Here is a 57671-nt window from a genome sequence, read left to right on the forward strand (position 1 = left end):
TGCGTATATTACGCTTTCCCGCTGCAGAGTCAAGCATTTATTTTCACTTAACTTTGCCTGACAGGCCGGTTTGTTTGCCGTTGTGCCGTGTCAGTGGTGGCGCATTATAGGGCCTAATCTCAGGCTGGCAAGCGTTTAATACAAAAAAATTATCGTTCGCCTGGTTTTCAAGCAAAGCGCGCATTTTTACAACTTTTTGCTGGATAGATGAGCAAGTTCATGGGTAAAAGCATCAACTTGAGCCCAGTCGGTATAGACCACCTCTTTATGTGTATCTGTCTCTCCCCCTGTCATTTTCATGATCAGTAGAATCATTAGCCGGTCATACCAACGGTATTTGGGATAACGTAAAGCGCCAGCAAAAACAGCACTGAGCGAAGGTGCCCACGGGGAGTTTGATAAGAACTTGCGAGTATAGCTGTTAGTTTGTGGGGTTCTTTTCTCTGGCTTTCTGGCAACAAGGTTCACTGCAAAGAAAGCACTGGTGAGTTGATTCAGCGTGGAAGCGTGGCGTTTGACAAAATTATCGAGCGACGAATGAAAGTGCCCATAACGAATAGAAGCACCGATAATAACCTTATCAATATTCGCCCAATCAATATCAGGGGTGCGATGCAGGTTCATCACTTCGCACTCTTCCCCATCGGCACGAAGACGCGTTGCAACATAATGTGCAATCTCACGTGTATGTCCATCCCGGCTGGAAAATAAAATCAGCGTTCTCATGTTGTCCTTCTTATTCTTTCCAGAAAGTAGGGGTAAACAAAACTAATAGTGTAAAGACCTCAAGCCGCCCGAATAGCATATCGACAATCAGAATCCATTTAGCAACAGGGTTCATACTGGCAAAGTTATCCGCTACTACTCCCAATCCCGGCCCCAGGTTATTCAATGTTGCCACTACCGAGGCAAACGCAGAAAAATCATCAACACCTGTCGCGATAATAGCCAACATACTGATGATAAACACCAGCGCATAAGCTGAGAAAAAGCCCCACACGGCTTCCAGAATACGCTCTGGCAACGCACGGTTGCCCAGTTTAATGCTGTAAACTGCATTGGGATGTACCAAGCGTTTAAGCTCACGATTACCCTGTTTGAATAACAACAAAATACGGATAACTTTTAGCCCGCCACCAGTAGAACCTGCGCAACCACCAATAAATGCCGAACATAAAAGCAAAACCGGCAGGAAAAGTGGCCAGCGCGCAATACTGTCTGTAGTAAACCCCGCGGTCGTAGCCATAGAAACAACCTGGAAAAATGACTGATTAAGGGTTTGCCAGAAAGAGCCATAGGTGCGATGCAGAATTAACACCAGCGTACAAATCAATACCAGTGTAAATTGCACCCCAATAAACATTCGAAACTCAGGATCCCGCCAATAAACCTTAAGGCTACGCCCACTTAGCAGCGAAAAATGCAGGCTGTAGTTACACCCGGAAATCAATAGAAATAGCGCAATAATGGAGTTAATGGCCGGACTATCGAAGTAACCGATACTGGCATCATGAGTGGAGAAACCACCAATGGCGATAGTAGCAAAACTGTGGCTGATAGCATCAAACATGGGCATACCGGCAAACCACAGTGCCGCAGCGCAGGCAACCGTCAGTAATACATAGATAAACCAGAGAGTTTTAGCTGTTTCTGCAATACGCGGGCGCATTTTGTTATCTTTGAGTGGCCCAGGCATTTCTGCTCGGTAGAGCTGTAATCCCCCAACGCCTAAAATTGGCAAAATGGCTACAGCAAGCACAATGATTCCCATACCGCCAAACCACTGCAGCATTTGCCGGTAAAATAAAATTGCATGGGGAAGCGTATCCAGGCCAACCAATGTTGTTGCACCTGTTGTTGTTAACCCTGAGAAGGATTCAAAAAATGCATCAGTGACCGTCAGGTTCGGGCGTTCAGAAAAAATAAAAGGTAATGCACCAACACTCCCCAGTACAGTCCAGAACAGCACAACTATCAGAAAACCTTCCCGTGGTTTTAGCTCTCGCTTTTGGCGACGATTGGGCCACCACAGTAGTGTACCTATCGCCAGTGCGACGAAAAAGGTTTGTGTAAAGGCTCTCCCCGCACCATCGCGATATATCAGGGCCACCAGCCCGGGAATAAACATCGTTCCCGAAAATAAAATAACCAGTAAGCCAACAATTCTGACTATAGGGCGAAAATGCATCACGCGCGGATCCTTCGAAAATAATAGAGACTACACAACAGGAAATAATTGCATCGAACCCCGGCTCATATCTGCCAGGCGCGAACTAAACACATCAAAGCGACTCGGCGGCAACGCGATAGTTAACTGAACCACATCCTGGTAGTCACTGGAAACAATGTGCCCTTGCGTTTGGGCAATAAGACTTTCGACAGAAGCCAGCAGCCCATATTCACAACGCAAAGTATAGGTCTTCAATGCCATTTTTCGCTGAGTTGTTAATTGGGCTAATGCCTCGCCAACACCGCCACCATAAGCTTTCACTAACCCGCCAGTACCTAGCAATACGCCACCATAGTAACGCACCACAACAGCGGTAATTTCACCAACACCACTTCCCTGTAACTGTGCAAGGATTGGTTTACCCGCTGTTCCTGCAGGCTCGCCGTCATCGGAAAAACCAAGTTGTTGTGAGTCATCAGGCGCACCAGCTACCCAAGCCCAACAATGATGCCGGGCACTGGGATGAATGGAACGTATCTGCTCAACAAATGCTTTTGCCGCCGCTACGCCATCAGTGTGTGCCAGAAAAGTAATGAACCGACTTTTTTTAATTTCAGCACTCACTTCAACAGAAGCAGCGGGTATGAGCCAAGTCTCCATTAACTGAGTTTCAGGTCCCGCGTCATGTTTTCAACGCTATTTGCATGAATTACCACGTTATCTTCGATACGAATACCGCCAAACGCTTTCAGTGATTCAATTTTCTGCCAGTCGAAGTGCTTGCTATAAGGCCCTTCACGCCAGGTTGAAAGCAAAGATTCAATAAAATAGATACCGGGTTCAATAGTGAGCACCATACCGGGTTCAAGCACCCGGGTACAACGCAGATAAGGGTACTTATCGGGAGCCGGCAGGCTTGTGCCAGAATCATCCTGCATAAATCCTGCTACATCGTGCACTTGCAACCCAAGGGGATGGCCAATACCATGTGGCATGAACGGCCCGGTAATATCCGCATCAACCATAGCTTCTTCACTGATACCAGTAATTATCTGGTGCTTACGCAACATTTGCGCAATACGCTGATGGAACTGCAAATGGTATTCGGTATAACGCGTTCCCGCCTGCATAGTAGCAATCAGTGCTTGTTGATGCTCATTCACATCTTTTATCAATGCTGCATAATCGTTATCACTCTGAGCCGACCAGGTACGCGTTAAGTCAGCAGCATAACCGTTGTATTCTGCCCCTGCATCCAACAGGAAGCTGAGATTTTTAGCTGGTGCCCGGTGATCCAGTTTCGTGTAATGCAATACCGCCGCATGCTCATTCAGTGCCACGATATTGCCATAAGGGACATCCGTGTCACGGTGACCCGTCGCAGTTAAATAGGCCTGATTAATATCAAACTCACTCATTCCGGATAAGAATGCGTCATGAGCGGCATGGTGGCCAACCACGGCCATTTTTTGCGCTTCACGCATGCACGCCAGTTCATACTCGGTTTTGTAAGCCCGGTAGAAATGCAGGTAATCAATTACACCCTGAGGGTTTATATTGCGGGATTCAATATTGAGTTGCAGAGCGCGTTCCGGAACCGGGCCAATATAAGCAATATTTTTGCGCTGCGCAGGTAGCATACTGCCAATCTCTTTGGCGTTAGCCAGTGCACTCAGATCAATCTCATCAGTCCAAAAAGATTGCGGCAATGGTTCAACGTTATGCCAGTAATCAACAGGCAACCAGAACCACAGTTTAGGCTTATTAACCCCATCCACCAGCAACCAACAATTAGGAACCTGTGTGACAGGTACCCATGCTTTAAACTGCGGGTTAACTTTAAATGGATAAGGGTGGTCATCGAGAAAAACATTAAATAATTCACCGGAATGAATCAGTAGTGCATCCAAATTGAAACGCGCCAGCACATTGCGAGTACGTTCCTGCAATGCCTCAATATGTTCTTTATACAGTGCGACTAACGAGTCCATAACCTTACCCTTTATACGTTAACCCTGAAGCGAGTATTTTATCACACCCACTTATCCAGAGCGTGTTTTCACGTATCCGTGATCCTTCCAGCAAAAAATTAAAGATTAATTTGCATTTTTTTAACATAAATTCCACACTCCGCTCATCTGGTACGACCAGATCCTTTTGCTGGATTCAGGAGACTGACATGCTCTACCAAGGTGAAACCCTTTATCTCGACTGGCTGGAAAATGGCATTGCCGAACTGGTATTTAGCGCACCCGGTTCAGTCAATAAGCTGGACACCGCAACGGTTGCCAGCCTCGGAAGTGCACTGGATATACTTGAAAAACAAGAAGACCTAAAAGGCCTGTTACTGCGTTCGGATAAAAATGCCTTTATTGTCGGCGCGGACATCATGGAGTTTCTTTCCCTGTTTTTAGTCCCAGCCGAACAGCTCAGCCAGTGGTTACACTTCGCTAATAGCGTCTTTAACCGCCTTGAAGACCTGCCTGTTCCCACAATATCTGCTGTTAATGGCTATGCGCTGGGGGGTGGTTGTGAATGTGTTCTGGCAACTGATTTCCGCATTGCCACACCGGAAACCCGTATTGGCTTACCAGAAACAAAGCTGGGAATAATGCCTGGGTTTGGCGGTTCCGTTCGTTTGCCTCGCTTACTGGGCGCAGACAGTGCTCTGGAAATTATTGCCGCTGGCAAAGATGTGGATGCGCAACAGGCACTTAAAATTGGCCTGGTTGATGGCGTGGTAAATCAGGAGAACCTGAAAGCCGCAGCGGTGCAGGTATTGCAACAGGCGGTAGCCGGAAACCTGGACTGGCGCAGCAAACGCGCTGTAAAACTGGCACCGCTGAAACTCAGCAAAATTGAAGCTGCCATGAGCTTTTCGATTGCGAAAGGTATGGTCGCCCAAACCGCTGGGAAACATTACCCGGCTCCAATTACCGCCGTGAAAACGATAGAAGCCGCCGCTGCAATGGGCAGGGATGACGCCCTGAAACTGGAAAATCAAAGTTTTGTTCCCCTGGCTCACTCCCCTCAGGCCCGTGCTCTGGTTGGCATTTTCCTTAATGATCAACACGTAAAAAGCCTGGCAAAAAAATACAGCCGCGACGTTGCATTACCACAGCAGGCTGCTGTGCTGGGTGCGGGAATTATGGGTGGCGGTATCGCCTGGCAGTCGGCCTGGAAAGGTGTCCCAGTGCTGATGAAAGACATCAATGAGAAAGCACTGGCGCTGGGCATCAGTGAAGCCAGCAAGTTGTTGAATAAACAGCTTGAGCGCGGAAAAATTGATGGCATCAAGCTGGCAAGCGTGATGGCAACAATTCAACCCACACTGCATTATGCTGGTTTTGAGAAAGCGGATGTCGTGGTTGAAGCTGTTGTTGAAAACCCGAAAGTTAAAAAAGCCGTACTGGTAGAAACAGAAAACCATATCCGCCCAGACTGCGTTCTGGCCTCAAATACTTCTACTATCCCAATCAGTGAACTGGCAAGCGTGTTACAGCGCCCGGAAAATTTCTGTGGCATGCACTTCTTTAACCCAGTGCATCGTATGCCGCTGGTTGAAGTCATTCGCGGTAAACAAACCAGTGAAAGCACACTTGCCAAAGTAGTTGCATGGGCCAGCAAAATGGGGAAAACACCGATAGTGGTGAATGATTGCCCCGGCTTCTTCGTAAACCGGGTTCTGTTCCCGTATTTTGCCGGCTTCAGCCAACTACTCAAAGATGGTGCCGATTTCCGCCAGATTGACCGGGTAATGGAAAAACAATTTGGCTGGCCGATGGGCCCGGCTTACCTGCTGGATGTGGTCGGAATCGATACTGCCCACCATGCCCAGGCCGTAATGGCCGCCGGCTACCCACAGCGCATGCAAAAAGATTATCGCGATGCCATTGATGTGCTGTTTGACGCCGGGCGTTATGGGCAAAAAAATGGCCAGGGCTTCTGGCGCTACGAAACCGACAGCAAAGGCAAACCGCGTAAAATCGCTGATGACAGTGTTGCTGACCTGCTCAGTGAGGTTTGCCAGCCCGCGGCTCAGTTCAGTGATGAAACCATTATTGCGCGCATGATGATCCCCATGGTTAACGAAGTCATTCGCTGCCTGGAAGAAAACATTATTGCCTCGCCCGAGGAAGCCGATATTGCCCTGGTATATGGTCTTGGCTTCCCTCCATTCCATGGCGGTGCGCTGCGTTGGATCGACACGCTGGGGAGTGCCAAATATCTCGATATGGCAGAACACTACCAGGAACTTGGGCCACTGTATGCCGTTACTGATGGCTTACGCGAAAAAGCCCGAACTAACGCAAGCTATTACCCATCTGTGGAGCCTGCACGCCCATCCAGTAACCTGAAATGCGCCTGAGGAGTGAGTTATGGAAAAGGTTGTCATCGTTGATGCCATCAGAACCCCAATGGGCCGTTCGAAAGGTGGGGCATTCCGTTTTACCCGTGCTGAAGATTTATCTGCTCACTTGATGCGCAGCCTGATGGCGCGCAATCCGGCACTCAATGCCGCCGATATCGACGATATTTATTGGGGCTGTGTTCAGCAAACACTGGAGCAAGGGTTTAACGTTGCTCGTAATGCCGCTCTACTCGCCGAGATCCCACACAGTGTACCGGCGGTGACCGTTAACCGTCTGTGCGGTTCTTCTATGCAGGCCCTGCACGATGCGGCTCGCATGATAATGACTGGTGATGCCCATATTTGCCTGGTCGGCGGTGTGGAACATATGGGCCATGTCCCGATGAATCATGGTGTGGATTTTCACCCCGGTCTTAGCCGGAATGTTGCCAAAGCGGCGGGGATGATGGGGCTGACAGCAGAAATGCTGGCCCGCATGCACGGTATTTCTCGTGAGATGCAAGATGCGTTTGCCGAACGCTCACACAAGCGCGCTTTTGCCGCAACACAGTCTGGTGCGTTCAAAAGCGAAATTGTGCCAACAGGCGGTCATGATGCTCAAGGCGTTCCTGTCATGCTGAGCACAGATGAAGTTATTCGCCCAGAGACCAGCCTTGAAAGCCTGGCAGCCCTGAAACCGGCATTTGACCCAGTTACTGGCACCGTAACTGCTGGCAGTTCATCTGCGTTATCCGATGGGGCTGCAGCCTTACTGGTTATGAGCGAAAGCCGAGCCAAAGCGCTTGGGTTACCCATTCGAGCCAGAATTCGTTCCATGTCAGTGGTAGGTTGTGACCCATCCATTATGGGTTATGGCCCGGTGCCTGCGTCAAAACTGGCGCTCAAAAAAGCCGGTCTTACACCTGCAGATATCGATGTGTTTGAAATGAATGAGGCTTTTGCTGCTCAGGTATTACCTTGCATTAAAGACCTGGGGCTTATCGAAATGCTGGACGAGAAAATCAATCTTAACGGCGGAGCCATCGCATTAGGTCACCCATTAGGGTGTTCTGGAGCACGTATCAGCACAACATTACTGAATATTATGGCAAGGAAGGATGCGCAATTTGGCCTGGCAACAATGTGTATTGGCCTGGGCCAAGGCATTGCGACTGTTTTTGAGCGAACTGAATAACCGATTTAGTTGCCGTGTTCCCGCCTGTCAGGGGCGGGTTTTTTCACGCATTTAGCGGAAAAACACCCTGTAGCTACATGGTGTTCTCCCGCTCGGGCATTCGCTATCAGATGAATGAAAAAGCGTCACCAAACATGCGGTCTTCACGTGCGCTACGCTCATTGCAGAACAGCTCACGGGCAATCTTCGCCATTTCAAAACGGCCGGCAATGTAAATATCATGCCCGGCAAGCGTGCCATAATCCTGCATCACTGCGGCCAGTACCGTCCCGGTACGCCCTTGCCAACCTTCTTCCGGCTGTTCGACAACAGCTTCAACCCGCAAATTAGGGTGCTGGAGAGCCAGTGCTTCAAGCTCACTGAGATCATACAGATGTTTATCTTCCCGCCCACCCCAGTAAATAGCGATATCCTTCTGAGGATTATTTTCCAGCGCAGTAAGCAGGATTGAGCGAACATAAGAGAACCCCGTGCCCCCGGCAATCAGAACCAGTGGGCGATCACTATCTTCGCGCAACCAGGCTTCGCCATGGGGTAAATCGACAACAATCTCACGGTCTTTAAGGATCCTGTCCATTACGGCCATGGCGTACAGGTTCAGTTCAGACGCACCAATATGCAGTTCTATGTACCCATGTTCAGACGGTGTGGAAGCCAGAGAAAACGGGCGTTTATCCCGCTCATCCATTACCACCATCAAATACTGCCCGGCACGAAAAGAAAAATCAGCTTCCGGTAGTAAACGTACGCGATACACCGTATCCGTAATGGCTTCTACCGAGGTCACTTTACAGCTTAAAATTGTCATGCGTTCCCTCTTCGGGTCATTAAAGCGATGTTGCAACGGCTGCGGCTCAGGCAGTTTTACCGTCATCCACTATACCAAGCTGCGACCAGATAGCATCAACACGAGCCACCACTTCAGGATCTTTGGTTATGGGATGCCCCCACTCACGCTGTGTCTCACCTGGCCATTTATTTGTGGCATCCAGCCCCATTTTCGACCCCAGCCCAGAAACAGGCGAGGCGAAATCCAGATAATCAATCGGTGTGTTTTCAATCATCACCGTATCCCGGGCGGGATCCATACGCGTGGTAATCGCCCAGATAACATCATTCCAGTCACGTGCATTGATGTCGTCATCACATACAATAACAAACTTTGTATACATAAACTGACGTAGAAATGACCATACGCCCATCATCACGCGTTTGGCATGCCCTGGATACTGTTTTTTCATCGTGACTACCGCCATACGGTAAGAACAGCCTTCTGGCGGTAAATAGAAATCAACAATTTCCGGGAATTGTTTTTGCAAAATGGGTACGAAAACTTCGTTCAGTGCCACCCCCATCACCGCGGGTTCATCTGGCGGGCGGCCGGTATATGTTGAATGATAAATAGCATCTTCGCGGCGCGTAATATGTGTGACGGTCATAACTGGGAAGCTATCAACTTCATTGTAGTACCCTGTATGGTCACCATAAGGCCCTTCTACTGCCGTTTCGCCAGGTTCAATGTAACCTTCCAGCACAATTTCGGCACTGGCCGGTACTTCGAGGTCATTCGACAGGCACTTCACTACTTCAGTTTTATTCCCTCGAAGCAACCCGGCAAAAGCATATTCTGAGAGCGTATCCGGCACCGGCGTAACTGCGCCGAGTAAAGTCGCGGGATCTGCACCCAACGCGACCGAAACAGGAAAGCGTTCGCCCGGATTGGCCTGGCAGAATTCCTGAAAATCCAGTGCTCCGCCACGATGGGACAACCAGCGCATAATGATTTTATTTTTTCCCAAAACCTGCTGGCGATAAATCCCCAGGTTTTGGCGCTCTTTATGCGGCCCACGTGTCACCGTCAGCCCCCAGGTTATCAGAGGCGCGGCATCTTCTGGCCAACAATGCATAACCGGGATCTGCCCCAGATCAACGTCATCGCCCTGCTGAACGATTTCCTGACAAGGTGCAGAACGAACCCGTTTCGCAGGCATATTAAGAACTTGTTTAAAGTGCGGGATTTTATCGAATAAATCACGAAAGCCTTTAGGAACTTCGGGCTCTTTAAGGAAAGCCAGCAACGTACCCACTTCACGCAACGCTGAAACATCGTCACGCCCCATGCCCATAGCAACCCGCTTTGCCGTACCAAATAAATTACACAGCACGGGCATGTTGTAGCCTTTCGGGTTTTCGAACAATAAGGCCGGACCGCCAGCACGCAATGTTCTGTCAGCTATTTCTGTTATTTCCAGATGGGGATCAACAGGGAGTGTAATACGTTTGAGTTCACCTTGCGCTTCGAGCAGGGTAAGAAATTCGCGTAGATCGTGATATTTCATGCTGTTCTTTTTCGCACCAAATTTAGCGCATCATTATACGGACTTCAGTCCGGTGATGCTGTAATTTTGTTAAATTAGCGTGAATTTACCATACAACCAGCGCACTACTTCACCTTTAACTTCCCTGGATGCACAATAAAATATACTGGTAAAAAGCCATGTTATGCGAGCGGCTATCCCTCTCCTGCACTATTTGCTATGCTTGCCAGTCGGGCGACAATATTAGAGAAATTATGGAATCCTGGTATCTGCTTTATTGTAAACGTGGGCAAGTACAGCGGGCGCAAGAGCATCTGGAGCGCCAGTCTGTCAATTGTGTCACACCAATGATCTCACTAGAAAAAATAGTGCGTGGTAAGCGTACTGAGGTACAGGAACCTTTATTTCCAAACTATTTATTTGTCGAGTTTGACCCGGAAAAGATCCACACAACAACGGTAAACTCTACCCGGGGTGTAAGCCATTTTGTTCGTTTTGGTTCGCAACCCGCCATCGTGCCCACCGATGTTATCAACCAATTACTGTGCTATCAGCCCGATTCAGATATTACTGACCCCGAGACGCCTTATCCTGGCGACCAGGTTGTAATTACAGATGGAACATTCGAAGGGCTGGATGCCATTTTCACCGAACCCGATGGTGAGACTCGCTCCATTCTTTTGCTCAACCTGCTTAACAAGCAAGTGTTGAGAAGCGTTAAAAATACCGAGTTTCGCAAAATCTAAGGCCCTGTCTCAGGGGGCTATCAAAAACGAATGTTAAAAACCCGGCGTACATTATTGTCTGTCATGGCCTCAAGCTCATTCTGATCTTCATTACGCCACCGGGCGACCTGTTGAAAAATATGGGGTAACAGGCAAGGTTCATTACGCCGGGAACGCGGTTTGGGTAGCAAATCTCTGGGCAGCAAATAAGGCGCATCGGTTTCCAGTAATAGCTGGCTTGCCGGAATTACCGGTAATAATTCCCGTAGTGCCAATCCCCTACGCTCGTCACATACCCATCCGGTTATCCCCAGGTACAACCCATGCGCCAGGCAAATTTCCGCTTCTTCGCGGGTTCCAGTAAAACAGTGCAGGACAACCGCAGGAAGCTTATTCAGCCAGGGTTTGAGTAAAGCCATAAAGCGGTCATGCGCTTCCCGGCAGTGAAGAAAGACGGGTAATTCACATTCAGCCGCGATAGCCAGTTGTGCAGTAAAAGCTTGCTCCTGTTCAAGTGGGGAAGAAAAGTTACGGTTAAAGTCCAGCCCACATTCTCCAACCGCCACCACCTTATCTTGCCCAGTAAGGCGATAAATGCGCTCAGCCACCGTTTCACTCCAGGTACTGGCATCATGGGGGTGTACACCCGCTGTTGCCCAACAATTCTTATACTCAGTAGCACACGCCAGTGCCTGTTCACTTTCCCGCACGCTGGTTCCGGTCACTAACAAACCATGGACACCCGCGTCTTGCGCACGAGAAACAACATCAGCACGGTCTTTATCAAACTGTGAGCTGGTTAAATTAACACCGATATCAAACATAGGAGTGACCTGAAAAAACCGCCCGGTAAGGGCGGTAATTTAAATGAAATTAGCTGGCGCTGTCTGCGTTGTCTGGATCTTCGTCATCGGACGTATCCCGAGGGCGGCGTTTCCCTACATAGAACCGGGAACAGAAAACACCTATCTCAAACAACAAATACATAGGCACAGCCAGCAATGTCTGAGAGAAGATATCTGGTGGTGTGAGCAGCATTCCCACCACAAACGCCCCTACCAGTATATAAGGACGCTTTTTCTTCAGGTCTGCAGGGGTTGTCACGCCCATCCAACACAACAGAACAATCGCAACGGGTACTTCAAATGCCACACCAAATGCCATGAAGAGCGACATAACAAAATCGAGGTAATTCGTGATGTCAGTTGATATCACGACCCCAGCAGGTGCGGTTCGTGTCAGGAAGCCAAATGCGAGAGGGAAGACGACAAAATACGCAAAGGCCATGCCGATATAGAACAAAAAAGTGCTGGAAACCAGCAATGGCACGACCAGGCGACGCTCATGCCGGTAAAGCGCTGGCGCAATAAACGCCCACACCTGGTACAGGATAACAGGTGCCGACAATATCACCGACACCATAATCGTCAGCTTGATGGGGGTGAAAAACGGCGAAGCGACATCTGTCGCAATCATGCTGGCACCGTGGGGCATCTGTTTGATTAATGGCGCCGAAATAAGTTGATAGATGTCATTGGCAAAATAGACCAGCGCAAGAAAGATGATCAGCACAGAAATCATACAGTTCATCAAGCGTTTGCGAAGCTCGATCAGATGACTAATCAGCGGTTGGGTATCATCGACGGCCATAGTTACCCTTTCTTGTTCGATACGGAAGACACAGGGTTTTCATCACCGGTTTCAGCTGCCACTGTTTCATGCTCGCGCACATCAGACGAGAGTGCGGGAGCTTCAGAGGGCTGTGCTGTTACCGTTTCTGGGGCCGTGCCGGGTTCAGATGACGAAGAAACCGTTTCATCCTGCTCTGCCTGTTGTTTTGCAGGGTTGCGGATAGTGTTTTCCTCATCGCTGAGTTTTTCTGGATCATGCTGGCTATAGGAGCGTTTCATTGACTCAGCAGCTTCACGCAGCTCATCCATAGAAGACTTCAGTTCAGGCGTCAGGTTATCCATACTCGCCTTTTCAACTTTTTTGAGGCTGTCCTGAAACTCCTGAAGTTTTAACTCCTGCGCCAACTCGTTTTGCACAGTTGAGGCGAGCGAACGCAACGCCCGAACCCAACCCGCCACTGTTTTCACAGCAACAGGCAGACGTTCGGGCCCAAGCACAACCAGACCAATTATAAAAATCAGTAATAACTCGCCAAAACCAATATCGAACACTGTTTACACCTGCTCTTTATCGCTCTTTTTCTGTTCGTCTTTCGTTGTCTCGTCAGTTTTTTCTGACAAGTTCTTGGTGGTGAAATCGGCATCAGGTGCAGATTTCGTTTTATCATCTTTGCCTTCATCGTCATCATTCATCGCTTTTTTAAAGCCTTTGATTGATGCGCCAAGATCAGAACCCAAAGAACTGAGTTTCTTGGTACCAAACAGCAGAACAACAATGACAACGATTATCAATAATTGCCAGATACTAATACCACCCATAATGATCCTCAGAGACGAAAAGTGAAGTCCGGCCTCGCGCATTGCGGGGCTTACGCTTTCATAATGAAAAAATCAGGTAGTCCGCCACCAGCCCACAAGCCACGCAGCGATGCCACCTACCATTAGCCATGCGGGCATCATACCCCAGTCAGGCCGATTAATTAGCAACAGCGTACCACTGACAATCAGTGTTGCACCAATACCAAACAAATATCGTGATTGCCCCTGACGTACTCGAGTATCGTGCAACTCACGGGAAATCTTATCCATGCTGTGCTGTAAATGACGCCCCTGGCGCAAACTTTCATAAAAAAGCTCAGGGATTTCCGGCATTTTTTCTACCCAAAACGGCGCTTTCTCTTTGAATGACCGAACCAGAGCGGGAATCCCCACCTGGTCTTTTATCCAAGATTCAAGGAACGGTTTTGCCGTTTTCCACAAATCCAGTTGCGGGTATAACTGCCGTCCAACACCTTCTACATATAACAGGGTTTTCTGTAACAGCACCAGTTGCGGTTGTACTTCCATATTAAACCGCCGGGCAGTATTAAACAGATTGAGTAATACATGGCCGAATGAAATTTCTGCCAACGGCTTTTCAAAAATCGGTTCGCAAACAGTACGGATGGCAAACTCAAACTCTTCCACATTGGTGTCTGGCGGAACCCAACCTGAATCGACATGCAATTCAGCAACCTTACGGTAATCGCGGTTAAAAAATGCGATGAAGTTTTCAGCCAGGTAGCGTTTGTCATCTTTATTCAGCGACCCCACTATCCCACAATCAATACCAATGTACTGTGGGTTTTCCGGATGCTCGTAACTTACAAAAATATTGCCCGGATGCATATCCGCGTGAAAGAAACTGTCACGAAAAACCTGGGTAAAAAACACCTGAACCCCACGCTCTGCCAGTAACTTCATGTTGGTGCCATTTTTTTCCAGGGTTGCAACATCTGAGACCGGTATCCCATAAATACGTTCCATGACCAGCATATTCTCGCTGCAGTAGTCTGAATAAACTTCTGGGACGTACAACATAGGGCTGTTTTCAAAATTCCTTCGTAACTGGATGCCATTAGCGGCTTCCCGCAGTAAATTCAGTTCATCCATTAACGTTTTTTCGTATTCACGCACCACTTCTGTAGGGCGTAACCTGCGCCCATCCGGCATCAAGCGTGGTACCCAGCGTGCCAGGCGGTAAATAAGCCGAATATCGGCTTTAATCACAGGCTGAATATCCGGGCGGATAACCTTAATCACCACCTCTTTACCGTTGTCTTTCAGGCGTGCGGTATGCACCTGCGCAATGGATGCAGACGCCAGTGGTTCGACAGCGAAATCATCAAACCAGGTTTCGACAGGAATATCGCCCATCGCCTTTTCGATTTGTTGCTGTGCAAGGCGACCATCAAAAGGGGCAACACGGTCTTGTAACAAAGCCAGTTGATCAGCAATCGCGGGGGGAAACAGATCCCTGCGGGTGGATAACATCTGGCCAAACTTTATCCAGACCGGGCCCAGTTCCTGTAACGCCAACCGCAGACGCTCACCTAGCGGCAAATCTTTATGCCGGTTTGGCAACCAGAACAACAAACGCCGCCATAAACGCAGTGGCAGCGTAATGCGCATTTTGGGGATAAGTTCATCAAGGCCGTAAGTCAGAAAAGTACGAATGATGAAGTACAGGCGGCGAATCTCACCTGGCGTCATTTGGCCTCCAGTTTCTCAAGCCGCTGACTCAGGTTTTCAACAGCAGTATTTAGTGCTTGTGCTTCTTCAGTAAACCACGCAACTTCAAGCGCACCTGGAGCCAGGCGCCACTCTTCTGTTATGGTCTGGGATACATTCTGGCGCTGGCGCACCAGCCGTTGCTTCAAAAATTGCGCACCGTTACGCACAGCCCTGCCCAGGCCTTCCGCGACAATATCTCCGGTCCAGGGTGCCAGCAGCTCTGCCGGGTCAATTTCAGCCAGGTCAAGCAGGCTCACCATGTTCTGCACAACCTGAATATCACCCTGAACCTCAAGATCACCCTGACGAATAAGCTGGGTAAGTTGGCTACGGTCACGCAGGGAAGGTAAGACCGATAACCGAGTAATCACCGTACACTCGACCTCGCCATCCCACTGAGCGACGACATCCACTTGTTGCTCACTGAAAACCATAACAAGAGGGGCGTTCAGTTCCTGAAGGGTGATACGCAATACTTTCCCGTATAACCGCTGGCGGGCTGCCCTGAGCGCTTTATCCTGCCAGAGCAGTTTATTCAGTGCGGTCTCAATCCCTGCTGTCATCAATGGCATAAATGGCATCCTGCGCCTCCTGTCAGGCCTTTCTTCAGAATTTATAGCCGCGATGCAGTGCGACAATTCCGCCGGTCAAATTGAAATAAGTGACGTTTTCAAACCCTGCGTCTTCCATCATGCCTTTTAGGGTTTCCTGGTCAGGATGCATGCGAATCGACTCGGCCAGATAGCGGTAACTTTCCGAATCGTGAGCAACCAATTCGCCAATCCGCGGCAGAACGTGGAAGGAGTATGCGTCATAGGCTTTACTGAGCGGCTTCAGAACAGGTTTAGAAAACTCCAGCACCAGTAACCGCCCGCCGGGTTTAAGAACCCGAAACATCGAGCGCAACGCCTTGTCTTTATCTGTCACATTACGCAACCCAAAAGAGATGGTGATGCAATCAAATGTATTGTCCGGAAACGGCAGTGCTTCAGCGTTAGCCTGAACATATTCAACATTACCGACAATGCCGAGGTTACGCAGTTTCTCACGCCCCATTTTCAACATGGAGTCATTGATGTCTGCCAGCACCACTTTGCCGCTTTCGCCAACCAGCCGCGAGAATTTGGCGGCCAGATCGCCGGTACCACCCGCTAAATCAAGCACACACTGCCCGCGCCTTACACCACTGCAATCAATAGTGAAGCGTTTCCATATGCGATGAATACCAAAGGACATCAGGTCGTTCATCAGGTCGTACTTCGACGCCACCGAATGAAAAACCTGTGCAACCATATCCGCTTTTTGTTCTGTCGCTACGGTACGATAACCGAAATGCGTAGTATCTTTTGAATCAGATTCATCAGCCATCTTAGTGCCTGCCCATCCTAAAAAAGAGTGTGAAGTGTAACAGATTGCGCAATATTGCTCTAAGTCCCAAACCTGGTGGAAAATACCACCAGGCCATTGTTATTGCGCCTGTCAGGGCGGTAGTGGCGTATCCTGCCGTGATGCCACACTGGCATCAGTATCTTCCTGGCGTGCCTGTTCTGTTAATTCAGGATTTATCTCACGCTTGACTTCTACCCCTAACTCACGAAAGGAATCTGCCTGAACCAGCAAATTCCCGCGCCCGTGAGCTAATTTTTTCATTGCCTGGTGATAATTATCCTGGGCCTTGTTAAGGCTTTGCCCTATTGCCATCATATCATCAACAAAGAGGCGCATTTTGTCATACAACCGGCTTGCACGCTCAGCGATTTGTTGCGCATTACGGCTTTGATGTTCATAACGCCACAGATTGGCAATAGTACGCAGTGCCACCAGCAGCGTTGTCGGGCTGACCAACATAATATTATTGCGTAAGGCTTCACTGATCAGTTCAGGCTGGCGGTCTATCGCCAGCAAAAAAGCGGGCTCCACCGGAATAAACATCAGCACATAATCCAGCGAGCGTAAACCAGGAAGTTGTTGGTAATCTTTACGGCCTAACAACCGAATATGGTTACGTATTGCGGCAATATGTTCACTGAGCGCAGCGTCCTGGGTGACATCGTCTTCGGCATTAAAATAACGTTCATAAGCCACCAGCGTCATTTTCGCATCTATTACCACATCTTTATTTTGTGGCAAGCGGACAATCACGTCGGGCTGCATACGGCTGTGGTTATCTAATGTGACACTGACCTGGGTTTCATATTCAGCGCCTTCCCGTAAGCCAGAGGCTTCAAGAACGCGGGCAAGGACCACTTCCCCCCAGTTCCCCTGGGTTTTATTATCACCTTTCAGTGCCCGGGTAAGGTTGACCGCTTCTTGCGTCATCTTTTCATTGAGCTGCTGTAACTGGCGAATCTCATGAGTCAGAGTATGGCGTTCACGGGCTTCAGCCCCAAAATTATCCTGGACCTGGCGGCGAAAGCCGTCCAGTTGTTCCCGCAAAGGTGCCAGCAGGCCTGATAAACTCTGACGGTTCTGCTCGTCCATACGTTGGTGGCTTTGGGAAAAAATGCGGTTCGCCAGGTTTTCAAACTGTTCACTCAAGCGTTGTTCACTATTGATCATCTGCCGGTGCTTATCTTCCGTATGTAGCCGGTTTTCTTCCAGCCGGGTAGCCATCTCCCGCAGGTCGGCCTCCTGAATACGGTTTATATCCAGTTGATTGCGCAATTCCTGATTGAGTTGTTCATATTCTTCTTGCCAATGCTGGCTTTGTACCAGTTGCTGGCGAGTTGCCATGAGTTCGCCATATACATCACGATGCGCAGCCTGTTCATCTGCCATATGCCGTGCGGCTCTCAAACTGGCAAGCAACCAGCCTGTTAAGCCGCCAACAGCTAATCCGCCTGCAAGGAAAAACCAGGTAAATGCCACACTCCCTCCCACCTGAACTCTGTGCCTGTTAAAATTCTGCTGTATAAATGTCCAGATTAAAAGGTTTTATGGCACCTAATCGCTATCTCATGGCGATTTAGCTATTTTTTCGCGCCGGGAGGGTTGATAAAGAAGGGATACAAGAGGCTATTGAGGCAAACCAGCGGAGGTCTCCCCGCTGGCATGTGGGCAAGAATCAGAGCAAGCGGCGGGCAGCCTCCACCACGATTTTCACCGCATAGCTTTCCGTCTGTTTCATGGTTTCTGCGTTAGGGATTTCTTGCTGGGTACGGTTAACGATTACACCAGCAACCATCCCGGCGCGTAAACCCTGGCTGGCACACATAGTCAGCAGCGTCGCGGACTCCATTTCGTAATTCATGACGCCCATTTGTTGCCACTCTTCCATAGAGCCTTTAAAACGGCTGACAACACGCCCGGAAAACGTGTCATAGCGTTCCTGGCCTGGGTAAAAAGTATCGGAGGATGCAGTCACCCCAATATGCGTCATCGCGCCAACAGCTTTGGCTGCTTCAACTAACGCAGTGGTGCAGGCAAAATCTGCCACTGCAGGGTATTCCATCGGCGCAAAATGCAGGCTTGCGCCATCAAGGCGTACAGAGGCTGTGGTCACTAAAACGTCGCCAACATTGATATGCGGCTGAATTGCCCCTGTGGTGCCCACACGCAGGAATGTGCGAATACCCAATTGAGCCAACTCTTCAACAGCAATGGAAGTAGAAGGGCCACCAATACCGGTAGAACAGACAACAACGGATTTTCCGGCTAACTCAGCCCGCCATGAAGTAAATTCACGATGTGCAGCCAGTTTTACCGGGTTATCCATTAACGCGGCTATTTTTTCCACCCGCTCAGGATCGCCCGGAACAATCGCCAGTGTTGCGCCCTGTAAATCCGCTTTGGTAAGCCCAAGATGAAACACATCAGACCTGGACATAAATCACTCCTCTTTGAGTCAATGTTCGGGTGAAGTAAAGCCGTACTCTACTGAACTCCCTGGCTTTAAAAAGTGACTAAAATCACCTTAAAACCCAAATGTTACATTACGTTGCTTTAATAACGTGACACTTATCACCAATAATAATCAGGGTAATGAGGAAATTTGCTTTAATTACACTTTTTGCCCCCTGCCAGCCGAACCTTGTACAGCTATAGTTAAGTTTATGCGCTATTCACACGGAGATTGCTATGACAGAAAAAAAGACAACCCCGCCCGCCAATAACCCATTCGCACCCGCGGTATCACCAGTAACCTCAACCGTTATTCATACCAGCGATAAAGGCTTACATACGGGCGAAACAACCATAGCGACCCAAGGTGAGCATATGCCTGCCTGGTATGCACGACCGCAGGATATAACCACCTCTTTACCTATTGTCATCGTGGTACAAGAGATCTTCGGCGTGCATGAACATATTAAAGACATCTGCAGGCGACTGGCACATCAGGGGTATCTGGCAATCGCACCAGAACTCTATTTTCGCCAGGGCTGTCCGAATGAATACCAAGAGATCGGGGCGTTACTTCGCGATCTGGTCAGTAAAGTACCGGATGCTCAGGTGTTGGCGGACTTGGATCATGTGGCGAACTGGGCTGGTAAAAACCATGGTGATCTGCACCGTTTGTTTGTTACTGGTTTTTGCTGGGGCGGCCGTATTAGCTGGTTGTATGCTGCACATAACCCCCAATTAAAAGCGGCTGTGGCCTGGTATGGCCGCCTGGTTGGCGCACACACGCTGACATCACCCCAACACCCAGTTGATGTTGCTGCAAATCTTAGCGCGCCTGTTTTGGGCTTGTATGGTGGAAAAGATGACGGTATCCCGTTAGAGAGCGTGGAAACCATGCGCCAGGCATTGCGTGCAGCAAATGCGAAAGCAGAGATCGTGGTTTACCCTGAAGCCGGGCACGCCTTTAACGCCGACTACCGGCCCAATTACCACCAGGAATCCGCACAAGATGGCTGGGAAAGAATGCTTGCCTGGTTCTCTGCATATGATAAAGGCGCAAAATAGGCCGGATTAACGCACGGTAAAAACAAGGAAAGGCCAGGCGCCTTTCCTTTTTCATTGCTTACCACTTGTTTGCCATTTGATTCGCTGGCCACACATAAGTGAGTTGATTAAAAGGCCTGACGCAGGTTACGGGCGGCCTCAACCATATTTGCCAGTGCAGCCCGGGTTTCTGGCCAACCCCGCGTTTTCAACCCGCAATCCGGGTTTACCCACAACCGTTCAGCCGGAATATAACGGGCGGCTTTCTTCAGCAGGTTTTCAATCCAGGCAACATCAGGCACATTGGGTGAGTGAATATCATAAACACCCGGCCCAATTTCATTCGGGTATTCAAACTGTTCAAAGGATTCCAGCAGTTCCATATCAGAGCGTGATGTTTCGATAGTAATAACATCAGCATCCAGTGCAGCAATAGAATCCATGATGTCATTAAATTCGCAGTAACACATATGGGTATGAATCTGTGTTTCGTCTTTCGCAACCGCAGCGTTCAGGCGGAATGCTTCCACGGCCCAGGACAGATAAGCCTGCCAGTCACTCTGGCGCAACGGTAAACCTTCACGCAGTGCAGGCTCATCTATCTGGATAATACCAATACCGGCCGCTTCCAGGTCTGCCACTTCATCGCGCAGTGCCAGTGCAACTTGTTTCGCAATGGTTTCACGGCTGACATCTTCCCGAGGGAAGGACCAGCACAAAATCGTGACCGGGCCAGTCAGCATGCCTTTCATCGGTTTATCTGTTAATGACTGAGCATATTTGGCCCACTCCACTGTAATGGGTGCCGGGCGGCTGACATCGCCAATCACAACAGGCGGTTTCACACAGCGCGAACCATAACTTTGTACCCAACCATTTTGGGTGAAAGCAAAACCATCAAGATGTTCGCCAAAATACTCGACCATATCATTACGTTCTGCTTCACCATGTACCAGTACATCCAGCCCCAGACGTTCCTGTTCCTGCACTGCCTGGCGAATATGTTCAGCAATACTGGTGCGGTAATGACCCGCATCCAAACGGCCCTGTTTGAAATCAAGCCGCAGCCCCCGAATTTCCTTTGTCTGCGGGAATGAACCAATTGTGGTGGTCGGCCAGGCAGGTAAATTGAAATGCGCACGCTGCAATTGAGCACGCTTAGTGTATGCGCTGGTTCTCTGGCTATCCTGTTCACCAATGGCGGCAAGGCGCTCAGCAACTGCGCGATTATGCACACGGCGCGAATCAGAGCGGGCCTGAATGGGGGCGCTCCATTCAACCAGATTCCGGGTATCACCACTATTCAGTGCATGGGAAAGTAACGCCAGTTCCTCACATTTTTGCACCGCAAATGCGAACCAGCTTTTCACTTCATTATCAAGACGGGTTTCAACACGCAAATCAATAGGGCTGTGCAGCAAAGAGCAGGAAGAGGCAACCCATAGCGGGCGCTGGCCCACAATCTCTCTGAGTTGCTGGTATTTTTTTGTCAAATCAGCACGCCAGACATTACGCCCATTGATAACACCCGCAGACAATAGCCAGTCTGCCGGTAGTTTGCTATGCAATTCGGCTACATCATCATGGCCGTGAACCAAATCGACATGCAAGCCTTGAACAGGTAACGCCGCAATGGTATTCAGGTTAGGTGCCACACCTTCAAAATAGGTAGTCAGCAGTAATTTCACATGGCCACTTAGTGCCTGGTAAGCAGGTTTAAACGCTGCCAGCCAGGCTGGAGGTAATTCCAGTACCAGAGCGGGTTCATCTATTTGTACCCACTCAATGCCACGTTTTGCCAGTTCCGCCAAAACCTGCTGATAAACTGGCAGAATATCGTTGAGTAAAGACAAACGGTCAAAAGCCTCACCTTTCACTTTCCCCAACCATAGATAAGTCACCGGCCCCAGTAACACAGGTTTTACTCTGTGGTTGAGCGCCAGGGCTTCATCAACCTCATCCAGCAGTTGTGTCCAGGCCAGGTGAAATGACTGCCCCTGAGTAAATTCCGGCACCATATAGTGGTAGTTAGTATTAAACCACTTGGTCATTTCTGCTGCAGCGGCGGGTTCCCCTGTAGGTGCCCGGCCACGGCCAGTACGGAATAAGGTGTCGATATCAATAGTACCATCGGCGTTTTGGTGGCGTGCAGGAACGTTTCCCAGCAACAGGCTGGTGCCAAGAACATGGTCATACCAGGCGAAATCGCCAACAGGAAGTATGTTGATACCGGCATCACTTTGTTGTTGCCAGTGACGGGCTCGTAATTCACGGCCCGTTTCAAACAAATCTTCACGGCTCAGGGTGCCAGCCCAATAACTTTCCTGGGCTTTTTTCAGTTCGCGTCGCAGGCCAATACGCGGAAAACCGAGGGTATGGTTGAGGACAGTCATTTTTCTTCTCCATTTAGCCATCCAGATGTTTACACATCTATATTCCGCAGGTACTGTATATTCCTCAAGCGCAAAATCCTCAAGGCGAAGTGAAGGACTTTCATGATCGAGATAAAACACCTGAGAACTCTGCAGGCACTCCGCAGTAGTGGCTCCCTGGCTGCGGCGGCTGCAGTGTTACACCAGACGCAATCAGCCCTTTCTCACCAGTTCAGTGACCTGGAGCAACGGCTTGGGTTCAGGCTGTTTATCCGAAAGAGCCAGCCTCTGCGTTTTACTCCCCAGGGTGAAATCCTGTTACAACTGGCCGCCCAGGTTTTGCCACAAATTCAGCAAGCTTTACAGGATTGCAATGAACCCCAACAGACTGCGTTACGCATTGCGATTGAATGCCATAGCTGTATCCAGTGGTTGACCCCTGCTCTGGAACATTTCCACAAGCTGTGGCCACAGGTGGACATGGATTTTAAATCCGGCGTCACTTTCGACCCACAACCCGCCTTGCAACAAAGTGAGCTGGATATTGTACTGACATCCGATATTTTGCCGCGCAGCGGGCTGCATTATTCGCCGATGTTTGATTTTGAAGTGCGCCTGGTGCTGGCGACAGATCACCCGCTGGCAGGGAAAGCCCGAATCAGCCCGGAAGACCTGGCTCGTGAAACACTGTTAATTTACCCGGTGCAACGCCAACGCCTTGATGTCTGGCGTCATTTTCTACAACCGGCTGGAGTCAGCCCTTCGCTAAAGAGTGTGGATAATACTTTGCTACTGATTCAAATGGTGGCTGCCCGAATGGGGATTGCGGCCTTGCCACACTGGGTAGTGGAGAGTTTTGAGCGACAAGGTCTGGTCGTGACCCGGACGTTAGGCGAAGGTTTATGGAGCCGGTTGTACGCTGCCGTTCGGGATGGGGAGCAGCGCCAACCGGTTATCGAAGCATTTATTCGTTCGGCGCGCCAACACGCTTGCGACCATCTGCCATTTGTACGGAGTGCGGAGCGACCCAGCGCCGATGTACCCACAGGGAAGCCAGAATCACTGCTGCGCCAATAAGAAAACTGCTCCAGTGAGGCTGCTGCTGCCAGATAGCCAGGTTAACCAGCAGCCCTGCCGGGATATGCACATTGTTCATGATGCCAAGTGTTCCCGCATCTACCTGCGTTGCCCCATAGTTCCACATAAAATATCCCAGCCCGGATGCCGCCACTCCAAGCCATACCAAAATCCCCCACTGTAACGAGGTTTCCGGTAATTTGTTCGGGTTACCCAATGTAAACCAGGCGATAACGGCGACAATCAGTGCCCCCATGTAAAACCATGAAATAGCACTGTGTTGCGGCATGGGATGGACTTCCATTAAGCGTTTGTAACCCACCATACCAATGGCAAAGCTGATGTTAGCAAGTTGTACGAGTAACAGACCCAACCAGAAGTGATCACTCAGTTTGTCGTAACGAATAATCGCCGCACCTATTACCGCCAGCAGAGCGCTTAACGCATAGCCCCAGCGTAACCGGCGGCGGCTCAGCACATCGTAGATCAATGTGACATACAGTGGAGTGAAAATGGTAAACAGTAGAAATTCCGACACTGTCAGGTAGAGGTAGGCCCGGAAGCTGAACAGGTACATCACGCCTAACTGCATGGCACCAACCAGCATATAAGACAATAACGTGCGCCATTTTTGCCCACAGGTACGCAGAAAAGGCAAAAAGACCAGTGCGGCCAGGCCAATACGCATCAAAACGGAAAAGTAGCTGTCAACATGACCAGCAAGGTATTCGCCTATCAGGCTGAAAGAAAAAGCCCACAAGATAGTGGTGATTATCAGTAAGATCACGGCATATTGGCTCATAATGGAACGAACCAACATTTTAGCGAGACAGGCAGCTGCGCGCCCAACTATTTAATTTACGAGTGGTTAAAATAAAACCACTCGTTATTTATCTTCTGCCTTCAGGAAAGAAATAGTTTCCGCAGATAATGCGGTACGGCATCAGTTACGTTGGTTCCAATCACTTCCAGTTCGGGTAACAAGTCTTTCAGGCGCTGATGAGCATTCCCCATAATGCAGCCTTTCCCGGCCATAGAGAGCATCTCTTGGTCATTCATACCATCACCAAAAGCAATACAGTCTTTTAGCTGGTAGCCCATCGCCTTAGCAACCGCTTCCAGTGCATGGCCTTTAGAGACCCCGCCCGCCATCACTTCAAGGCAAGTCACTGTTGAGAAGCTGACATTCACTCGGTCACCCCAACGGGCATTAATAGCCTGCTCCAGTGGCAACAGTTTTTCGTGAGAGTCACAGGTAAAGAACACTTTGCTGACACCATCAGTTTCCAGCATACCGGGCTGGAATACCTGGTAGTTAAATACGGCCTCACGGAAATAGACCATATCTTCTGGCCGCGGTTGGCTGATAAACCATTCATCACCACGATAAACATTGGTGGTAATGTCTTTGTTGCCCACGACCATGCCGTACAAGTCGCCAGCAATGTCCCGGTCCAAATCATGGGAGAACACCAGGTTCCCCTGGTTATCGTGCACCCTGGCACCATTGGACGTAATCATATACGACTGGATACCCAGGTTATCCCTAATCTGGCCGACATCAATATGGTGACGCCCGGTGGCGAAAATAAAGTGAATACCCTGGTTTACCAGCAGCGTTAATGTCTCTTTGGCAAATGGGGTAAGCCTGTGTTCAGGCGATAACAATGTGCCGTCTAAATCCGACGCAACAACATGGTACATAGGCGATTCTACCTCTGGTGAAAATAACGTTAAGGCCTCATGCCTTTAAGTCTGCATGCCGTGTAAAAAAGTCCACAATGGCATGCAATGCAGCAGCGCGCATATCGTCCTTTTCAAACAGGATCTCATGATACGCACCTTCGATGATGTAAGGTTTCCCCCCCTCACACGGGTAGCCCGCCGCGGCTCTAATTTCACAGAACTTATCGTGCATCCGGTTATCGACAACATGATCTTGTTCTGCCTGCAGGAGTAATACCGGCGTAGTCATGGCAGTGGCCTCTGCCAAAACTTGTTCACCTGCAAGGATTCCTTCCCGAACCCAATGGTAAGTTGGGCCACCCACACGCAACCGCGGATCATCAGCATATAAACGCAAATTACGGCGGTAACGCTCAGGACTGTGGGTTAATGTGTTCATCACAAAGGGTAGCGGTTGCCAGCGCCCGGTTCCCATCGCATACCCTTCGCTGATTTTTGGGTAGCCTTCTGCCCAGTCAAGAATATGCCTTACCATCCAGTCTGGCAGGCGAATAACGATGCCAAACATCGGGGCGCATAGCACTGCGGCATCACAGGCCTGTGGGTTTTTGCTTAAAAACAACGCTGTAATTGCGCCTCCCATGGAATGAGCCAGAACAAAACGCTTTTTCCACGGGCCCGGTGCAACTTCCTGTTGCCAGAATGATGTTAAATCATCGACATAATCACTGAAATTCACCACATGACCACGATGGGGATCGTCCAGCATTCGGCCTGATCGCCCTTGCCCACGATGATCAATAATTAATACGTCAAACCCACAATGAAACAGGTCCCAGGCAACCTCGGCGTATTTCACATAGCTTTCAATCCGTCCTGGACAGATAACCACCACCTGATGGTGCTTTTTATTGCGGAAGCGGACATACCGTATAGGCACACCTTCAACACCTGCGAGCTCGCACTCTTCACGCTGTTGCCAGAAATCATTCAGTGGACCCACCGCAAAAGCAGCAAAAGCTTTTTCCCTTTCGGTCCACTCATTTTTGTGCTTTTTCATAGGAGGTATCAGCACCTTTCAGTAGTGGAATAGCACTTTTTTTGTGAGTCATAGCGCAACACCAGACAATGGCGTATTGTGACATAAAAGTGTGCAGATCAGGAATCCAGGATGAGTCTCGAGTGGTGGTTTACCTATTTAATTACAACGATCATTTTAAGTTTATCGCCAGGGTCTGGCGCAATTAATACCATGAGTACCGCTATGAGCCACGGTTACCGAGGTGCCGCGGCATCTATAGCTGGCCTGCAAACCGGGCTGGCGATTCACATCGTCCTGGTCGGCGTGGGTTTAGGGACGTTGTTCTCTCACTCACTACTGGCGTTCGAGATTCTCAAATGGGCTGGCGTCGCTTACCTTGTGTGGCTGGGTATTCAGCAATGGCGGGCTGCAGGTGCGCTTGATCTGAAAACTCTGGCGCAACAACAACCCCGGCGCAAATTGTTCCAGCGTGCGGTATTTGTCAATCTGACCAACCCCAAAAGCATTGTTTTCCTGGCCGCACTTTTCCCGCAATTTATTATGCCCCACCAGCCACAAGTTATGCAGTATGTGGTGTTAGGCGTAACTACCGTTGTCGTAGATATTGTGGTGATGATTGGTTATGCCACGCTGGCACAACGTATTGCAGGCTGGATTAAAGGGCCACGCCAGATGAAGGCGCTGAACAGAGTATTTGGTTCACTCTTTATGCTGGTGGGCGCACTGCTCGCCAGTGCGCGCCAGGCATAATTTCATGCTAAACAGCGGGTGCCGGTTAACGGGAAATAATCAGATGGATTCCGAACCCGGTAAACAAGGCACCGGCCATCCCGTCAATCCATTTCGCCAGCCGCTGGTAGCCTTGCCGCATTTTCGGTAACGCAAACAGGCTGGCGACCACGGCAAACCAGGCAAAGGTTTCTAACGCAATCAGGCAAAACAGCCCGATGCGTTCTGGTGCGCCAACGCTGTCGCCAAGAAAGAGTGAGAAGACACTACCGAAATAGATAATGGCTTTGGGGTTAGCCAGGTTGGTTAACAGGCCTTTCAGAAAGCTACGCCCTGCCTGAGCCAGCTCAACTTGTTGTGCCGGGCCATGCTCCACTGGTTTTTTAAATACTCCCCGCAGCATCTGGAAACCCATCCAGCATAAATACAAACCACCACCCACCATAATAATGGTGTGCAGCCAGGCCATTTTTTCCAGAATAAGGTGCAGGCCAAGCAGTGCCACACCTGACCAGACCATGACGCCACAGGTGATACCCAGTACGCCCATAATGGCTTCACGGCGAGAGCGGCTGATAGCCGTTTGAGATACAAAAAAGAAATCCGGGCCAGGGCTTATCAGCGCTAAGAAATGCACCAGTGCCACTGTCAGAAAAAGCATTAACATAACTTGCTCGCAGGAGAATAATCGCAGGAGGTATTATCCTGGCACGTTTCTCCGCTGCCCGCTACCAGGTTTCCCGTTCGTCCAGATGTTCACGAATCAGGGTCATAAAGGGTTGCCCAAACCGTTCCAGTTTACGCATCCCCACGCCATTCACACTCAGCATTTCCCCCGGTGAAACCGGTAACTGCTCCGCCATTTCTATCAGAGTTGCATCGTTAAAGACGACATACGGTGGGATATTTTCCTCATCGGCGATGGCTTTACGTAGTTTGCGTAATTTGGCGAACAATTTGCGGTCATAATTACCACCAAGCGTTTTCTGGTGAGCGCGCGGTTTCAGCACAGAAATACGAGGTACAGCCAGCATCAATGGCACCTCACCCCGCAATACGGGCCGGGCAGCTTCGGTAAGTTGTAGTGCAGAATGGTTGGCAATGTTTTGGGTGATAAACCCCATGTGGATGAGCTGGCGAATCACGCTAACCCAGTGTTCATGGCTGTGCTCACGCCCAATGCCATACACTGGCAGTTTATCGTGTTGCATATCACGGATACGCTGGTTGTTAGCGCCTCGCAACACTTCCACCACGTACCCCATTCCAAAACGCTGGTTCACACGATAAATACAGGATAACGCTTTTTGTGCATCCACCAGGCCATCATAACGCCGCGGTGGATCCAGGCAAATGTCACAGTTGCCGCATGCTTCCTGGCGGCCTTCACCGAAATAATTCAACAACACCAGGCGGCGGCAGGTTTGTGCCTCGGCAAATGCCCCCATGGCATTAAGTTTGTGGCGCTCAATATCCTGTAGCTGCCCAGCCGGTTTTTCATCCAGGCAGCGGCGCAGCCAGGCCATATCTGCCGGGTCGTAAAACAGCATCGCTTCAGCGGGCAAGCCATCGCGCCCGGCACGCCCGGTTTCCTGGTAATACGACTCGATATTGCGCGGAATATCGAAATGGACAACAAACCGCACGTTGGGTTTATTAATCCCCATACCGAAGGCAACTGTTGCCACCACAATTTGCACATCATCGCGCTGGAACTTCTCCTGGACTTCAGCACGCACACTATTTTCCAGCCCGGCATGATAGGCTTGCGCACTAATCCCCCGGCTTTGCAAACGAGCGGCGGTGTCTTCCACTTTTGCCCGGCTGTTGCAGTAAATAATGCCAGACTTGCCCCGTTGTTCCTGAACATAACGGAGTAACTGGTCAAGCGGCTTAAACTTTTCCATTAGCATGTAACGGATATTCGGCCGGTCAAAGCTGCTCACCTGGATAAGCGGGTTATCCAGCCCCAGTAGACGCACAATATCAAGCCGGGTGGTATCGTCTGCCGTTGCCGTTAAAGCCATAAATGGCACACCAGGAAGGCGCTGGCGCAATTGCCCCAGAGCCGCATATTCCGGGCGGAAATCGTGCCCCCATTGAGAAATGCAGTGGGCTTCATCAACTGCCAGCATGACAGGGTTCCAACGAGCCAGCTGGTCGAGGAAGTTATCCATCATCAGGCGTTCTGGAGCGATATACAGCAGGCGTATTTGCCCACTTCTGCAGCCATCAATAACCTGCTGTTGTTCTTCGCGGCTTAATGAGGAGTTCAGGCAAGCGGCAGCAACCCCGTTGGCGCACAGTTGATCCACCTGGTCTTTCATCAACGAGATAAGCGGAGAAACAACCAGCGTCAACCCGCCGAGCACCAGCGCAGGAATTTGATAGCAGAGGGATTTTCCCCCGCCGGTAGGCATAACCACAAGGCAATCCCTACCCTGGAGTGCCTTATCAATAATGTTTTTCTGGCCCGGACGAAACTGTTGGTAGCCAAAGGTTTCCTGTAACACTTGCTGTGCCAGTGACTCCCGATTCATCATTTCCGCCTGCGCCACACTCACTCCATCCGCTTAAAATAAAACAGGCGCTATTTTCAGCGCCTGAGTGAGAAACTGCAATGCTTTAAAACAGATCATTGAGCATAACGCCCAAACCAACGCGAGTCTGATTGAAGTTGTAGTCTATCAGGGACTCACCATAACCGCTCCACACCTGAGCGTAAGCCCGGACATGGCGGGTAATTGGGTAGCTCACGCCGAATTCAGCGCCGCCGTAACCGGTATTCCAGTTATACTGACCTTTTACGCTTAAGACCGCGTCGCCCCAGCTGTAGGCCACACGCGCCTGGTAATAGCCCATATATTTGGCGATATCAGGGTTATCATCAAGATTTCCCACCACATACCAGGGTTTCACTTCAACCATCCAGTCGCCATTCTGTGCCATCAGACGAGAATAAACGCGGTTCCAACTGCGAGAAGTTGGGTCTGAACGCCCGTTGGAATCATGGTTAAACCCCATTTCGACATCACGCAATGTCCAGCCAGCGAATTGATAGTCGGTGGCAAACCCCAGAAATAACTGAGGCTCGTAATTGGTTTCACGAAACGGTGAAGACTGGGACTGATTGGAAAGCTGCCACCAGGATTTCTGTGTATAAGAAGCACCCAGTACGGAGTTATCACCCAAAATTCCACGCCACAAAGGGAAAGCGAGGCTCAGCTGAAATTTCACTTCGTCTTTGCGGGCATGGTCGGCCCAGTCATAGCTTTTTATCGCTTCTTTATTAATATCGCTGCTCTGTGTGTAGAGAACATAGTTGGTGTCGTAAGGATACAAGGTAAAAGGATTGTCATGTTCCTGTAACATATTGGCAATAATGCTGCCACGAACAGCCGGTGCATCGTGCACCTCTTTTACTGTTGCTTCCTGTGCCAAGGCCGTGGCCGGTAGCACGCACATCATCATTAAAGCGGTAAAACTCTTGCGCATCAGCCTCATTCTCCTGAAGCAATTATTATTGGTGTGACTCATTCTACATATTTCATGGTCTGATACGCACTCTTCTGCTCTTAAACTGGTTTAAAACACAAATGCTACATAAGATAAACATCTTATTAACCATTGGTGAGTATTACTATGTCTGGAGTCATTCTTACCGCTGAGGAAGCATTGAAGTTGGTGGGTGATATTTTTGTCTACCACATGCCATTTAACCGGGCTCTGGGGCTGGAGCTGGTAAAGTACGTCCCTGATTATGCCGAGCTGTGCTTTGAACACCAGCCAATGATGGTAGGAAACTGGGCACAAAATATTTTACATGGTGGCGTGATAGCAGCTGCGTTGGACGTTGCCGCCGGTCTGGTGTGCGTCGGCAGCACACTCACACGCCATGAAACCATCAGCGAGGAAGAGTTACGCCAGCGTCTGGGCAAAATGGGCACCATTGATTTACGTGTGGATTACCTGCGTCCGGGACGTGGTACTCATTTTACCGCCAGCAGTTCACTACTGCGGGCAGGTAACAAAGTGGCTGTCGCCCGTGTTGAGTTACATAACGAACAAAAAACCTATATTGCCAGTGCAACAGCGACTTACATGGTCGGGTAGCGGCTTTTTCTGGTAAACTACCTGTACACTTTTCCAACGCATATACGCATTCACATGGACAGCAGGCAAGTACGTTTAGGGGTTATCCTCGCCCTGATCGCCTATTTTATTTGGGGGGTAGCCCCCGCCTATTTCAAACTTATTCAGTTTGTCCCCGCCGATGAAATTCTGACTCACCGCATTATCTGGTCTTTTTTCTTTATGGTGGCGCTTATTTCCCTAAGCCGCCAGTGGCGCCAGGTGCGAAAAATTATTGCCACACCCAAGAAGATTTTTGGGCTTGCCGTTTCTGCTGTATTAGTGGGCGGCAACTGGCTGTTATTTATTTGGTCAGTCAATAATAATCATATGCTGGAAGCCAGCCTGGGCTATTTTATTAATCCGCTGGTGAATATTTTGCTGGGTATGATCTTTCTCGGTGAGCGTTTTCGATTAATGCAGTGGGTGGCTGTGTTACTGGCTGCCTGCGGTGTACTGGTTCAACTCTGGACTTTTGGGTCGTTGCCCGTCATTGCACTGGCACTGGCGTTCAGTTTCGCGCTGTATGGCCTGGTGCGTAAGAAAATTGCTGTAGATGCCCAAACCGGCATGCTGATAGAAACCTTGTGGCTGTTACCGGTTGCCACTATCTGGTTATTTGGTATCACCGATACACCCACCAGCCATCTTGCCAGCAACCCATGGTCACTGAATTTGTTGCTGATGGCCGCCGGTATTGTTACCACGGTGCCGTTATTATGCTTCACCGGGGCGGCAACCCGCCTGAGGTTATCCACCCTCGGCTTTTTTCAATATATTGGCCCAACACTCATGTTTTTATTAGCCGTAACCTTCTATGGAGAAGTACCCGGTAAAGACAAAATGGTCACTTTCGGATTTATCTGGATAGCCCTGTTTATCTTTGTGCTGGATGCATTATATACCCAGAGAAAAGTCAGATAATCCCGATAAAACAATAAACTGGCGTAGTATTTTTATTTATGTATTACGCCAGCCATACACCAGCAATTCAATTCCCTCACCTACCTTTTTTAGTACAATTGCCGTCTTACTATAAGGTAATACTGTTTCTATAATCTGCTCATATCTAGCAAATCTATTAATCAGGTAATTATCCGTAGTTACCTTTGAGAAAACTAATAACTATGTCTGTACTGATCCATCTACTAAAACCTTCGCGCAGCACAACATTGCCGCGAATGCCTTTTTTGGTTATCAGTATCTTAGTGTTTTTTATTAATTTAATACCATTAATGTTCAATGAAGTAAGCCGTATTATCATTATTTTTACCGCGATAATTTTGATATGGACTTACTGTAATGCAGGAGCCATGCGCTGCCGTGATATGGGCATCAAAGGCAGCTACTTCGTAGCTATATGGCTAAGCACAATCATTATTGGGCAAATTTTGATTGTTCTTCTGGGAAGTGATTGCGACTCGCCAGGTCCGCGATTCATTGTTGCCATACACTGTATGACAGTTCTTCCTCTGGTAATAATACCTGGAAAGCAAAAAAATATAGAACCAAAAATTTAACCACTATTTAGTAAGGGATAAAGGTAACACAATGACTAACACAACATTGCCTGAAGAAAATTACGACTACCAGCAGGATCCGAAAGTAAAAGAAAAGTGGAAAAAACGCTTTGCCTTTGTTGATAAGCTTGGTGGAAAGTATAATGGTTTCCTGCAAACCAAAGAAAGCCGTGAGGAATTGAAAAAACTTCCGATCTGGCCACGAATTACAATGCAAATGAGTTTTTTGGCTTTTTTGTTCGGCCCAATTTATCTGCTGATTTTAGGGTTATGGAAAAAAGCCATAGTGTGTTTTCTCATCAGCTGTGTTGTTGCCATTATTGGCCTGATGATTCATTTCCGGTTCCTTTCTTTCTTTTTCAACATGTATGTCGCATGCCAGACTATCCTCTGGTATTACGAATTCAAGGTAAAAAACAAGCACACCTGGAGTTTGTAACCATAAAAAAACGCTGTTTTCACAGCGTTTTTTTGCCTCTGAGCATTAACTGCTATAACCAGTTTTTCCGCTTAAAGTACAGGTAAGGAGCCAGTCCTGCCAGCATCATAAAGACGATGGCGCCAGGGTAACCAAAACTCCAGTGTAATTCCGGCATAAACTCAAAGTTCATCCCATAACTGGAAGCAACCAGAGTGGGTGGCAGGAATACGACAGATACCACGGAGAAGATTTTAATTATCCGGTTCTGCTCAATATTGATGAACCCCATTGCAGCCTGCATCAGGAAGTTAACTTTCTGGAACAGGGATTCATTGTGCGGCAACAGGGATTCGATATCGCGCAATACCTCACGCGCCTGTTCAAGCTGCTCACCCGGTAATCGAGCTTTACGCACCAGGAAATTCAGTGCCCGCTGGGTATCCATCAAACATAAGCGAACTTTCCAGCCGGTATCTTCCAGTTCAGCCAGGGTGGAGAGCGCTTCGTCGTACTCATCACCTTGTTGCCCTTCCATAATCACACGGCTGAGCTTTTCCAGGTCGCTGTAAATGTTTTCGATTTCATCGGCCAATTGTTCAATTTTGGTTTCGAACAAATCGAGCAACAATTCAAACGCATTACCGTCAGCCACTAACTGTGTACGGGCACGCATGCGGTAGAGGCGAAATGCAGGTAACTCACGTTCACGTAGCGTAAACAGGCGGCCATTACGAATGGTAAAAGCCACGGTTGAGTTGCCCGCGTGATCGTCCGCGTCTTCGTAGAAGAAAAATGAGTGGATATGCAGGCCATCTTCGTCTTCAAAAAAACGGGCGGATGCCTCAATATCTTCAAGCTCTGGTCGTGTCGCCAGGCTCTGGTCAAGTTCCGTTTGTACGCGTTGCCGCTCGTCTTCGTCCGGCTCAACCAGGTCAACCCATATGGCGTTGCTCAGGTTTTCAGCCTCTTCCATTTCGAGACGGGACAACCGATTATTTTCCAGTTGAAATGCGCTCAACATGACCGGGACTCCCAATGCAAAAAATATCGGACAGTTCGGTGGGCACACAGAAACGGGGGTTTCAAACCAAGAAACAGACTGGCTCAACGCGACGGGAAAAGATGTCGCTGACAACCGCTAAGGCTATCAGCAATGAGGATAGCCTTAGGAGTTGCACCCTGAAAACAGGTGAAAGAGCCAGCATCTACTGGGTGTGTCCAAGGCGAATGTCCTCTTAGCGTAATCGTGGGCGCATGTTACGCCAGCGAAAAAGCAGCGTCAACAAACAACAGAACACTCGCAATTAATTAATATCTGTTATTTGTTAAGGTTAGCAGACAGGCCAGAAAATTTATTTTCTCACACGGAGTTACACTGTTTCCAGCCTGGCGTAAGCGGCCACCAGCCACTTAATCCCTTGCCCCTGGAATGCGACTTGCAACCGGCTGTGCTCACCACTGCCTTCCAGATTCACAATAGTGCCTTCGCCAAATTTAGGGTGGCGCACCCGCTGGCCCAGTTTATAACCGCTATCGTTTTGCTCAATGGGCGTGCCCAACCGCTGGTGGTTAACCGGGCGGGAAACAGTTGCACGTAAACGCACTTCCTCCACACAGTTTTCCGGTAGTTCACCGACAAAGCGGGAAGGACGGTGATACACCTCTTTCCCGTACAGGCGGCGCGATTCTGCGTAGGTCAGTGTGAGCTTTTGCATGGCCCGCGTAACGCCAACGTAAGCCAGGCGGCGTTCTTCTTCCAAACGGCCGCCTTCATCCAGCGACATCTGGCTGGGGAACATTCCTTCTTCCATCCCGACAATAAACACTTGCGGGAACTCCAGACCTTTCGCTGAATGCAGTGTCATCAGTTGTACTGCATCCTGCCAGGTATCGGCCTGCCCTTCCCCTGCCTCCAGTGCGGCGTGAGATAAGAAGGCCTGTAACGGCATTAAATCTTCGTCTTCGTCCTGGTAGCTGAACTGGCGTGTGGCTGTCACCAGTTCTTCAAGGTTTTCAATACGTGTCTGGCCTTTCTCGCCTTTTTCCTGCTCATACATCATCCACAGGCCAGAATCTTTAATTACCCGGTCAGTCTGAACATGTAATGGCATTTCCGCGGTATCGTGGGCCAACGCATCAATCAGTTCTATAAAACGTTGCAGTGCAGACGCAGCACGCCCTGCCAGGGCTTTATCCTGTAACAGCTGGCGCGATGCTTGCCACAATGTGAGTTGGTTATCTCTCGATGTCTGGCGCACCACATCCAAAGTGCGGTCACCAATCCCTCGGGTTGGCGTATTGACGACACGTTCAAACGCGGCATCATCATTGCGGTTACTCATCAAACGCAAATACGCCAGCGCATCTTTAATTTCCTGGCGTTCAAAAAAGCGCATCCCGCCATAAATCCGATACGGCATATTGCCTTGCAGTAACGCTTCTTCCAGCACACGCGATTGGGCGTTGCTGCGGTATAAAATGGCACATTGATCCAGTGCGCCACCGTTGTCCTGCCAGGTTTTGATACGGTTGACCACAAACCGGGCTTCATCCAGCTCGTTAAAGGCACAGTACAGCGAGATAGGTTCACCTTCGCTGCCATCAGTCCATAAGTTTTTGCCAAGCCGCCCGGTATTGTTATCAATCAGGGCATTGGCCGCATTGAGAATATTGCTGGTTGAACGGTAGTTTTGCTCAAGGCGAATAGTTTGTGCACCGGGGAAATCCCGCAGAAAACGCTGAATATTTTCCACCTGAGCACCACGCCAGCCATAAATTGACTGGTCATCATCCCCCACTATCATCACATGGCTGGTATCACCCGCCAGCAGGCGAATCCAGGCATATTGAATATTGTTGGTATCCTGAAATTCGTCCACCAGAATATGGGTGAAGCGATCACGGTAGTGCTGGAGAATGTGGGGTTTATTAAGCCAGAGTTCATGGGCGCGCAACAGTAATTCGGCGAAATCCACCAGCCCTGCCCTGTCGCAAGCTTCCTGATAGGCCTGGTAAACTTTCAACCAGGTTTGCTCGACGGGATTGCCATAGCTGTCAACGTGTTGCGGGCGCAGGCCTTCATCTTTTTTGCCGTTGATGTACCACATTGCCTGGCGGGCAGGCCACTGCTTTTCATCAAGGTTCATGGCTTTAATCAGGCGTTTAAGCAGGCGCAACTGGTCTTCGCTGTCGAGAATTTGAAAATCCTGTGGTAAACCAGCATCAAGGTGATGCGCCCTAAGCAGGCGATGAGCAAGTCCGTGGAATGTGCCAACCCACATGCCATTTTGCACACCCCCCATCAACTGACCAATACGCTGGCGCATTTCTGCCGCTGCTTTGTTAGTAAAGGTGACGGCCATAATGGAGTATGGTGAACTGTTCTCAACCGACATCAGCCAGGCTATACGATGCACCAGCACTCGTGTTTTCCCGCTTCCCGCACCTGCCAGAACCAGCAAATTACTGCGTGGTGCCGCAACGGCTTCACGCTGTTTATCATTAAGACTGTCGAGCAGGTAAGAAACGTCCATCAGCACCGCCAAATTGGGGAAAGGGGGGATCGTACCCCTGGAAATTTTTACAGCATTATATCAGCGCAGTGAGTGATGCCAACCGCGAAATTTCCACATGAGGTAGCAACCGGCTGTCTTTTGCCGTCATCAGGCTGGCCTGTTTCAGGTTAATCCAACATGCCTGAACGCCACTTTGTACCGCGCCTAACACATCAGTGGTGAGGTCATCGCCTACGTGGAGCAACTCACTGGGCTGTAGGCCCAGTTTTTGTGCCGCCAGCCAGTACATATCTCCAAACGGTTTTGAACGGCCATCCGGGCCTGCGCGCAACACGAATTGAAAGTACGGTTCAAGCCCGAAGCGGGACGGATCCGCATTACCGTTAGTAATGGCGACCAGCGGCCATTTCTGTGCCAGTTTTGCCAGTGTGGTATGGGTTTCTTGCGGTACTTCTATGCGGCTACGCCAGTGTGCGAACTCATCCATCACGGCATCCGCACCTTCACGCGCCTGGCTATTTGGTATCCCGGCGAGTTGCATTGTGCGTTCTATTGCCCGCCAACGCCACTGGGTCACATCATGGTAAATTTCCGGTTCTTCTTCCCTTAAGGCGTCACGCACGCCAATAAAATCGCTGGCGGTGAGTTGCGCCAGAGACGGGTGGTACTGTTGAAGAAACTGAAGAGATGCCTGGGTAGTTTTTTGAATTACTGGATAGTTGTCATACAGCGTATCGTCCAGATCAAACGTCAGAGCAGCAATCCGGCTCAGTGGACGGTAAAAATGCATTACGATTTCCCCCGCCTGGCGCGTGGATGCGCAGCATCATACACCGAGGCTAAATGTTGAAAGTCGAGGTGGGTATAGATTTGAGTTGTGGATAAATTCGCGTGGCCCAGCAGCTCCTGAACTGCACGTAAATCACCGCTGGACTCCAGCATATGTGTAGCGAAAGAGTGGCGTAATTTATGAGGGTGAACATGGCTATTCAGGCCCTGACGCACACCCCATTCGGCAAAGCGTTTTTGCACGTTACGGGCTGAAATACGCTTGCCCTGGCGGGATAAAAAGAGTGCATCATCATCGGGGCCAAACAGCAAACGCAGTTCCAGCCAGTGCTCAACCCATTGCACCGCACTTCGGCCAACAGGCAACCGACGCTCTTTACTCCCTTTCCCCATCACCCACACTTCACCGCTGGCAAGGTCCAGGTGGCGGCAATCAATATTGACCAGTTCCGATAAACGCAGCCCTGCGCCATACATGATTTCCAGCATTGCTCTGTCACGCACGGCGAGTGGGTCATTAATATCAATATCCAGTAACCGGTTGACGTCATCCACGTCAATATTTTTGGGCAAATGGCGCGGCGCTTTAGGGCTGGCGACACCCTTAGCCGGGTTTGCATCCAGCTCACCCTGAGCGACCAGCCAGTCGAAAAAACTGCGTAAAGCGGAAAGACGTAATGCCATACTGGCAGGTTGCAGACCGTGTTTGCGGCTTAATACAGTAAAGCGTTTTACTTTGCTGCTGTCGCACTGAGCCCAGCGTTGTATCCCAATGTCTTCCGCCATGCCAATAATCACTTGCAACTGACGCCCATAGTTAAGCAGAGTCAGTGGGCTTAGCTGGCGTTCCACTTTCAGGTAACGCAAATATTGATCAACACTCGTCTGCAAATCACTCATAGCCGTTCCACCCAACGTTCAAGTAACCCGGGTAATAATATACTCAGCTCCTGTAAGAACTGGGTTCCCTGGCCTGCTGAGTAGTGCTGAGGGTCACGGCTGGAGAATACCAGTACGCCTAAATCCCCCTGATCCCCCAGCAATGACATTGCTACTGAGCCTACTGCTTTTTCTTGCGGCAACATCACCAGCAACTCATTACCATTCAGCCCACCAAGGTAGTGTGACTGGTCGCCAAACCGCTGAACTCGCAATGGTTCGAACAGTTGGCGGCTCAAGGCCAGGTGAGTAAAACAAGAAGGTGCGCCAATACGCCATTTATCCGGAAAGAGCCGTAACGTAGCACTGGCCAGTTTCATCTCTTTTGCCCAGCGCGTCAGCCGTTCAAGGAAAGATTGCAAATCCGGGGCTGACGCCAGCCGGCTTTGTAGTTTCAGTAATCGGTAAAACAGCCCTTCATTTGCCATCGCCTGTTCAACCAGCAAACCCATGCCGGTTTCCAGGTTATCAATCCGGTTCCGCGACCTGGCCATGTGCCATTCAACCAGCGAAATAGCCCCCCGTACCGGGTGCGGTACACTGAGTTGCTCAACCAGTTGTGCGTTACGAATAAAAAAATCAGGGTGACGACGCAGATAATCTCCAACCATCTCGTCTGTCAGCTCAGGCAAAATATCTTGCTGTTCTCCGACGTTCTTCATAGATGTATAAACCCATCGTAGACATGAGTGGCAGGCCCGGTCATGTATAAAGGATGACCCGGGCCTTTCCAGGCAATATCTAACCGACCACCAGGCAGGTCAACCCGCACTTGTTCAGCCAGCAAACCTTGTTGTATACCGACAGCGACTGCGCCACAGGCTCCGCTACCACAGGCCTGTGTTTCACCCGCGCCGCGTTCGTAAACCCGCAGGCGGATATGTTCAGGGTTAACCACTTCCATAAAACCAACATTCACCCGCTCAGGAAAACGTTCATGGCTTTCTACCAGCGGCCCCAGCAATTCCACTTCTGCTGTCGTAACACTTTCAACCTGAATCACGCAATGGGGGTTACCCATCGATACAGCGCCGCACAGTACCGTTTGTTCTGCGACGCGCATGATATAAGTTTTTTCCATTTTATTAGCGCGGAAAGGTATACGGCCAGGTTCAAAATCCGGCTCGCCCATATTCACCCGCACTAAATCATCGTCCGTCACTGTCAGAACCATACGCCCGTTGGCAGTGCTGACAAAAATATCTTTCTTGTTGGTCAGGCCTTTCAGACGTACAAAGCGGGCAAAACAACGTGCACCATTGCCACACTGCGCAACTTCACTACCATCCGCGTTAAAAATACGGTAGTGGAAGTCCAACTCAGGATCATAGGGTGGTTCTACAATCAGTAACTGATCAAACCCGACTCCCAAATGCCTGTCAGCCAGGCGGCGGATCATATCCGGAGAGAAGAAGACGTTTTGTGTTACTGCGTCAACCACCATGAAATCATTGCCAAGCCCATGCATTTTGGAAAACTGCATTTAGAACTCCCTTCCCCAGGTTATGCACTGGGGTGCTACTGGGTGACAACCTGCGTCGGGTCATCGCCATCTCCACGATCGTTTTGATCAGGTGTGGCTGATTGCTCCGACGATACTGGTTTTTCAACACTTTCGGGTGTTTTGTTGTCTGCCGGAGGGAAATAGAGTGGGCCTTTTAAACCACATCCACTGAGGCTAAACATTGCCAGCGCCATGGCCAGCGGATAAACAAGTTTCTTCATTCTGCAGTGCCTGTATATCGTTATTGTTATCTATCATCGCAGGTGAACCCTGAAAAGCAATAGCCAGAGTCTGAGGAACAGATAATTCCCGACAAAAACACTTGCTTACTGACGTAGCTGTGAGCTGTATTTCAATTTCCAGCGCTGTGCTTTTATACTGCCTGCACAGCCTAATAACGGGAAGCGAAACATGAACGATTCTGAATTCCACAGACTAGCCGACGAACTGTGGCTGACCATTGAAGAACACTTTGATAATTGGGATGGCGACAGCGATATTGACTGCGAGATCAATGGTGGTGTACTGACACTGAGCTTTGAAAATGGCAGTAAAATCATTATTAACCGCCAGGAGCCTCTGCACCAGGTCTGGCTGGCAACCAAAAGTGGTGGCTACCACTTCAACCTGAAAGAAGATACCTGGGTGTGCGACCGTAGCGGGAAAGCTTTCTGGACCTTACTGGAAGAAGCCTGCTCACAGCAGGCCGGTGAACCCGTTCACTTCCAGTAATTACTGCTGATATTGTTGCAGTAATGTCGCAGCGTTGCCGTCTGATGCCAGCGCTGCGGCAGTAGTAACAGGCTGAGTACGGTATGGAATCACCTGGGCACGCTCTTCCCCGGTCACAATCTGGTAGAACTGTGGCAGGTTGAAGTTCACAAAGCTCGAGCCATAAGTGAAACGATCATGGGATGATGAATAGAACCGGCTAACATCACGAACCAGCTCTTCAATGCTGCCTTCACAGTGGTGATAAACCTCCGCGCGGTTGCCTTCATCGAGGATATAGATATTAAAGCCTTTGTCACTGTTGGTTTCTTCAAAGAAAAACTGAATAATCCCTTCACTGGCAAACCCATCCACAACCGATGGAAGCTGGACATGGTTGGTTTCCACCTGAACAGATAGCCCATGCAGTTTGTTATGGGAAATCGCCCCATAAAACTCAATGGCGTTTTCTAGTTTCTGTACAGACACATTCAGCCGTTCAAAGAACAAGCCCCAGGTCTGCCCGGCAACACGCAACGCTTTAAAACGCCCCGGCTCAAGACGGGTACTCGACAAGCGTAACTCAATACATTCAGAAACCAGTTGCAGAACACGGGTACGAATTAACCCACGCAAGTGCTGGCTGTAGCAGAACACTTCAACGTTGTCTGGCGGAGCGGCATCCTGGTGCATTTTGCCCAAAATCGTTTTTAACGCTTCAATCATGGCCTGCTCGCCATTGAAATGCAGAGTACGCACTTCATTCCATGAATTACGGTACAGCAAATCAACGCTGCCAATCAGGCATTTCTGTTCTTCACCGAAGCTGAAGACATCAAGCTTACGGAAATCAAAATGCACCACCTGGTTACGAAACGCCGTTGTTGGGTCGTATTCCAGGTTAACGATAATAGCGAGATGGCGAATTTCACAAGGGCTATACAACGCTTTAGGCGTTGGTGCGGGCAGCCTGATGGGGAAATGATGGGATACATCCGACACCATTTCCTGCAATTTTGCCAGGTCACAGACACCATTGCCTTTAATGAACAGGCGGGTTCTCGGTGTCAATAAACCATTAAAGTAGGCCCAGGCCACCAGCTTGTTCAGATAGCGGTTATATTCCAGTGGCTGATGACTGATAATCGTGTCCATATGCGGCGCACGGTTATACAGATACCATCCTGAACGGTTTGCCCGGCCAAGCGGTACGTGAATAAAAGTCAGATTGGGTTCAGACAAATCAGGTGAGATTTGTGGGTTCACCAGTGTCACTTTCCCGGGCAAGGCCTCAAATGCTGCATAGAGCTTACGGGTCAGCACCCCTATATCTTGTGGGCTGGCACTCACACTGAGGTTGTTGCGGCGAGCGAAACGGATCAGGTTGCGATAGCTTTGCATCATCGCATCCAGCAATTCATTGTGGGCGTTGCGTACTTCGTCTATTTTCCAGTTAGCTCGATTATCCAGCATCGCCAGGCGTTCTTCATCCCAGCCCCAGCTTTTCACTAACTGCCCGATAACCTCACGCCGCCAGCCAACACAGGCACGTTCACGACTGAGTTTTTCGCACACCTTCAAATAAAAGCAACGGCGAACCAGGTCAAGGCGAGTGGTATCGTCTATTGCGGTTAAATACCGAGTCACCCGCTCCAGCATCATGCAGTATGCATCAAGCCCGAACGAGACAATTTCACCGTCATGCAGGTGTTGCTTGATATCTTTGGCTAACAGACGTGTGTTGGGGTATTCCCAGGAATACGCTTCCAACAGTAACGTTTTCAGTACGGCTTTATACGGGGAATCAATGCTCTTATACAGCTGCCATAGGCTGGCGCCGAAGTACTCTTCCGCAGACAACGAGCTCAACCCACCCAAATCAAGCCATTCATTAGGGGTCAGTACGCCTTGTGCGTAGAGCTTCATCACATAATCGTCATAGCTCTCTTCCTGATCACAAGGGACCATATTCCACAGAATACGTTTCCCGGCCAGGCGCACTGCGGTACGGTAAAACTCATCGAGCAGTAAAATATGCTGTGTAGAACCGCAATCTTCGCCACCCAGGCTGCCGCTCTCGTTATGACGGAAACGGTTTTCATCAATCAGGAAGAAACTGACTTCCACACCTAATGATGCAGCCCAGCCCTCCAGCAATGCACACTTACGCTGGAGTAAACGCCGCTCTTCGCTGTCCAGCCACGCCTGATGACACACCCAGATATCGAGATCAGATGAACAACTTTGCCCAACTGAGGAGGTGCTGCCCATAGAGTAAACACCAGTAATGGGTAATTCACTGGTATTTTCTTCTTGGGGAAAAGCGCCGTATTTCAGCTCAAGGTTGTCCAAATAATGACGTTGTGTGTCATCAGGGGTGTACAGACAAATTCCATGGGGAACGTTGCCATCAATATAGCCCGGCATTTGCGGATGATGGCAATGCAATAATGTAGGCAGCAGACTGTAAACCTGCTGAAAAGCGGGTCCCATTGCAGCCAGGGCGCGGTCCACGCGCAGTTGGTTTATGGCATCCAGTCTCTGTTTAAGAGTCTCAATATAGAGGTACAAGACGTATCGCCTGATTGGTTACAGTATTTCAAAAACGTAATCCGCATGCAGCCTTTAATGATTATAGAATGAACAGGCTGGCAATTGGTGAAAACGTGATCAATTTAACACCACGAGCATTGACCGTAAAGAAAGATGCGCTAAGTAAGTCTAGCATCCGGGCGCATCTTAATACACTTAAACTGACACTTTCAGGATAAACCCCGTTGAAACTGACACGCTTCCTCTAACAATGGTAGGATGATATTCAAGCGTTTTTTACGGTAACTAGCATGGTAGACAAAGTATTACGAATTGCCACCCGGCAAAGCCCGCTTGCGCTATGGCAAGCACAATATGTCAAACAACATTTACAGGCCCACCATCCGGATTTGCAGGTTGAACTGGTTCCGATGGTCACTCGTGGCGATGTGCTGCTTGATACCCCCCTCGCCAAAGTGGGTGGTAAGGGTTTGTTTGTCAAAGAACTCGAACTGGCGATGCTGGAGAACCGGGCAGATATCGCGGTTCACTCAATGAAAGATGTGCCGATTGCCTTTCCTGAGGGACTGGGGCTGGTCACCATTTGCGAGCGGGAAGATCCACGAGATGCATTTGTATCCAACAATTACACCAGTCTGGACTCACTCCCACAAGGGGCTGTAGTAGGAACTTCCAGCCTGCGTCGCCAGTGCCAAATTGCGGCACGCCGCCCTGACCTGCAAATTCGCTCATTACGCGGTAATGTAGGTACTCGGTTAGGTAAGCTGGATAGTGGTGAATATGATGCCATTATTCTGGCTGTAGCAGGTTTAAAACGCCTTGAGCTGGAAGAGCGTGTTCGTGAAGCACTCGCCCCAGAAATTAGCCTGCCTGCTGTTGGGCAAGGTGCGGTCGGTGTTGAGTGCCGTCTGGATGATACATGGACCCGTGAATTACTTGCGCCACTGCATGATACTGATACTGCTATCAGAGTGACGGCCGAGCGGGCTATGAATACCCGCCTTGAAGGCGGTTGCCAGGTACCGATTGGCAGTTTTGCATTATTGGAAAATGGCCAGTTATGGTTACGCGCACTGGTTGGTGCACCCGATGGTTCACAAATCATCGCAGGTGAACGCCATGGCACACCGGACCAGGCTGAAGCGATGGGCATTAGTCTTGCTGAAGAACTACTGGCACGTGGTGCGAGCCAAATTCTTCACGACGTTTATCAAGGTGAAAAACCACAATGAGTATTTTGGTCACTCGCCCATCACCTGATGGGGAAGCGCTGGTTAGCCGTCTCAGGGCTCTCGGGCGAGAGGCCTGGCACTTTCCTTTGATTGAATTCGCCCGTGGGAATGCATTAAGCCAACTCCCGGCGCTACTGGGCAAACTCGCACCAGACGACTTGCTTTTTGCAGTTTCCCGGCACGCGGTGCAATTCGCTCAAGCCGAGCTTGCAGCAACCCGCTTTAACTGGCCTGCTCATATACAGGCGTTTGCGGTTGGTCGTACTACTGCTCTGGCACTGCATACCGTGAGCGGCCTGCCAATTAGCTACCCGAGAGATCGGGAAACCAGCGAAACCTTGCTACAATTACCTGAATTACAGAATGTTGCTGGGAAACGTGCGCTTATTTTACGCGGGAATGGAGGGCGGGAATTACTCACTGAAACGCTGAGCGAACGAGGCGCAACTGTTACTGTCTGCGAATGTTACCAAAGACAACCTTGCCAGTATGATGGCCTGGAAGAAGCATGGCGCTGGCAAAACCGTGGGATCCGCATACTGGTGGTGACCAGTGGTGAGATGCTCGCGCAACTCACAAACACGATTCCCGAATTATATCGAACGAATTGGTTATTCCGCTGCCGGCTTGTTGTCGTCAGCGAGCGGCTGGCGCAGGTTGCCCGTGAATTGGGCTGGGAAGAAATCACTGTCGCCGAAAATGCTGATAACGATGCGCTTTTGCGCACCCTGCAATCACTTTATTAATGGGATGCCATAATGACGGAACACCATAACGACTCCGCCGCAACTGACGAAACCCGGGTGGAAGAAACTTCAGTATCACAAAACACCGGGGCAATTCATCATGCGGAAGACAAGAAAAAGCGTAGTGGCAACGCAGGAATAGCGTTAGGCGTAGTTGCTATAGCCATTGCTCTGGCTTGCGGTGCAGGGATGTGGACCTGGACCAAACATCAACTGGCCACGCAAACCTCTACCAGCGATACCGTAATTGAACAGTTAACTGCATTACAACATCAACAAACACAGCAAAATGCCGCGTTACAAAAAACCGTTGAAGCGCAGGCCGATGCACTTGCTCAGGCACATAAACAGCAACTGGCTCAGGCATCACAACTGTCTGAACTGGAGCAAAAAGTGGCAACCATTTCTGGTTCAGATGCCAAAACATGGATGCTGTCGCAAGCAGACTTTCTGGTTAAACTGGCCGCACGAAAGTTATGGAGCGACCAGGACGTCACCACCGCAGCAGCGCTGCTAAAAAGTGCCGATGCCAGTCTGGCTGATATGAATGACCCCAGTTTACTCCCTGCCCGCCGTGCAATTACGCAAGATTTATCAACGTTATCCGCCCTGACGCAAGTCGACTATGACGGCATTATTCTGCAGCTTAATCAGCTTACCAACCAAATTGATAATCTCCGTCTTGCAGATAACACCACTGATGACACCCCGATGGACGATGACAGCAGTGAACTTTCTGGCTCTTTTAGCCAGTGGCGTGAAAACCTGACTAAAAGCTGGCACAACTTTATGGACAGCTTTATTACCATACGCCGCCGGGATGAAACTGCAGTGCCATTGCTGGCACCAAACCAGGATGTTTACCTGCGTGAAAACCTGCGCGCACGTTTGTTAGTTGCAGCTCAGGCGGTTCCCCGCCACCAGGACGAAGTGTATAAACAGGCGCTGGAAAATGTCTCGACCTGGGTACGTGCGTATTACGATACCAATGATGCGGCGACCAAAGCCTTTCTGCAAAGCCTGGACTCGCTGAGCCAGCAAGATATCAGTATGGATGTTCCGGATTCGCTGCAAAGCCAGCCTATTCTGGAAAAACTAATGCAGACGCGAGTGCGCAATTTATTGTCCCAACCAGGCGTTAGCGCAGGCTCTGACAACGCAACTGCACAGCCGGTACAGGGAGAGTAATCATGCTGAAAGTCTTATTATTGTTTTTATTGCTGATTGCAGGCATCGTGCTTGGCCCTATGCTGGCCGGGCACCAAGGGTATGTACTGATTCAGACGGACAATTACAACATTGAAACCAGTGTAACCGGGCTGGTTATCATGCTGGTTCTGCTGATGCTGGTGTTGTTCGCGGTTGAATGGCTTCTGCGCAAAGTATTCAGAACTGGTGCACGTACCCATGGATGGTTTGTTGGCCGCAAGCGCACACGCGCACGTAAGCAAACCCGCCAGGCACTGCTGAAACTGGCCGAAGGGGATTACCAGCAAGTTGAGAAGCTGATGGCAAAAAATGCCGACCATGCTGAACAGCCACTGGTGAACTACCTGCTGGCAGCCGAAGCAGCTCAACAACGTGGTGACGAAATGCGTGCCAACCAGCACCTGGAACGCGCTGCTGAGCTGGCCGACAGTGACCAAATCCCTGTTGATATTACCCGGGTTCGCTTGCAACTGGCCCGCAATGAAGATCATGCTGCCCGCCACGGTGTCGACAAACTTCTTGATATTTCTCCTCGCCACCCGGAAGTATTGCGCCTTGCTGAGCAGGCCTATATCCGTACAGGTGCATGGAACGCGTTGCTGGACATTCTTCCTTCTATGGCAAAAGCCGGGGTTGCAGATGACGCACACCGTGAAGCATTGCAAGAACAGGCATGGTTGGGGTTAATTAACCAGGCAATGGCAGAGCAAGGCAGTGAAGGGTTGAATAACTGGTGGAAAAATCAGCCGCGTAAAACGCGCCAGCAAACTTTGCTGCAAGTTGCAATGGCAGAGCACCTGATTGAATGCAACGACCACACCAGTGCGGAAAAAATCATCCTTACAGGCTTAAAGCACCAGTATGACGACCGCCTGGTCGCACTAATGCCACGTCTCAAATCTGGTGACCCATCAGTGTTGGAGAAAGCATTACGCCAGCAGATAAAATTGCAGGGCGACCGCCCGTTACTTTGGAGAACTCTGGGGCAACGACTGATGCAACACGCTGAATGGCAAGAAGCAAGCCTGGCATTTCGTGCCGCACTCAAACAACGCCCTGATGCTGAAGATTATGCTTTACTGGCAGATACTCTTGACCGCCTGAAAGAACCTGCAGAAGCGGCAGCTATGCGCAGGGAAGGCCTGTTGTTGACGGTTAATTCCGGCGACAAGCCAAACAATTAACTCCCCTCCTTTCTTCCATAAAAAAACACCTGCCCACTGGGCAGGTGTTAAATCAGGTCATATAACAACAAGCTTGGTGCTTCACTCAACGTTATGTCCATGGTGTCTGATGAGGGTAAAACCGACATCTGTCTTTGGACGATAAGCACCGCAAAGGCTCTGCATCATTCCTGGCATTATGAGGCATAAAGCGAACATAACAGGTGGAATGAGCATCTACCCGCTTATTCTTGCACAATTGATGCCAAAGTTACAGTCAGATTATTCAGGCCTCAGGGCACGGATGGCGGGCTTTCTTTATGCAACAGAACACATCATGCTCCACGAACAAACACTGGATGTCGGGCACCAGCGACAAGCTGAAGCAACCCGAGCAACATGCATTAAAAATCATGAAGTTAAATGTTACTGGCCGGAGACAAACTTAGAGGCGAATGTCGCTAAGTTACGACAGGGAGAAGAAAACGATTAGTTATGTCAAAAAGAGCAATTTCAGATACAAAAAACCCCGCCGAAGCGGGGTTCTAAATTGGTCGGCGAGAGAGGATTCGAACCTCCGACCCACTGGTCCCAAACCAGTTGCGCTACCAGGCTGCGCTACTCGCCGAAATACTGCTATTTTACTTTTTTTTAAAACTTAAGTTGTGGTGCGAGGGGAGGGACTTGAACCCTCACGTCCGTTAGGACACTAACACCTGAAGCTAGCGCGTCTACCAATTCCGCCACCTTCGCATTCCACTAAATAATGGGGTGGCTAATGGGACTCGAACCCACGACAACTGGAATCACAATCCAGGGCTCTACCAACTGAGCTATAGCCACCACTGTAAATCTTTCGCGGTCATTCTACCACCGCAGCTCAAAGCGCCTCACTAAATGGCGCGCCCGACAGGATTCGAACCTGAGACCTCTGCCTCCGGAGGGCAGCGCTCTATCCAGCTGAGCTACGGGCGCGTAGCGCCGTTGCGGAGGCGGATATTACGGACTTAGTGCCCACCTGTCTAGTGCTTTTTTAAAATAAAAAGTGCGTTTGGTTATGTTCTGTGCAACCTGTCGCTTATTTAGCTGGTTCTTGCACATTTTTAACCCGCTTGCACTTTAAAACACACCAAATCAGTGAAATTCCCCCGAGAAAAGTGATTCCCACCATCAGTGAGACGCGTGTCTCTGGGTTTAGCCCCATCCCAACCAATACACAGGCAAGGAAAGCCAGTGTCAGGTAATTTGCCCATGGGAACAGCATTGAACGAAACGGATGAGATGCCATTGCCTGCTGGTGAACCACCCTGAAACGCAACTGGCTCACCAGGATAACAAACCAGGGCAACATCCCCGGCAGCACACTGGCACTGTAGACATAAACAAAAACACGCTGAGGCGATGGAATCACGTAATTCAGCCCCGAGCCCAACAGCAGGATAACCACTGAGACCGCAACAGCGATAACAGGTACGCCATGGCGTGACACCAAAGCAAGCTTCTTCGGTAATTGGCCATTTTTCGCCAACGCATACAACATGCGGCCACAGCTATACATACCACTGTTACAGCCTGAGAGCGCTGCCGTCAGCACCACAACATTAATAATAGCGGCAGCTGAAGTAATACCAATACGCGCAAAGGTCAGCACAAAGGGGCTGCCACTGCCACCGACATCCTGCCAGGAAAACAGCGATACAATGATAAAAATAGCGCCGACATAAAAAATCAGGATACGCCAAAAGATTTTGCTGATAGCCCGGCGCAGCGTCACCTGCGGGTTCTGTGCTTCACCTGCTGTAATCCCCACCAGCTCCACGCCCTGGTAAGACGCCACTACAATACACAGCGCGGTTAAAAAGCCTTTCCAACCACCAGCGAAGAACCCGCCATGAGCGGTGAGATTATGCAGCCCAACCGGTTGCCCATGGTGCCCAAAGCCAAAGAAAATCACAGCCAGACCAACCACTATCATCACAATAATGGTGGTTACCTTAATCATCGCGAACCAGAACTCGATTTCGCCATACAAACGTACAGCCGCCAAATTAGCGACTGCAACTAATGCAACTGCAGTTAATGCCGGGATCCACTGTGGTAGTTCGGGAAACCAGAACTGGGTATAAACCCCTACCGCTGTAACTTCTGAAATGCCCACGGCCATCCACATAAACCAGTATGACCAGGCGGTTAAATACCCCCAGTACGGACCAAGATAGCGATGTGCATACACGGCAAATGAACCGGCTACAGGCTCAAGAAATAGCATCTCACCCATTGAGCGCATAATGAGAAAAACAAAGACACCCGCAAGTAGATAAGCGAGCATAACAGATGGCCCTGCCCATTTAAGGGTGCTGGATGCTCCCATAAACAGACCCACGCCAATTGTGCCACCTAATGCGATAAGTTCGATGTGCCGCGCCTGTAAGCCTCGCTGCAGTGTGGTTGGTTGTGTTGCCATAGAAATGTTCCTGTACTTCAAAAACTGCCCGGTTAAGCCGGTTCTTGTGTTTTCCCGCTACGCTTGCGTACCGGGGGGTATTGAAAGCGGGCAATACTTGATGAATTTTTCCGAAATAGCAAATTGAATGGCAGATAAACAGAGTGCTGTCTGTAACAAGCAATGTCTGGGAAGGAGAAGCAGAAACGGTGATGAGTGGTGGCTGGCAGCCAACAAGCCGCCAGTGACACGGGAAAGGATTTAAAGCTGCCCGGAGAAATACCAGCGTAAGAAGCGCACTAAACGTAACTGGCGGCCAAGGCGGCTGGGCTGTGACAACAGGCGGTAAAGCCATTCCAGCCCCAGGTTCTGCCAAAAGCGGGGCGCACGCTTAACGTGGCCGGTAAAAACATCATAGGTGCCGCCCACTCCCATATATAACGCATCCGGGTGTACCTGGCGGCAATCACGCATGATCTTTTCTTGTCTGGGCGAACCCATAGCAACCGTAACAAATTCTGCACCACTCTGTTTGATCTGCTCAAACACAGCCTGTTGCATGTCCGGTTTAAAATAACCATCCTGCGTGCCAACAATGTTCACATTCCAACGGTCTTTTAATTTATTAGCGGTTTCCTGCAATACATCAGGTTTCCCCCCTAATAAAAACACCGGAGCCCCGGAACGCCCAGCTTTTTGCATCATGGCTTCCCACAAATCGGCTCCCGCAACACGAGATACCTGAGCTTGTGGGTATTTTTTGCGAATAGCCCGCACAACACTTATGCCATCGGCATATTTATACTCAGCCAGATCAACCAACTCACGAATAGCGCTATCGTCTTCTGTCACCAATACTTTCTCTGCATTGATGGCAATCAACGTGCCCTTGCATAACTCACCGCCAGGCCATAAGGATTCCAAAGCGTGGGCCATATTTCGCCAGCCGAGAATATTCAGATGCCGGATACGGTATTCCGGCACCATCAACGTCGTTTTCATGATGTTTTGTCAGGGGTTTAAAGTGGTAGAAACCTGAGGCGCACTGCGAAGCGGTGTTTTCACCAACCCACTCACGTCAAATAGCCAATAAAGCAACTTAGCAGCCACCAGGCAGGCGCCAAAAATAACCATGAAGAACACAACCCTTGAGCCAAAAGCATCCAGCCCTTCGCGCGCAAGTACAATCATGTTAAAAATAGCGCCAAAGCAGAAACTGTGCAGTATTGCGGTAACATAGCGGTTCTCGCTGTTTTGCCCCAACGTATACAGCCAGTCAAACCATTTAATTATTCCCCCCACAACAATGGCTCCCAGGGGAATAAAACCAACACCACCCATCACCAATAGTGAACCAATGAGTGTGGGCGATATTGCCAACCCAGAATGGTTGTTCAGCACATCCCAGGTGAAGTAATTTGCGGTATTCAGCACCATATGCGGGCGGTCAGGCCACAGCCATGAAGGGATAAACACATAAAAATCACGCCATAAAGGCGCCACCCCCTGAAAATGAATTTCGCCATAGTGCTGTATCAGCAGTGCCAGATTTTCCCATGGAGAGAACGTATCCCGCGTTAGATACAGGAAAGTGTAGAATGCCTCGGCCCCACGAACATCCAGCCCGTAACGTTTCAAGGCCAGCCAAAACATACCCACAATACCGAGAACCCCAGCACATGCCAGCATCCACAGGGTTATCCAACCACGAATCAGCCCAATGAACAGGAAAATGGCAAATGCGATAATAATATTTGCCCGGGTGCCGCCCACAATCATATATGTCAGTAAACCAAAACCCACAGTGGTGACCAGAAAAAATAGCCAGGCGCGTTTTGTTTGGTACAGGGAATAGACCACTAACATGGCAGGAATAAAGAAATAAAAGAAACGCTTAAGCGCCACACCCGATACTTCACTTGAGAAGATTTGGCTGTAAGACTGCAAACGGAACAACAGGAAGCCATTGTGAGCAAAGAAAATACCCAGCGTCACCAGTGAAATCACCATCAGCAGCCCACAAGTAAGCTGGGTTTCTACACGGTTCATGTGGAAAAAAGGCTGAGTGGAGGCAGATGTTTTCTTTAGCCGGGTTTTATAAACCACATAATAAATGGCATAAAAACTGGTAGAGGACAGTAACGCCTGCAGCAGGATACCCGGCGGCGCAACATCGGTATTAAAACGAAAATAGAGCGTACAGGTAAGCGGGAAGCCGAAATAAAACGTCAGCAAAAACAACAAAGAAAAAAAGACATTAAAGCTAAAACGCACCCGACGGAACTCCTGTAACGTCAGCGTGCCAATAAACAGGATGGATAGCAACCAGACAATAAACAGGCCGCCAAACTCAACCAAACTCATGCCAAATCTCCCGAGGCAAGGTGAATAACGTGTTTCCAGCCCGCAATGTAGGCCGGATTAAAAAAAGCGATAGTGTTTTTGTCTACCAACGAGAGCTCGCGCTGTGCTTCACGGATCAGTGCCTCTGTCAGCGTATCATCACTGAACAGAACGGGCACATGTTGCTCGGCCATATCCCGCCAGAAAGGATTCTTGCGGCTTAGTACGCAAGGTATGCCCGCCTGAATCAACAGGCATAGTGTACCAATCCCTTGCTGGCGTTCAAAAATGAAATATCCGAGATCGCACTGGCGCAATAGCGCGAGGTAATCATCAAACGCCAGGCGCTCGTGCAGTATCGTGATATTTTCGCAAGAAAACAGTGAGTTGCCCGCCTCGGTGACAGTATCAATATAAGCCTGATTATTGGGTGGATAACCCATTGGCACCACCACCTGAACTGTATCACCAAATTGTTGGTGCACCGCTTTAAGTGCCGCTACATGGGCATTAGTTGGGTCGCCGGAGTTCCCCACCAGCACAGTCAGAGGACCGGTTTTGTGCGTGGGCTCCAGCGCATTCAGCGCCGAGTCCATACGGGTTGGGAAATAGAGTAATTCGCCAGGAACCTGTGGAGCACGAGACTGGAAATAATCCAGATCACCTCGTGTTGCAAACACCCGCCCTACCCGGCGTTGTGCCAGTCGGCGTAACAGGTAAAACAGCCGGTAACGAAGACTGTGCGATGTTTCATACAGGTCTGCTCCCCAAATGTGCCACCAGGCCTGATGCCGCTTAATCGCCCCGGAAAGCAACGCCAGCCAGATCCCTGGGTTAAACTGCCCGTGGAAAAAGAAACGCAACTCACGCTGCTGCTTTGCCCGTTTTTTTACTGCCTCACACAAGGTCTTTTTTGACGAGAAACACGTTATATCCAACGCAGGGTACTGTGCTGCAATGCCTGGCTCAGACGAGACGACGAAAAAAGTACGGCTCGCAACCGAGCCTGCGGCAAGCTGTTCGCTAAAAAAAGTGAGGACAGTTTGGTTATGGTGCGGAATATCCGAACCTAATACATGAATCAGAGTAGTCATTGTCTGCGCCAGATAAAAAACACGCTGCAGCAAAGCGCGAAATAAACAAGATAAGTTGCCATATAGGCCTGTGCGGCACCCAGAGCACCATGGGCCGGAATCAGCCAGTGAGAAAAACCTGTCAACAAGACGAACTGGCTGACTTCCGTCAGCAAATAACAACGCAGTGAAGCTTTCGCAATAACCAGATAGCCAAAGACATAAGCACTGACTTTTAATACATCCCCGGTCAATTGCCAGGCAAACAAATCACGCATTGCGGCAAACTGGTGAGAAAACAGCAGCCAGATAGCGAAATCTCGCAGCAACCAGACCATAAAACTGGCCACCATCACCGCCGGGATAACAAACCGGAATGCTTTACCTAGCTCGCGAGCAATATCGCTTTTTTCTGTTAGCCGCGACAAGGTCGGAAGTAAATAGACGCTAAATGATGCGGTAATAAACTGCAGGTAGGCGTCTGAAATACTGGTTACCCCTTGCCAGATACCAACGGCTTCCCAAGAGTAATGCTCTGCCAGCAAGTTACGCATCATTACCCAGGCAACAGGCAACGTGACAGTCGTCATCAGAGCCATAATGGTAAAACGTGCATACAAGCGGCTCTGCGCACTATCCCAACGAGGGCGGAACCAGGTCAGCGGGATGTGCCCCCTGCGCCATAACATCCAGGACGCAGGCAAAGCAATCAGCGCTGGCACCAACGCAATTCCCAATAACGCGCCATGGTAACCGCCCAGCCGGTAGCAAATATAATAAGCTACAACGCCAACGACACTCCCGGCCATCAATGCCAGTGCATTCCCGGCAGCATCCCGGAACCCCTTGAGCACAGCCAGTACCAGGTTTGCCCAGGCAATACCCATTTGTACCAATGCCACCAGGCAAATCAGCCCCTGATAATCACTGGAACCAAACAAAGCAATACTGACGGGCCGGGCAGCCAGCACAAAGAAAACCGCAAGCAAAGCCGAAAAACCCAGGACAATAGCCGATGCACTACCTACCACTCGTTGTAATGCGGGGTTGTCCTGATGATGCTGCGCAACACTTCGTGTCACGCCATTAAAAATCCCGGCCCCCGCCATTACGCCTAATACAGTAACCAACTGGCGAAAGTTCCCGGCCAGGCCGACACCGGAAGGGCCGTATGAAACCGCCAGTAATTTAACGACTAATAGACCTGCAGCTATCTTTACCAGTGTGGACGCGGCGGTCCACACACTTGCTCTGGCTAATGACATCAGGAGAAGTAACTCAGCAGCGTAGTAATAACCGTACGTTGGTTAACTGCTGCAAGGTTGTAGAATAAAGGCAAGCGCAGGAGGCGCTCACTTTCTGCAGTAGTAAAGCGGTCTTCCCCATGAAACTCGCCAAAATTCAGGCCTGCCGGGCTGGAATGCAATGGAATGTAATGGAAGACTGCCAGGATCTCCGCTTCTTTCAAAAACGCAATCAGCGCATTGCGATCATCCATATCGCGCAATTTGATGTAAAACATGTGCGCATTATGGTGGCAGTCAGCTGGAATGGTGGGTAACTCAATGCGACCTGCGCGTGCCAGAGGTTCCAGAGCACGGAAATAGTTGTTCCACAGAGCAATACGCTGTTCATTGACCCGGTCCGCCACTTCCAGTTGCGCCCACAAGTAAGCCGCCTGCAGGTCTGCCATCAGGTAGCTTGAGCCAATATCACGCCAGGTGTACTTATCCACCTGCCCACGAAAGAACTGGCTACGGTTAGTGCCTTTTTCACGAATGATTTCAGCGCGCTCAACCAGCGATGCATCGTTAATCAGCGTGGCACCACCTTCACCGCCCGCAGTGTAGTTTTTGGTTTCATGGAAACTAAAGCAGCCAATATGGCCAATGGTCCCCAGCGCACGGCCCTGCCAGGTCGACATTACCCCCTGGGCCGCATCTTCAATCACATAGAGATTATGTTGTTTCGCAAGACGCATAATGGTGCCCATTTCACAGGCAACACCAGCATAATGAACCGGCACAATCGCACGGGTTTTTTCGGTAATAGCGGCTTCTATTTTCGTCTCATCAATGTTCATTGTATCCGGGCGGATATCGACAAACACGATTTTTGCTCCACGCAGCACAAAAGCATTAGCGGTGGAGACGAACGTAAATGAAGGCATTATCACTTCATCACCCGGCTGAATATCAATCAGCATGGCGGCCATTTCCAGTGACGCTGTACAGGATGGCGTTAACAGGACTTTCTTACAGGAAAAGCGATGCTCCATCCATTGCTGGCAACGGCGAGTAAACCCACCATCACCACATAACTTCCCGCTTTCCATCGCAGATTGCATATATTCAAGTTCAGTTCCCACTATAGGTGGGGCATTAAAAGGAATCATCTTTTCTCACCTGTAGAGCCAGTACGCTGTGCCAACTGGCTGCGCACCACTTAAAACATAGCGGCGCAACGCGGGCAAATTGCCAAACTGCGTTGCGATATGTAAGCCTGTTATTTTTTGCTGCCAGCACCAGTTTTGTGCCAGCGCCATTAATACCGCTCCGGCACCTTTTCCCCCCAACAGCCCGACTCTTGCCTGGTTGCCAGGTAACCGCCGCAACGTAACAAAGCCTGAAATCAAACCTGCGGCATCGTAAGCCAGCAGGCATACATCATCAAAAGTGCCCCGCACTGCATTTTCCACCCATTGCCCATAAAAACGCCCACTTTCACCAGGCGCATACCATGGCGTTCCAAACCGGCTGTGAGTGAACAATGTTTCAGCTAAAGTACGCAAAGTGGAAATATCATGCTCCTGGGCGACAGGAAGTGGTTCAGGCTGCCCGGCTGGAGGTAAACCAACGCTCAGCACAAAATCCATTTCTGCTTCTACCACCTGAAACCCCAGCGTCTGCAAAGCAGGCAGCAGTGCTGTATCACTGGCATCAATTTTTGCCTGTACTCTCGGCCAGCACTGTAATTGCGCCACAGTAAGTGGCGCGGCAGAATCAGAAAAATGAACAATTCCTGAATGGAGATTAAAAAAAGTGCTTTCCCATTCAAGGGGCTCAACGCTTGCGTGAATGACCACGTAATAACTCCAGCAGGTATTGGCCGTACCCTGTTTTAGCCAGAGCTTGTGCAGCACGGCGGACATCATCGTCATCCAGCCAACCGTTGCGCCAGGCTATCTCTTCAAGGCAAGCAATTTTAAATCCCTGGCGCTTTTCTACCGTTTGCACAAAAGAACTGGCTTCTAACAGGCTGTCGTGAGTTCCGGTATCCAGCCACGCAAACCCGCGGCCCAGTTGTTCTACCGATAACTCGCCTTGTTCCAGATACATTTGGTTAATGGAGGTAATTTCCAGTTCACCACGTGGTGAAGGTTTCACCTGGCGTGCATACTCCACTACTTTGTTATCGTAGAAATACAGCCCGGTTACGGCCCAGTTAGACTTTGGTTTTCGCGGTTTTTCTTCAATAGACAGCGCCCGAAAATTATCGTCAAAATCTACAACGCCAAAACGCTCAGGGTCCATCACCTGGTAACCAAATACTGTGGCACCTTGCTTGCGTGAAGCGGCATGATGCAGTTTGGGGCTGAACCCCTGGCCAAAAAAGATATTATCGCCAAGAACCAGGCAAGAGGCTTCGCCTTCAAGAAAGGCCTCACCAATCAAAAAAGCTTGTGCCAGGCCGTCAGGGCTTGGCTGTTCGGCATAACTCAGGCGCACGCCGAACTCGTCACCCGTACCTAACAAACGCTGAAAATAAGGTTTATCTTCCGGTGTCGTAATGATGAGAATATCGCGAATTTTCGCCAGCATCAGAACAGATAACGGGTAGTAAATCATGGGTTTGTCGTACACAGGCAACAACTGTTTGGAAACTCCGCGCGTAATGGGGTGCAGGCGTGTTCCCGTTCCCCCAGCCAGAATAATTCCCTTCATGAATTACGCCTTCTCTTTACCAGCCAGACCCAAACGTTGGCCCTGATAGGAGCCATCCTGCACCTGTTGCCACCACTTTTTATTCGACAAATACCAGGTCACTGTTTTGCGCATCCCACTGTCAAATGTCTCCTGGGGTAGCCAACCCAGTTCACGGGCAATTTTGCCAGCATCAATTGCATAACGTACATCGTGCCCGGGTCTGTCGGCCACAAATGTGATTAAGTCACGATAATGGCAGACACCCGCAGGTTTCTCTGGCACCAACTCTTCAAGAAGCGTGCAAATTGTTTCAACCACTTCCAGGTTAGTACGCTCGTTATGGCCGCCAATATTCCAGGTTTCACCGGTTTTACCCGTGGTCGCCACCAGGTAAAGCGCCCTGGCGTGGTCATCAACATATAGCCAGTCGCGGATTTGTTGCCCGTCGCCATACACCGGCAGCGGTTTTCCTGCCAGGCAATTCAAAATGGTCAGAGGTATGAGCTTTTCCGGGAAATGGTACGGCCCGTAGTTATTCGAACAGTTAGTCACGACAACAGGCAGGCCATAAGTCCGGGACCACGCGCGAACTAAATGATCACTGGCAGCTTTGGACGCACTGTATGGGCTGCTGGGCGCATAAGGTGTTTGTTCGGTGAAGAATCCGTTGCTGTCGTGCAGATCACCATAGACTTCATCGGTAGAAATATGGTGGAAACG

The 57671-nt window shown here is 49.8% G+C and carries 53 protein-coding genes and 4 tRNA genes (1 of these 57 running past the window's edge); 14 read left to right on the plus strand and 43 right to left on the minus strand.

Annotated elements, in window-relative coordinates; genetic code table 11:
* Positions 1 to 186: 186 nt before the first annotated feature.
* From hemG to pepQ, 4 genes are read right to left on the minus strand one after another with little or no spacing between them, the layout of a single operon-like run.
* Positions 187 to 726 (minus strand): menaquinone-dependent protoporphyrinogen IX dehydrogenase, encoded by a 540-nt coding sequence (hemG, locus tag LC084_RS21360; protein ID WP_226573904.1) that lies wholly within the window; start codon positions 724 to 726, stop codon positions 187 to 189.
* 10 nt (positions 727 to 736) lie between these two features.
* A complete protein-coding gene (gene trkH / locus LC084_RS21365) occupies positions 737 to 2188 on the minus strand; it encodes a Trk system potassium transporter TrkH (RefSeq protein WP_226574065.1) in 1452 nt (483 codons plus the stop codon).
* 30 nt (positions 2189 to 2218) lie between these two features.
* Positions 2219 to 2830: an IMPACT family protein gene (locus tag LC084_RS21370; RefSeq protein WP_226573907.1), complete on the minus strand. Its 612-nt coding sequence runs from the start codon at positions 2828 to 2830 to the stop codon at positions 2219 to 2221.
* Positions 2830 to 4161 (minus strand): Xaa-Pro dipeptidase, encoded by a 1332-nt coding sequence (pepQ, locus tag LC084_RS21375; protein WP_226573909.1) that lies wholly within the window; start codon positions 4159 to 4161, stop codon positions 2830 to 2832. Before pepQ ends, LC084_RS21370 begins: the two co-directional genes overlap by 1 nt.
* A 188-nt stretch (positions 4162 to 4349) precedes the next feature.
* On the opposite strand from pepQ, the gene fadB reads away from it, so the two are divergent.
* Both fadB and fadA read left to right on the plus strand, forming a co-directional pair.
* The gene (fadB, locus tag LC084_RS21380) at positions 4350 to 6539 is read left to right on the plus strand and encodes a fatty acid oxidation complex subunit alpha FadB (RefSeq protein WP_226573911.1); all 2190 of its coding nucleotides are present in this window, start codon (positions 4350 to 4352) and stop codon (positions 6537 to 6539) included.
* Positions 6540 to 6549: 10 nt separating this feature from the next.
* Positions 6550 to 7716, plus strand: a complete 1167-nt coding sequence (gene fadA / locus LC084_RS21385) for an acetyl-CoA C-acyltransferase FadA (RefSeq protein WP_226573912.1) — start codon at positions 6550 to 6552, stop codon at positions 7714 to 7716.
* A gap of 106 nt (positions 7717 to 7822) precedes the next feature.
* Here the strand turns inward: fadA and fre are convergent, their stop codons facing one another.
* Together fre and ubiD are read right to left on the minus strand one after the other, a co-directional pair.
* Positions 7823 to 8524, minus strand: a complete 702-nt coding sequence (gene fre, locus LC084_RS21390) for an NAD(P)H-flavin reductase (protein WP_226573914.1) — start codon at positions 8522 to 8524, stop codon at positions 7823 to 7825.
* Between the two features lie 46 nt (positions 8525 to 8570).
* A complete protein-coding gene (gene ubiD, locus LC084_RS21395) occupies positions 8571 to 10055 on the minus strand; it encodes a 4-hydroxy-3-polyprenylbenzoate decarboxylase (protein ID WP_226573916.1) in 1485 nt (494 codons plus the stop codon).
* Between the two features lie 233 nt (positions 10056 to 10288).
* Here ubiD and rfaH point away from each other — a divergent pair, with 233 nt between their 5' ends.
* Entirely contained in the window at positions 10289 to 10780 is a 492-nt protein-coding gene (rfaH, locus tag LC084_RS21400) for a transcription/translation regulatory transformer protein RfaH (RefSeq protein ID WP_226573918.1), read from the plus strand.
* Between the two features lie 20 nt (positions 10781 to 10800).
* Here the strand turns inward: rfaH and tatD are convergent, their stop codons facing one another.
* From tatD to udp, 9 genes are all read right to left on the minus strand, one after another.
* Positions 10801 to 11583: a 3'-5' ssDNA/RNA exonuclease TatD gene (gene tatD, locus LC084_RS21405; protein WP_226573921.1), complete on the minus strand. Its 783-nt coding sequence runs from the start codon at positions 11581 to 11583 to the stop codon at positions 10801 to 10803.
* 49 nt (positions 11584 to 11632) lie between these two features.
* Positions 11633 to 12409, minus strand: a complete 777-nt coding sequence (gene tatC / locus LC084_RS21410; protein ID WP_226573924.1) for a Sec-independent protein translocase subunit TatC — start codon at positions 12407 to 12409, stop codon at positions 11633 to 11635.
* 2 nt (positions 12410 to 12411) lie between these two features.
* The gene (gene tatB, locus LC084_RS21415; protein ID WP_226573926.1) at positions 12412 to 12942 is read right to left on the minus strand and encodes a Sec-independent protein translocase protein TatB; all 531 of its coding nucleotides are present in this window, start codon (positions 12940 to 12942) and stop codon (positions 12412 to 12414) included.
* 3 nt (positions 12943 to 12945) lie between these two features.
* Positions 12946 to 13209, minus strand: coding sequence for a Sec-independent protein translocase subunit TatA (gene tatA, locus LC084_RS21420; protein ID WP_226573929.1), 264 nt, complete (start codon positions 13207 to 13209; stop codon positions 12946 to 12948).
* Between the two features lie 72 nt (positions 13210 to 13281).
* Entirely contained in the window at positions 13282 to 14922 is a 1641-nt protein-coding gene (gene ubiB, locus LC084_RS21425) for a ubiquinone biosynthesis regulatory protein kinase UbiB (RefSeq protein ID WP_226573933.1), read from the minus strand.
* Positions 14919 to 15524, minus strand: coding sequence for a ubiquinone biosynthesis protein UbiJ (gene ubiJ, locus LC084_RS21430; protein ID WP_226573936.1), 606 nt, complete (start codon positions 15522 to 15524; stop codon positions 14919 to 14921). Before ubiJ ends, ubiB begins: the two co-directional genes overlap by 4 nt.
* A gap of 25 nt (positions 15525 to 15549) precedes the next feature.
* Complete coding sequence (ubiE, locus tag LC084_RS21435; protein WP_226573937.1) at positions 15550 to 16311, minus strand: bifunctional demethylmenaquinone methyltransferase/2-methoxy-6-polyprenyl-1,4-benzoquinol methylase UbiE; 762 nt, start codon at positions 16309 to 16311, stop codon at positions 15550 to 15552.
* 111 nt (positions 16312 to 16422) lie between these two features.
* Positions 16423 to 17811 (minus strand): DNA recombination protein RmuC, encoded by a 1389-nt coding sequence (rmuC, locus tag LC084_RS21440; RefSeq protein WP_226573939.1) that lies wholly within the window; start codon positions 17809 to 17811, stop codon positions 16423 to 16425.
* Between the two features lie 196 nt (positions 17812 to 18007).
* Complete coding sequence (gene udp / locus LC084_RS21445; RefSeq protein WP_226573941.1) at positions 18008 to 18769, minus strand: uridine phosphorylase; 762 nt, start codon at positions 18767 to 18769, stop codon at positions 18008 to 18010.
* A 251-nt stretch (positions 18770 to 19020) separates the two neighbouring features.
* Here udp and LC084_RS21450 point away from each other — a divergent pair, with 251 nt between their 5' ends.
* The gene (locus LC084_RS21450; protein WP_226573943.1) at positions 19021 to 19848 is read left to right on the plus strand and encodes a dienelactone hydrolase family protein; all 828 of its coding nucleotides are present in this window, start codon (positions 19021 to 19023) and stop codon (positions 19846 to 19848) included.
* 107 nt (positions 19849 to 19955) lie between these two features.
* Here the strand turns inward: LC084_RS21450 and metE are convergent, their stop codons facing one another.
* On the minus strand, positions 19956 to 22220 hold the full coding sequence (metE, locus tag LC084_RS21455) for a 5-methyltetrahydropteroyltriglutamate--homocysteine S-methyltransferase (protein WP_226573945.1): 2265 nt from the start codon (positions 22218 to 22220) through the stop codon (positions 19956 to 19958).
* Positions 22221 to 22322: 102 nt separating this feature from the next.
* Here metE and metR point away from each other — a divergent pair, with 102 nt between their 5' ends.
* Positions 22323 to 23276, plus strand: coding sequence for an HTH-type transcriptional regulator MetR (gene metR, locus LC084_RS21460; RefSeq protein ID WP_226573947.1), 954 nt, complete (start codon positions 22323 to 22325; stop codon positions 23274 to 23276).
* Here the strand turns inward: metR and LC084_RS21465 are convergent.
* The 3 genes from LC084_RS21465 to pldB all read right to left on the minus strand — a co-directional run bounded on the left by LC084_RS21465 (position 23164) and on the right by pldB (position 26022).
* Positions 23164 to 24063, minus strand: a complete 900-nt coding sequence (locus LC084_RS21465; RefSeq protein ID WP_226574068.1) for a carboxylate/amino acid/amine transporter — start codon at positions 24061 to 24063, stop codon at positions 23164 to 23166. The two genes, metR and LC084_RS21465, sit on opposite strands and share 113 nt — an antisense overlap.
* Before the next feature lie 116 nt (positions 24064 to 24179).
* The gene (gene yigL / locus LC084_RS21470; RefSeq protein WP_226573949.1) at positions 24180 to 24980 is read right to left on the minus strand and encodes a sugar/pyridoxal phosphate phosphatase YigL; all 801 of its coding nucleotides are present in this window, start codon (positions 24978 to 24980) and stop codon (positions 24180 to 24182) included.
* Between the two features lie 37 nt (positions 24981 to 25017).
* On the minus strand, positions 25018 to 26022 hold the full coding sequence (gene pldB / locus LC084_RS21475; RefSeq protein ID WP_226573951.1) for a lysophospholipase L2: 1005 nt from the start codon (positions 26020 to 26022) through the stop codon (positions 25018 to 25020).
* A 111-nt stretch (positions 26023 to 26133) separates the two neighbouring features.
* Between pldB and rhtB the strand changes: the two genes are divergently transcribed.
* Positions 26134 to 26754 carry a homoserine/homoserine lactone efflux protein gene (gene rhtB / locus LC084_RS21480; protein WP_226573953.1) on the plus strand — a complete coding sequence of 207 codons (621 nt, stop codon included), beginning with the start codon at positions 26134 to 26136 and terminating at the stop codon, positions 26752 to 26754.
* A 25-nt stretch (positions 26755 to 26779) separates the two neighbouring features.
* Here the strand turns inward: rhtB and rhtC are convergent, their stop codons facing one another.
* From rhtC to pldA, 3 genes are all read right to left on the minus strand, one after another.
* Positions 26780 to 27400: a threonine export protein RhtC gene (gene rhtC / locus LC084_RS21485; RefSeq protein ID WP_226573957.1), complete on the minus strand. Its 621-nt coding sequence runs from the start codon at positions 27398 to 27400 to the stop codon at positions 26780 to 26782.
* Positions 27401 to 27461: 61 nt separating this feature from the next.
* Positions 27462 to 29291: an ATP-dependent DNA helicase RecQ gene (recQ, locus tag LC084_RS21490; protein WP_226573960.1), complete on the minus strand. Its 1830-nt coding sequence runs from the start codon at positions 29289 to 29291 to the stop codon at positions 27462 to 27464.
* A gap of 67 nt (positions 29292 to 29358) precedes the next feature.
* On the minus strand, positions 29359 to 30228 hold the full coding sequence (pldA, locus tag LC084_RS21495) for a phospholipase A (RefSeq protein ID WP_226573962.1): 870 nt from the start codon (positions 30226 to 30228) through the stop codon (positions 29359 to 29361).
* Between the two features lie 147 nt (positions 30229 to 30375).
* Here pldA and LC084_RS21500 point away from each other — a divergent pair, with 147 nt between their 5' ends.
* The 3 genes from LC084_RS21500 to LC084_RS21510 all read left to right on the plus strand — a co-directional run bounded on the left by LC084_RS21500 (position 30376) and on the right by LC084_RS21510 (position 32823).
* A complete protein-coding gene (locus LC084_RS21500) occupies positions 30376 to 30846 on the plus strand; it encodes a thioesterase family protein (RefSeq protein WP_226573965.1) in 471 nt (156 codons plus the stop codon).
* Positions 30847 to 30900: 54 nt separating this feature from the next.
* On the plus strand, positions 30901 to 31788 hold the full coding sequence (rarD, locus tag LC084_RS21505) for an EamA family transporter RarD (protein ID WP_226573968.1): 888 nt from the start codon (positions 30901 to 30903) through the stop codon (positions 31786 to 31788).
* A 627-nt stretch (positions 31789 to 32415) separates the two neighbouring features.
* Complete coding sequence (locus LC084_RS21510; RefSeq protein WP_226573970.1) at positions 32416 to 32823, plus strand: DUF2628 domain-containing protein; 408 nt, start codon at positions 32416 to 32418, stop codon at positions 32821 to 32823.
* Between the two features lie 52 nt (positions 32824 to 32875).
* Here LC084_RS21510 and corA read toward each other — a convergent pair whose 3' ends face one another.
* From corA to lptM, 7 genes are all read right to left on the minus strand, one after another.
* Positions 32876 to 33826 carry a magnesium/cobalt transporter CorA gene (gene corA, locus LC084_RS21515; RefSeq protein WP_226573973.1) on the minus strand — a complete coding sequence of 317 codons (951 nt, stop codon included), beginning with the start codon at positions 33824 to 33826 and terminating at the stop codon, positions 32876 to 32878.
* A gap of 349 nt (positions 33827 to 34175) precedes the next feature.
* Positions 34176 to 36338, minus strand: coding sequence for a DNA helicase II (uvrD, locus tag LC084_RS21520; RefSeq protein WP_226573976.1), 2163 nt, complete (start codon positions 36336 to 36338; stop codon positions 34176 to 34178).
* Between the two features lie 55 nt (positions 36339 to 36393).
* Positions 36394 to 37110 carry a 5-amino-6-(5-phospho-D-ribitylamino)uracil phosphatase YigB gene (gene yigB, locus LC084_RS21525; protein ID WP_226573978.1) on the minus strand — a complete coding sequence of 239 codons (717 nt, stop codon included), beginning with the start codon at positions 37108 to 37110 and terminating at the stop codon, positions 36394 to 36396.
* Positions 37110 to 38009: a tyrosine recombinase XerC gene (gene xerC, locus LC084_RS21530; protein WP_226573980.1), complete on the minus strand. Its 900-nt coding sequence runs from the start codon at positions 38007 to 38009 to the stop codon at positions 37110 to 37112. Before xerC ends, yigB begins: the two co-directional genes overlap by 1 nt.
* Positions 38006 to 38710, minus strand: coding sequence for a DUF484 domain-containing protein (locus tag LC084_RS21535; RefSeq protein WP_226573981.1), 705 nt, complete (start codon positions 38708 to 38710; stop codon positions 38006 to 38008). Before LC084_RS21535 ends, xerC begins: the two co-directional genes overlap by 4 nt.
* The gene (gene dapF / locus LC084_RS21540) at positions 38707 to 39531 is read right to left on the minus strand and encodes a diaminopimelate epimerase (protein WP_226573983.1); all 825 of its coding nucleotides are present in this window, start codon (positions 39529 to 39531) and stop codon (positions 38707 to 38709) included. Before dapF ends, LC084_RS21535 begins: the two co-directional genes overlap by 4 nt.
* Positions 39532 to 39566: 35 nt before the next feature.
* Positions 39567 to 39773 carry an LPS translocon maturation chaperone LptM gene (lptM, locus tag LC084_RS21545; protein ID WP_226573985.1) on the minus strand — a complete coding sequence of 69 codons (207 nt, stop codon included), beginning with the start codon at positions 39771 to 39773 and terminating at the stop codon, positions 39567 to 39569.
* Positions 39774 to 39963: 190 nt separating this feature from the next.
* Between lptM and cyaY the strand changes: the two genes are divergently transcribed.
* Positions 39964 to 40284, plus strand: a complete 321-nt coding sequence (cyaY, locus tag LC084_RS21550) for an iron donor protein CyaY (protein WP_226573987.1) — start codon at positions 39964 to 39966, stop codon at positions 40282 to 40284.
* On the opposite strand, the gene cyaA is transcribed toward cyaY, so the two are convergent.
* Positions 40285 to 42834, minus strand: a complete 2550-nt coding sequence (gene cyaA, locus LC084_RS21555) for a class I adenylate cyclase (RefSeq protein WP_226573989.1) — start codon at positions 42832 to 42834, stop codon at positions 40285 to 40287.
* A gap of 272 nt (positions 42835 to 43106) precedes the next feature.
* Between cyaA and hemC the strand changes: the two genes are divergently transcribed.
* The 4 genes from hemC to hemY are packed head-to-tail and all read left to right on the plus strand — an operon-like array spanning position 43107 to position 47187.
* A complete protein-coding gene (hemC, locus tag LC084_RS21560) occupies positions 43107 to 44048 on the plus strand; it encodes a hydroxymethylbilane synthase (protein ID WP_226573991.1) in 942 nt (313 codons plus the stop codon).
* Complete coding sequence (hemD, locus tag LC084_RS21565; protein ID WP_226573992.1) at positions 44045 to 44794, plus strand: uroporphyrinogen-III synthase; 750 nt, start codon at positions 44045 to 44047, stop codon at positions 44792 to 44794. Before hemC ends, hemD begins: the two co-directional genes overlap by 4 nt.
* Positions 44795 to 44806: 12 nt before the next feature.
* Positions 44807 to 45982 (plus strand): uroporphyrinogen-III C-methyltransferase, encoded by a 1176-nt coding sequence (gene hemX / locus LC084_RS21570; protein ID WP_226573995.1) that lies wholly within the window; start codon positions 44807 to 44809, stop codon positions 45980 to 45982.
* A gap of 2 nt (positions 45983 to 45984) precedes the next feature.
* The gene (gene hemY, locus LC084_RS21575; RefSeq protein WP_226573998.1) at positions 45985 to 47187 is read left to right on the plus strand and encodes a protoheme IX biogenesis protein HemY; all 1203 of its coding nucleotides are present in this window, start codon (positions 45985 to 45987) and stop codon (positions 47185 to 47187) included.
* A gap of 530 nt (positions 47188 to 47717) precedes the next feature.
* Here the strand turns inward: hemY and LC084_RS21580 are convergent.
* The 13 genes from LC084_RS21580 to rffG form a co-directional block, all read right to left on the minus strand.
* Positions 47718 to 47794, minus strand: a tRNA-Pro gene (locus LC084_RS21580).
* Between the two features lie 38 nt (positions 47795 to 47832).
* Positions 47833 to 47919: transfer RNA gene (locus LC084_RS21585), tRNA-Leu, on the minus strand.
* Positions 47920 to 47933: 14 nt separating this feature from the next.
* Positions 47934 to 48009: transfer RNA gene (locus LC084_RS21590), tRNA-His, on the minus strand.
* Positions 48010 to 48064: 55 nt separating this feature from the next.
* Positions 48065 to 48141: transfer RNA gene (locus tag LC084_RS21595), tRNA-Arg, on the minus strand.
* Between the two features lie 103 nt (positions 48142 to 48244).
* Positions 48245 to 49630 (minus strand): bifunctional threonine/serine APC transporter ThrP, encoded by a 1386-nt coding sequence (thrP, locus tag LC084_RS21600; protein WP_226574001.1) that lies wholly within the window; start codon positions 49628 to 49630, stop codon positions 48245 to 48247.
* 240 nt (positions 49631 to 49870) lie between these two features.
* Entirely contained in the window at positions 49871 to 50611 is a 741-nt protein-coding gene (gene wecG / locus LC084_RS21605) for a lipopolysaccharide N-acetylmannosaminouronosyltransferase (protein ID WP_226574003.1), read from the minus strand.
* 9 nt (positions 50612 to 50620) lie between these two features.
* Positions 50621 to 51973 carry an ECA oligosaccharide polymerase gene (wzyE, locus tag LC084_RS21610; protein ID WP_226574004.1) on the minus strand — a complete coding sequence of 451 codons (1353 nt, stop codon included), beginning with the start codon at positions 51971 to 51973 and terminating at the stop codon, positions 50621 to 50623.
* Positions 51970 to 53046 (minus strand): TDP-N-acetylfucosamine:lipid II N-acetylfucosaminyltransferase, encoded by a 1077-nt coding sequence (locus LC084_RS21615; RefSeq protein WP_226574006.1) that lies wholly within the window; start codon positions 53044 to 53046, stop codon positions 51970 to 51972. Before LC084_RS21615 ends, wzyE begins: the two co-directional genes overlap by 4 nt.
* A complete protein-coding gene (gene wzxE / locus LC084_RS21620; protein ID WP_226574009.1) occupies positions 53043 to 54290 on the minus strand; it encodes a lipid III flippase WzxE in 1248 nt (415 codons plus the stop codon). The genes LC084_RS21615 and wzxE overlap by 4 nt, the downstream gene beginning before the upstream one ends.
* Positions 54290 to 55420: a dTDP-4-amino-4,6-dideoxygalactose transaminase gene (gene rffA / locus LC084_RS21625; RefSeq protein WP_226574010.1), complete on the minus strand. Its 1131-nt coding sequence runs from the start codon at positions 55418 to 55420 to the stop codon at positions 54290 to 54292. Before rffA ends, wzxE begins: the two co-directional genes overlap by 1 nt.
* Before the next feature lie 6 nt (positions 55421 to 55426).
* Positions 55427 to 56110 (minus strand): dTDP-4-amino-4,6-dideoxy-D-galactose acyltransferase, encoded by a 684-nt coding sequence (gene rffC, locus LC084_RS21630; protein ID WP_226574012.1) that lies wholly within the window; start codon positions 56108 to 56110, stop codon positions 55427 to 55429.
* Entirely contained in the window at positions 56088 to 56969 is an 882-nt protein-coding gene (rfbA, locus tag LC084_RS21635) for a glucose-1-phosphate thymidylyltransferase RfbA (protein WP_226574015.1), read from the minus strand. Before rfbA ends, rffC begins: the two co-directional genes overlap by 23 nt.
* Before the next feature lie 3 nt (positions 56970 to 56972).
* A protein-coding gene (gene rffG / locus LC084_RS21640; RefSeq protein WP_226574017.1) for a dTDP-glucose 4,6-dehydratase crosses the window boundary here: on the minus strand, positions 56973 to 57671 show its 3' portion. 381 nt of this gene lie beyond the right edge of the window; only the last 699 of its 1080 coding nucleotides appear in the window; the start codon falls outside the window, past its right edge; it ends in the stop codon at positions 56973 to 56975.

The organism is Mangrovibacter yixingensis, assembly GCF_020523985.1.
Lineage (GTDB): Bacteria > Pseudomonadota > Gammaproteobacteria > Enterobacterales > Enterobacteriaceae > Mangrovibacter > Mangrovibacter yixingensis.

Bases quoted from the DNA above. Each gene is read 5' to 3' on its own strand.
- thrP (WP_226574001.1), bottom strand. From the start codon at position 49,630: ATGGCAACACAACCAACCACACTGCAGCGAGGCTTACAGGCGCGGCAC.
- tatA (WP_226573929.1), bottom strand. From the start codon at position 13,209: ATGGGTGGTATTAGTATCTGGCAATTATTGATAATCGTTGTCATTGTT.
- ubiJ (WP_226573936.1), bottom strand. From the start codon at position 15,524: ATGCCATTTATGCCATTGATGACAGCAGGGATTGAGACCGCACTGAAT.
- LC084_RS21615 (WP_226574006.1), bottom strand. From the start codon at position 53,046: ATGACTACTCTGATTCATGTATTAGGTTCGGATATTCCGCACCATAAC.
- trkH (WP_226574065.1), bottom strand. From the start codon at position 2,188: ATGCATTTTCGCCCTATAGTCAGAATTGTTGGCTTACTGGTTATTTTA.
- wecG (WP_226574003.1), bottom strand. From the start codon at position 50,611: ATGAAAACGACGTTGATGGTGCCGGAATACCGTATCCGGCATCTGAAT.
- pldA (WP_226573962.1), bottom strand. From the start codon at position 30,228: ATGCGCAAGAGTTTTACCGCTTTAATGATGATGTGCGTGCTACCGGCC.
- ubiB (WP_226573933.1), bottom strand. From the start codon at position 14,922: ATGACGCCAGGTGAGATTCGCCGCCTGTACTTCATCATTCGTACTTTT.
- hemY (WP_226573998.1), top strand. From the start codon at position 45,985: ATGCTGAAAGTCTTATTATTGTTTTTATTGCTGATTGCAGGCATCGTG.
- LC084_RS21535 (WP_226573981.1), bottom strand. From the start codon at position 38,710: ATGAAGAACGTCGGAGAACAGCAAGATATTTTGCCTGAGCTGACAGAC.
- tatD (WP_226573921.1), bottom strand. From the start codon at position 11,583: ATGTTTGATATCGGTGTTAATTTAACCAGCTCACAGTTTGATAAAGAC.
- hemD (WP_226573992.1), top strand. From the start codon at position 44,045: ATGAGTATTTTGGTCACTCGCCCATCACCTGATGGGGAAGCGCTGGTT.
- LC084_RS21370 (WP_226573907.1), bottom strand. From the start codon at position 2,830: ATGGAGACTTGGCTCATACCCGCTGCTTCTGTTGAAGTGAGTGCTGAA.
- pepQ (WP_226573909.1), bottom strand. From the start codon at position 4,161: ATGGACTCGTTAGTCGCACTGTATAAAGAACATATTGAGGCATTGCAG.
- pldB (WP_226573951.1), bottom strand. From the start codon at position 26,022: ATGAAAAAGCACAAAAATGAGTGGACCGAAAGGGAAAAAGCTTTTGCT.
- rhtB (WP_226573953.1), top strand. From the start codon at position 26,134: ATGAGTCTCGAGTGGTGGTTTACCTATTTAATTACAACGATCATTTTA.
- udp (WP_226573941.1), bottom strand. From the start codon at position 18,769: ATGTCCAGGTCTGATGTGTTTCATCTTGGGCTTACCAAAGCGGATTTA.
- fre (WP_226573914.1), bottom strand. From the start codon at position 8,524: ATGACAATTTTAAGCTGTAAAGTGACCTCGGTAGAAGCCATTACGGAT.
- rfbA (WP_226574015.1), bottom strand. From the start codon at position 56,969: ATGAAGGGAATTATTCTGGCTGGGGGAACGGGAACACGCCTGCACCCC.
- hemX (WP_226573995.1), top strand. From the start codon at position 44,807: ATGACGGAACACCATAACGACTCCGCCGCAACTGACGAAACCCGGGTG.
- LC084_RS21500 (WP_226573965.1), top strand. From the start codon at position 30,376: ATGTCTGGAGTCATTCTTACCGCTGAGGAAGCATTGAAGTTGGTGGGT.
- yigB (WP_226573978.1), bottom strand. From the start codon at position 37,110: ATGCATTTTTACCGTCCACTGAGCCGGATTGCTGCTCTGACGTTTGAT.
- fadA (WP_226573912.1), top strand. From the start codon at position 6,550: ATGGAAAAGGTTGTCATCGTTGATGCCATCAGAACCCCAATGGGCCGT.
- ubiE (WP_226573937.1), bottom strand. From the start codon at position 16,311: ATGGCTGATGAATCTGATTCAAAAGATACTACGCATTTCGGTTATCGT.
- fadB (WP_226573911.1), top strand. From the start codon at position 4,350: ATGCTCTACCAAGGTGAAACCCTTTATCTCGACTGGCTGGAAAATGGC.
- yigL (WP_226573949.1), bottom strand. From the start codon at position 24,980: ATGTACCATGTTGTTGCGTCGGATTTAGACGGCACATTGTTATCGCCT.
- hemC (WP_226573991.1), top strand. From the start codon at position 43,107: ATGGTAGACAAAGTATTACGAATTGCCACCCGGCAAAGCCCGCTTGCG.
- rffA (WP_226574010.1), bottom strand. From the start codon at position 55,420: ATGATTCCTTTTAATGCCCCACCTATAGTGGGAACTGAACTTGAATAT.
- xerC (WP_226573980.1), bottom strand. From the start codon at position 38,009: ATGAGTGATTTGCAGACGAGTGTTGATCAATATTTGCGTTACCTGAAA.
- corA (WP_226573973.1), bottom strand. From the start codon at position 33,826: ATGTTGAGCGCATTTCAACTGGAAAATAATCGGTTGTCCCGTCTCGAA.
- lptM (WP_226573985.1), bottom strand. From the start codon at position 39,773: ATGAAGAAACTTGTTTATCCGCTGGCCATGGCGCTGGCAATGTTTAGC.
- tatC (WP_226573924.1), bottom strand. From the start codon at position 12,409: ATGGCCGTCGATGATACCCAACCGCTGATTAGTCATCTGATCGAGCTT.
- rarD (WP_226573968.1), top strand. From the start codon at position 30,901: ATGGACAGCAGGCAAGTACGTTTAGGGGTTATCCTCGCCCTGATCGCC.
- uvrD (WP_226573976.1), bottom strand. From the start codon at position 36,338: ATGGACGTTTCTTACCTGCTCGACAGTCTTAATGATAAACAGCGTGAA.
- wzyE (WP_226574004.1), bottom strand. From the start codon at position 51,973: ATGAGTTTGGTTGAGTTTGGCGGCCTGTTTATTGTCTGGTTGCTATCC.
- metR (WP_226573947.1), top strand. From the start codon at position 22,323: ATGATCGAGATAAAACACCTGAGAACTCTGCAGGCACTCCGCAGTAGT.
- hemG (WP_226573904.1), bottom strand. From the start codon at position 726: ATGAGAACGCTGATTTTATTTTCCAGCCGGGATGGACATACACGTGAG.
- ubiD (WP_226573916.1), bottom strand. From the start codon at position 10,055: ATGAAATATCACGATCTACGCGAATTTCTTACCCTGCTCGAAGCGCAA.
- metE (WP_226573945.1), bottom strand. From the start codon at position 22,220: ATGACTGTCCTCAACCATACCCTCGGTTTTCCGCGTATTGGCCTGCGA.
- wzxE (WP_226574009.1), bottom strand. From the start codon at position 54,290: ATGTCATTAGCCAGAGCAAGTGTGTGGACCGCCGCGTCCACACTGGTA.
- dapF (WP_226573983.1), bottom strand. From the start codon at position 39,531: ATGCAGTTTTCCAAAATGCATGGGCTTGGCAATGATTTCATGGTGGTT.
- LC084_RS21510 (WP_226573970.1), top strand. From the start codon at position 32,416: ATGACTAACACAACATTGCCTGAAGAAAATTACGACTACCAGCAGGAT.
- LC084_RS21450 (WP_226573943.1), top strand. From the start codon at position 19,021: ATGACAGAAAAAAAGACAACCCCGCCCGCCAATAACCCATTCGCACCC.
- cyaY (WP_226573987.1), top strand. From the start codon at position 39,964: ATGAACGATTCTGAATTCCACAGACTAGCCGACGAACTGTGGCTGACC.
- rhtC (WP_226573957.1), bottom strand. From the start codon at position 27,400: ATGTTAATGCTTTTTCTGACAGTGGCACTGGTGCATTTCTTAGCGCTG.
- rfaH (WP_226573918.1), top strand. From the start codon at position 10,289: ATGGAATCCTGGTATCTGCTTTATTGTAAACGTGGGCAAGTACAGCGG.